Annotated in this window: 55 protein-coding genes and 1 riboswitch (2 of these 56 running past the window's edge); of the genes, 20 read left to right on the top strand and 35 right to left on the bottom strand. The window is 66.8% G+C overall.

What is annotated here, in order from left to right:
* Together AABF56_RS16060 and apnL are read left to right on the top strand one after the other, a co-directional pair.
* A protein-coding gene (locus tag AABF56_RS16060) for a Gfo/Idh/MocA family protein (protein ID WP_272806700.1) crosses the window boundary here: on the top strand, positions 1–793 show its 3' portion. 242 nt of this gene lie to the left of the window's left edge; the window shows 793 of its 1,035 coding nt (coding positions 243–1,035); its start codon lies off the left edge, out of view; its stop codon occupies positions 791–793.
* Complete coding sequence (gene apnL, locus AABF56_RS16055) at positions 790–2,658, top strand: D-apionate lactonase (protein ID WP_272806699.1); 1,869 nt, start codon at positions 790–792, stop codon at positions 2,656–2,658. The genes AABF56_RS16060 and apnL overlap by 4 nt, the downstream gene beginning before the upstream one ends.
* Positions 2,659–2,661: 3 nt before the next feature.
* Here apnL and AABF56_RS16050 read toward each other — a convergent pair whose 3' ends face one another.
* Positions 2,662–3,372, bottom strand: a complete 711-nt coding sequence (locus AABF56_RS16050) for a transcriptional regulator NanR (protein ID WP_272806698.1) — start codon at positions 3,370–3,372, stop codon at positions 2,662–2,664.
* A gap of 150 nt (positions 3,373–3,522) precedes the next feature.
* Between AABF56_RS16050 and oiaX the strand changes: the two genes are divergently transcribed.
* Both oiaX and AABF56_RS16040 read left to right on the top strand, forming a co-directional pair.
* Positions 3,523–4,779: a 3-oxo-isoapionate-4-phosphate decarboxylase OiaX gene (gene oiaX, locus AABF56_RS16045; RefSeq protein ID WP_272806697.1), complete on the top strand. Its 1,257-nt coding sequence runs from the start codon at positions 3,523–3,525 to the stop codon at positions 4,777–4,779.
* Positions 4,780–4,782: 3 nt separating this feature from the next.
* Positions 4,783–6,084, top strand: a complete 1,302-nt coding sequence (locus AABF56_RS16040) for a four-carbon acid sugar kinase family protein (protein WP_272806696.1) — start codon at positions 4,783–4,785, stop codon at positions 6,082–6,084.
* An 83-nt stretch (positions 6,085–6,167) separates the two neighbouring features.
* Here the strand turns inward: AABF56_RS16040 and AABF56_RS16035 are convergent, their stop codons facing one another.
* Genes AABF56_RS16035 through AABF56_RS16025 form a run of 3 tightly spaced genes read right to left on the bottom strand, consistent with a single transcriptional unit; the run spans position 6,168 to position 7,874 of the window.
* Positions 6,168–6,953: an anti-sigma factor family protein gene (locus AABF56_RS16035; protein ID WP_272806695.1), complete on the bottom strand. Its 786-nt coding sequence runs from the start codon at positions 6,951–6,953 to the stop codon at positions 6,168–6,170.
* Positions 6,950–7,516 carry an RNA polymerase sigma factor gene (locus AABF56_RS16030; protein ID WP_272806694.1) on the bottom strand — a complete coding sequence of 189 codons (567 nt, stop codon included), beginning with the start codon at positions 7,514–7,516 and terminating at the stop codon, positions 6,950–6,952. Before AABF56_RS16030 ends, AABF56_RS16035 begins: the two co-directional genes overlap by 4 nt.
* The gene (locus AABF56_RS16025) at positions 7,500–7,874 is read right to left on the bottom strand and encodes a COG4315 family predicted lipoprotein (RefSeq protein WP_272806693.1); all 375 of its coding nucleotides are present in this window, start codon (positions 7,872–7,874) and stop codon (positions 7,500–7,502) included. Before AABF56_RS16025 ends, AABF56_RS16030 begins: the two co-directional genes overlap by 17 nt.
* A 265-nt stretch (positions 7,875–8,139) precedes the next feature.
* Between AABF56_RS16025 and AABF56_RS16020 the strand changes: the two genes are divergently transcribed.
* Genes AABF56_RS16020 through AABF56_RS15995 form a run of 6 tightly spaced genes read left to right on the top strand, consistent with a single transcriptional unit; the run spans position 8,140 to position 15,993 of the window.
* Positions 8,140–8,262: a potassium-transporting ATPase subunit F gene (locus tag AABF56_RS16020; protein WP_244769851.1), complete on the top strand. Its 123-nt coding sequence runs from the start codon at positions 8,140–8,142 to the stop codon at positions 8,260–8,262.
* Between the two features lie 19 nt (positions 8,263–8,281).
* The gene (gene kdpA, locus AABF56_RS16015) at positions 8,282–9,991 is read left to right on the top strand and encodes a potassium-transporting ATPase subunit KdpA (protein WP_272806692.1); all 1,710 of its coding nucleotides are present in this window, start codon (positions 8,282–8,284) and stop codon (positions 9,989–9,991) included.
* Positions 9,992–10,002: 11 nt separating this feature from the next.
* On the top strand, positions 10,003–12,039 hold the full coding sequence (kdpB, locus tag AABF56_RS16010) for a potassium-transporting ATPase subunit KdpB (RefSeq protein ID WP_272806691.1): 2,037 nt from the start codon (positions 10,003–10,005) through the stop codon (positions 12,037–12,039).
* 2 nt (positions 12,040–12,041) lie between these two features.
* A complete protein-coding gene (kdpC, locus tag AABF56_RS16005; RefSeq protein ID WP_272806690.1) occupies positions 12,042–12,611 on the top strand; it encodes a potassium-transporting ATPase subunit KdpC in 570 nt (189 codons plus the stop codon).
* An 8-nt stretch (positions 12,612–12,619) separates the two neighbouring features.
* Positions 12,620–15,304, top strand: a complete 2,685-nt coding sequence (locus AABF56_RS16000) for a sensor histidine kinase (RefSeq protein ID WP_272806689.1) — start codon at positions 12,620–12,622, stop codon at positions 15,302–15,304.
* Positions 15,301–15,993 carry a response regulator gene (locus tag AABF56_RS15995; protein ID WP_272806688.1) on the top strand — a complete coding sequence of 231 codons (693 nt, stop codon included), beginning with the start codon at positions 15,301–15,303 and terminating at the stop codon, positions 15,991–15,993. Before AABF56_RS16000 ends, AABF56_RS15995 begins: the two co-directional genes overlap by 4 nt.
* A gap of 106 nt (positions 15,994–16,099) precedes the next feature.
* Here the strand turns inward: AABF56_RS15995 and AABF56_RS15990 are convergent, their stop codons facing one another.
* On the bottom strand, positions 16,100–17,119 hold the full coding sequence (locus AABF56_RS15990) for a LacI family DNA-binding transcriptional regulator (RefSeq protein ID WP_272806687.1): 1,020 nt from the start codon (positions 17,117–17,119) through the stop codon (positions 16,100–16,102).
* A gap of 272 nt (positions 17,120–17,391) precedes the next feature.
* Between AABF56_RS15990 and AABF56_RS15985 the strand changes: the two genes are divergently transcribed.
* The 5 genes from AABF56_RS15985 (at position 17,392) to AABF56_RS15965 (ending at position 23,024) form a co-directional block, all read left to right on the top strand.
* Entirely contained in the window at positions 17,392–18,438 is a 1,047-nt protein-coding gene (locus AABF56_RS15985; protein ID WP_244769858.1) for an ABC transporter substrate-binding protein, read from the top strand.
* 74 nt (positions 18,439–18,512) lie between these two features.
* Complete coding sequence (locus tag AABF56_RS15980) at positions 18,513–19,331, top strand: ATP-binding cassette domain-containing protein (RefSeq protein ID WP_272806686.1); 819 nt, start codon at positions 18,513–18,515, stop codon at positions 19,329–19,331.
* Positions 19,328–20,572 (top strand): sugar ABC transporter permease, encoded by a 1,245-nt coding sequence (locus AABF56_RS15975; protein WP_244769860.1) that lies wholly within the window; start codon positions 19,328–19,330, stop codon positions 20,570–20,572. The genes AABF56_RS15980 and AABF56_RS15975 overlap by 4 nt, the downstream gene beginning before the upstream one ends.
* A gap of 26 nt (positions 20,573–20,598) precedes the next feature.
* Positions 20,599–21,327: an SDR family oxidoreductase gene (locus AABF56_RS15970; protein WP_244769861.1), complete on the top strand. Its 729-nt coding sequence runs from the start codon at positions 20,599–20,601 to the stop codon at positions 21,325–21,327.
* A gap of 65 nt (positions 21,328–21,392) precedes the next feature.
* Complete coding sequence (locus AABF56_RS15965; protein ID WP_272806685.1) at positions 21,393–23,024, top strand: FGGY-family carbohydrate kinase; 1,632 nt, start codon at positions 21,393–21,395, stop codon at positions 23,022–23,024.
* A gap of 46 nt (positions 23,025–23,070) precedes the next feature.
* On the opposite strand, the gene treY is transcribed toward AABF56_RS15965, so the two are convergent.
* Both treY and AABF56_RS15955 read right to left on the bottom strand, forming a co-directional pair.
* Complete coding sequence (gene treY, locus AABF56_RS15960) at positions 23,071–25,617, bottom strand: malto-oligosyltrehalose synthase (RefSeq protein WP_272806684.1); 2,547 nt, start codon at positions 25,615–25,617, stop codon at positions 23,071–23,073.
* 140 nt (positions 25,618–25,757) lie between these two features.
* Positions 25,758–26,621 (bottom strand): LysR family transcriptional regulator, encoded by an 864-nt coding sequence (locus AABF56_RS15955; protein ID WP_272806683.1) that lies wholly within the window; start codon positions 26,619–26,621, stop codon positions 25,758–25,760.
* Between the two features lie 136 nt (positions 26,622–26,757).
* Between AABF56_RS15955 and AABF56_RS15950 the strand changes: the two genes are divergently transcribed.
* Complete coding sequence (locus AABF56_RS15950) at positions 26,758–27,945, top strand: cyanate transporter (RefSeq protein WP_272806682.1); 1,188 nt, start codon at positions 26,758–26,760, stop codon at positions 27,943–27,945.
* 46 nt (positions 27,946–27,991) lie between these two features.
* On the opposite strand, the gene AABF56_RS15945 is transcribed toward AABF56_RS15950, so the two are convergent.
* The 4 genes from AABF56_RS15945 to AABF56_RS15930 all read right to left on the bottom strand — a co-directional run bounded on the left by AABF56_RS15945 (position 27,992) and on the right by AABF56_RS15930 (position 31,122).
* Positions 27,992–28,828 carry a bifunctional allantoicase/(S)-ureidoglycine aminohydrolase gene (locus AABF56_RS15945; RefSeq protein WP_272806681.1) on the bottom strand — a complete coding sequence of 279 codons (837 nt, stop codon included), beginning with the start codon at positions 28,826–28,828 and terminating at the stop codon, positions 27,992–27,994.
* Between the two features lie 59 nt (positions 28,829–28,887).
* Positions 28,888–29,559, bottom strand: a complete 672-nt coding sequence (locus tag AABF56_RS15940) for an ankyrin repeat domain-containing protein (protein ID WP_443021133.1) — start codon at positions 29,557–29,559, stop codon at positions 28,888–28,890.
* A 218-nt stretch (positions 29,560–29,777) separates the two neighbouring features.
* Positions 29,778–30,215 carry a pseudoazurin gene (locus AABF56_RS15935; protein WP_244769890.1) on the bottom strand — a complete coding sequence of 146 codons (438 nt, stop codon included), beginning with the start codon at positions 30,213–30,215 and terminating at the stop codon, positions 29,778–29,780.
* A 193-nt stretch (positions 30,216–30,408) separates the two neighbouring features.
* Positions 30,409–31,122 (bottom strand): fumarylacetoacetate hydrolase family protein, encoded by a 714-nt coding sequence (locus AABF56_RS15930; RefSeq protein ID WP_272806680.1) that lies wholly within the window; start codon positions 31,120–31,122, stop codon positions 30,409–30,411.
* Positions 31,123–31,254: 132 nt separating this feature from the next.
* Between AABF56_RS15930 and hpaR the strand changes: the two genes are divergently transcribed.
* Entirely contained in the window at positions 31,255–31,758 is a 504-nt protein-coding gene (gene hpaR, locus AABF56_RS15925) for a homoprotocatechuate degradation operon regulator HpaR (RefSeq protein ID WP_272806679.1), read from the top strand.
* A 12-nt stretch (positions 31,759–31,770) separates the two neighbouring features.
* Here hpaR and hpaI read toward each other — a convergent pair whose 3' ends face one another.
* The 8 genes from hpaI to AABF56_RS15885 all read right to left on the bottom strand — a co-directional run bounded on the left by hpaI (position 31,771) and on the right by AABF56_RS15885 (position 39,436).
* Positions 31,771–32,577, bottom strand: coding sequence for a 4-hydroxy-2-oxoheptanedioate aldolase (gene hpaI, locus AABF56_RS15920; RefSeq protein ID WP_272806678.1), 807 nt, complete (start codon positions 32,575–32,577; stop codon positions 31,771–31,773).
* A gap of 9 nt (positions 32,578–32,586) precedes the next feature.
* Complete coding sequence (gene hpaH, locus AABF56_RS15915; RefSeq protein WP_272806677.1) at positions 32,587–33,390, bottom strand: 2-oxo-hept-4-ene-1,7-dioate hydratase; 804 nt, start codon at positions 33,388–33,390, stop codon at positions 32,587–32,589.
* Between the two features lie 2 nt (positions 33,391–33,392).
* Positions 33,393–34,262 (bottom strand): fumarylacetoacetate hydrolase family protein, encoded by an 870-nt coding sequence (locus AABF56_RS15910; protein ID WP_272806676.1) that lies wholly within the window; start codon positions 34,260–34,262, stop codon positions 33,393–33,395.
* 73 nt (positions 34,263–34,335) lie between these two features.
* Positions 34,336–35,316, bottom strand: a complete 981-nt coding sequence (hpaD, locus tag AABF56_RS15905; RefSeq protein WP_272806675.1) for a 3,4-dihydroxyphenylacetate 2,3-dioxygenase — start codon at positions 35,314–35,316, stop codon at positions 34,336–34,338.
* Positions 35,317–35,376: 60 nt separating this feature from the next.
* A complete protein-coding gene (gene hpaE, locus AABF56_RS15900; protein ID WP_272806674.1) occupies positions 35,377–36,894 on the bottom strand; it encodes a 5-carboxymethyl-2-hydroxymuconate semialdehyde dehydrogenase in 1,518 nt (505 codons plus the stop codon).
* A gap of 11 nt (positions 36,895–36,905) precedes the next feature.
* Positions 36,906–37,292, bottom strand: coding sequence for a 5-carboxymethyl-2-hydroxymuconate Delta-isomerase (locus AABF56_RS15895; RefSeq protein ID WP_272806673.1), 387 nt, complete (start codon positions 37,290–37,292; stop codon positions 36,906–36,908).
* 67 nt (positions 37,293–37,359) lie between these two features.
* Complete coding sequence (locus AABF56_RS15890) at positions 37,360–37,866, bottom strand: flavin reductase (protein WP_272806672.1); 507 nt, start codon at positions 37,864–37,866, stop codon at positions 37,360–37,362.
* Between the two features lie 10 nt (positions 37,867–37,876).
* On the bottom strand, positions 37,877–39,436 hold the full coding sequence (locus tag AABF56_RS15885; RefSeq protein ID WP_272806671.1) for a 4-hydroxyphenylacetate 3-hydroxylase N-terminal domain-containing protein: 1,560 nt from the start codon (positions 39,434–39,436) through the stop codon (positions 37,877–37,879).
* A gap of 95 nt (positions 39,437–39,531) precedes the next feature.
* Here AABF56_RS15885 and AABF56_RS15880 point away from each other — a divergent pair, with 95 nt between their 5' ends.
* Together AABF56_RS15880 and tsaA are read left to right on the top strand one after the other, a co-directional pair.
* Positions 39,532–40,413: a helix-turn-helix domain-containing protein gene (locus AABF56_RS15880; protein WP_272806670.1), complete on the top strand. Its 882-nt coding sequence runs from the start codon at positions 39,532–39,534 to the stop codon at positions 40,411–40,413.
* Between the two features lie 116 nt (positions 40,414–40,529).
* Positions 40,530–41,051, top strand: a complete 522-nt coding sequence (gene tsaA, locus AABF56_RS15875; RefSeq protein ID WP_272806669.1) for a tRNA (N6-threonylcarbamoyladenosine(37)-N6)-methyltransferase TrmO — start codon at positions 40,530–40,532, stop codon at positions 41,049–41,051.
* Positions 41,052–41,107: 56 nt separating this feature from the next.
* On the opposite strand, the gene AABF56_RS15870 is transcribed toward tsaA, so the two are convergent.
* Positions 41,108–41,317 (bottom strand): TOBE domain-containing protein, encoded by a 210-nt coding sequence (locus tag AABF56_RS15870; protein ID WP_064331336.1) that lies wholly within the window; start codon positions 41,315–41,317, stop codon positions 41,108–41,110.
* Between the two features lie 175 nt (positions 41,318–41,492).
* On the opposite strand from AABF56_RS15870, the gene AABF56_RS15865 reads away from it, so the two are divergent.
* The gene (locus tag AABF56_RS15865) at positions 41,493–42,338 is read left to right on the top strand and encodes an amidohydrolase family protein (protein ID WP_272806668.1); all 846 of its coding nucleotides are present in this window, start codon (positions 41,493–41,495) and stop codon (positions 42,336–42,338) included.
* On the opposite strand, the gene AABF56_RS15860 is transcribed toward AABF56_RS15865, so the two are convergent.
* From AABF56_RS15860 to AABF56_RS15790, 15 genes are all read right to left on the bottom strand, one after another.
* Entirely contained in the window at positions 42,339–42,944 is a 606-nt protein-coding gene (locus AABF56_RS15860; protein ID WP_272806667.1) for a thiamine phosphate synthase, read from the bottom strand.
* The gene (locus AABF56_RS15855) at positions 42,941–43,714 is read right to left on the bottom strand and encodes a thiazole synthase (RefSeq protein WP_272806666.1); all 774 of its coding nucleotides are present in this window, start codon (positions 43,712–43,714) and stop codon (positions 42,941–42,943) included. The genes AABF56_RS15860 and AABF56_RS15855 overlap by 4 nt, the downstream gene beginning before the upstream one ends.
* Position 43,715: 1 nt before the next feature.
* Positions 43,716–43,913, bottom strand: a complete 198-nt coding sequence (gene thiS, locus AABF56_RS15850; protein WP_272806665.1) for a sulfur carrier protein ThiS — start codon at positions 43,911–43,913, stop codon at positions 43,716–43,718.
* Positions 43,910–44,896 (bottom strand): glycine oxidase ThiO, encoded by a 987-nt coding sequence (thiO, locus tag AABF56_RS15845; protein ID WP_272806664.1) that lies wholly within the window; start codon positions 44,894–44,896, stop codon positions 43,910–43,912. Before thiO ends, thiS begins: the two co-directional genes overlap by 4 nt.
* Before the next feature lie 2 nt (positions 44,897–44,898).
* Positions 44,899–46,722, bottom strand: a complete 1,824-nt coding sequence (gene thiC, locus AABF56_RS15840) for a phosphomethylpyrimidine synthase ThiC (RefSeq protein WP_272806663.1) — start codon at positions 46,720–46,722, stop codon at positions 44,899–44,901.
* Positions 46,723–46,814: 92 nt separating this feature from the next.
* Positions 46,815–46,931, bottom strand: a riboswitch (TPP riboswitch).
* Positions 46,932–47,223: 292 nt separating this feature from the next.
* The gene (locus AABF56_RS15835; RefSeq protein ID WP_064331329.1) at positions 47,224–47,940 is read right to left on the bottom strand and encodes a Bax inhibitor-1/YccA family protein; all 717 of its coding nucleotides are present in this window, start codon (positions 47,938–47,940) and stop codon (positions 47,224–47,226) included.
* 31 nt (positions 47,941–47,971) lie between these two features.
* Positions 47,972–48,745 carry an anti-sigma factor family protein gene (locus AABF56_RS15830; RefSeq protein ID WP_272806662.1) on the bottom strand — a complete coding sequence of 258 codons (774 nt, stop codon included), beginning with the start codon at positions 48,743–48,745 and terminating at the stop codon, positions 47,972–47,974.
* Positions 48,732–49,277 carry a sigma-70 family RNA polymerase sigma factor gene (locus tag AABF56_RS15825; RefSeq protein ID WP_244768125.1) on the bottom strand — a complete coding sequence of 182 codons (546 nt, stop codon included), beginning with the start codon at positions 49,275–49,277 and terminating at the stop codon, positions 48,732–48,734. The genes AABF56_RS15830 and AABF56_RS15825 overlap by 14 nt, the downstream gene beginning before the upstream one ends.
* Before the next feature lie 54 nt (positions 49,278–49,331).
* Positions 49,332–49,769 carry a YqaA family protein gene (locus AABF56_RS15820; protein ID WP_272806661.1) on the bottom strand — a complete coding sequence of 146 codons (438 nt, stop codon included), beginning with the start codon at positions 49,767–49,769 and terminating at the stop codon, positions 49,332–49,334.
* Between the two features lie 4 nt (positions 49,770–49,773).
* Complete coding sequence (locus AABF56_RS15815; protein ID WP_272806660.1) at positions 49,774–50,604, bottom strand: alpha/beta hydrolase; 831 nt, start codon at positions 50,602–50,604, stop codon at positions 49,774–49,776.
* 14 nt (positions 50,605–50,618) lie between these two features.
* Entirely contained in the window at positions 50,619–51,305 is a 687-nt protein-coding gene (locus tag AABF56_RS15810) for an ABC transporter ATP-binding protein (protein WP_272806659.1), read from the bottom strand.
* Complete coding sequence (locus AABF56_RS15805; protein ID WP_272806658.1) at positions 51,302–52,051, bottom strand: ABC transporter ATP-binding protein; 750 nt, start codon at positions 52,049–52,051, stop codon at positions 51,302–51,304. The genes AABF56_RS15810 and AABF56_RS15805 overlap by 4 nt, the downstream gene beginning before the upstream one ends.
* Positions 52,044–53,018, bottom strand: a complete 975-nt coding sequence (locus AABF56_RS15800) for a branched-chain amino acid ABC transporter permease (RefSeq protein ID WP_272807519.1) — start codon at positions 53,016–53,018, stop codon at positions 52,044–52,046. The genes AABF56_RS15805 and AABF56_RS15800 overlap by 8 nt, the downstream gene beginning before the upstream one ends.
* A gap of 2 nt (positions 53,019–53,020) precedes the next feature.
* Complete coding sequence (locus AABF56_RS15795) at positions 53,021–53,941, bottom strand: branched-chain amino acid ABC transporter permease (protein ID WP_272806657.1); 921 nt, start codon at positions 53,939–53,941, stop codon at positions 53,021–53,023.
* Between the two features lie 61 nt (positions 53,942–54,002).
* Positions 54,003–54,864: the 3' portion of an ABC transporter substrate-binding protein gene (locus AABF56_RS15790; RefSeq protein WP_272806656.1), read on the bottom strand. Its footprint extends 275 nt past the window's final position; the window shows 862 of its 1,137 coding nt (coding positions 276–1,137); the start codon falls outside the window, past its right edge; the stop codon is at positions 54,003–54,005.

Genomic DNA, 54,864 nt, shown 5'->3' with positions numbered 1-54,864 from the left:
TGTGGAACTTGCCGCACGGCACAAGGTTCCGGCGATCTGCCAGAAACCCTTCGCGCCGACGCTGGAGGATGCCAAGGCCATGGTCGTCGCCGCCGAGGCGGCCGGCATACCCTTGATGATCCATGAGAACTTCCGCTGGCAGACGCCGATCCTCGCCGTCAAGGCGGTGCTCGACAGCGGCGCGATCGGCGAACCTTTCTGGGGCCGCGTCTCCTTCCGCTCCGGCTTCGACGTCTTCTCCGGCCAGCCCTATCTCGCCAGGGGCAAGCGCTTCATCATCGAAGATCTCGGCATCCATTCGCTCGACATCGCCCGCTTCCTCTTCGGCGATGCCAGCCGCATGACGGCCCGCACGCGCCGCATCAACCCCGACATCGCCGGCGAGGACGTGGCGACGATGCTGCTCGACCATGACAGCGGCGTCACCTCGATCGTCGATGTCAGCTATGCGACGAAGCTGCCGGAAGAGCCGTTTCCGGAGACTTTCGTCGAGATCGACGGCAGCAGGGGCACGCTGCGGCTCGGCAAGGATTACAGGCTCGCGGTCCACGGGCCCGATGGCACGCGCGAAAACCGCGTCGCGCCGACCCTGCTGCCCTGGGCCTCGCGGCCCTGGCACAACATCCAGGAAAGCGTGGCGCTGATCCAGAAACACTGGGTCGAGCGGCTGGCTGCGGGCCGCGAGCCGGACACATCCGGCCGCGACAACCTCAAGACCTTCGCGCTGGTGGAGGCGGCCTATCTCAGTGCCGAACGCGGCGAGACGGTCGATCTCGGGGACCTGCTGGGATGAGCGAGGACCTGCTCCGGCTTTACGGCACAAGCGAGAAGGAGCCGGAAAGCCGGACGCTCATGGCGGGTGATCTGCACGTGGAGCTTCAGGACGGCAACCTGCGCACCCTGCGGTTTCGCGGCCATGAAGTGTTGCGCGCCATTGCCTTCCTCGTGCGCGACAAGGATTGGGGCACCTGCGGTGCCGCCATCGCCAACCTCGTGGTGGAGGAGACGGCAGCTGGCTTCTCCGTTCGCTACGATGCCCGCTTCAGCGCTCCCTCCGGCGCCAATCTCGACTGCGCTATCTCGATTGCCGGCAGCGCCGAGGGCGTGACCCTTTCCGCCGATTGCGTCAGCGATGCCGATTTCGAGACCGCCCGTGCCGGCTTCGTCGTACTGCATCCGGTCGTCGGCGTTGCGGGCGAGCCGGTCGAAATCCGCCACGGTGACGGCAGCATCGAGCGGGCCTTGTGGCCCGACCGGATCGAGCCCTGGCAGCCCTTCAAGGACATCGCCGCCATCACCCATCGCGTCGCGCCCGGCATTGCGGCGACGACGGAATTTTCCGGCGATGTCTTCGAGATGGAGGACCAGCGCAACTGGACCGACGGCTCCTACAAGACCTATGTGCGGCCGCTGGCCCTGCCCTGGCCCTATCGCGTGCCGAAGAACGAACCGTTCAGCCAGCGGATTTCCGTCGTGATCGAGGCGAGCGCCGACGCCGCGCCCGCGGCTAGCGCCGCGGATGCCGTCTCGCTGCGGCTGGCGCCGACGCCGCGCCGCTTCCCCGAGATGGGCGTCGGGCTCAGGCCGGAATGCCTTGCCGGGGAACGGGCTGCGCTTGATGTCCTGAAGATGGTGGGTGCACGGCACCTGATCGCCCATTTCGATCCTGCCGCCGGCCATGGCGTTGGCGCGTTGACCGGTTATGCGGAGATCGCCGCGCGGTCCGGCCTCAAGGTGACGCTGGAACTTGCCGTGCCATGCCAGCAGCCGCTCGATGAGGAGATGGCGGACATTGCGGCACTTGTCGGTAAGTCTGGGCTGAGACTCGACACGCTGTTCGTCTGCCCCGCGGTGGACCGGCAATCGACGCCGCCCGGCAGCACCTGGCCGGAATGCCCGCCGCTGGAGGCAGTCTATGCCGCGGCGCGGGCGGCCTTTCCGGGCGTGCGGCTCGGCGGCGGCATGATGAGCTATTTCACCGAGCTCAACCGGAAGCGCGTGCCGGGCGAATTGCTGGACTATATCAGCCATTGCACCAATCCGATCGTGCATGCGGCCGATGATCTTTCCGTCATGCAGACCTTCGAGGCGTTGCGCTTCGTCACACGTTCGGTGCGCGCGCTCTATGGCGACAGGCCTTACCGCATCGGCCCCTCGACGATCGCCATGCGGCAGAATCCCTACGGCAGCGCGACGAAGGACAATCCGGCGGGCGGCCGCATTCCCATGGCCGATGCGGACCCCCGTCACAACGGGGCATTCGGCGCGGCCTGGACGCTCGCCTATGCCGCGACGGTCGCTCCGGCCGGTCCGGAGGTGCTGACGCTGTCGACGCTGGCCGGACCATTCGGGCTCGTGGCGGGCGAGGGGGAGGCGACACCCAGAGGGGGGCTGCGGCCGCTCGCGCATGTGCTGGCGCGGCTCGGCAGCCTCTCGGGCGCAATGCTGGTCGCCGTCGAGACGTCCCGTCCGGATGCGGTGCTGGGCCTTGCCACGGCGGACCGGCTGCTGCTGGCGAACATCACGCGGGACATGCAGGCGGTTGTGCTTCCCGCATTGCCGCGCAAGGTGTCGCTGATCGGTGGCGATGGCACGGAGCTGCCGGCGGCCGAAAGGATCGGCCTGCCGCCCTATGGTGCGGTCGAGGTCGTGCTCTGAGCCCTATTTCTTGAGGGCATAGAGCGCGCGGGAGCGTTCGAGATGCTTGATCATCGCCTTTTCGGCAAGGTCGGCATCGCCCTTCTCGATGGTGCGGATGATTTCCTCGTGTTCGGCCAGCGTGAAATTCTCGCGGCCCGTCCAGATGAGCATTTCCGTATGATAGGACTTCAACCATCCCAGCATCGCGCCGCTGACGGCCGCGAAGATCGGATTGCCGGAAATCCGCGCGATGCACTGGTGAAACTCCATGTCCGCCTCGATGAAGGCGTCCGCGTCGCCGAGGCTCTGCTTCTGCTTGTCGAGCAGGGCGCGCAATTCGGCAATGTGGGCGGGACTCGCCTTGGCAGCGGCCTCGCGGATCATGCCGCGCTCGAAGAAGATGCGGGCGCTTTTCAGGTGCTCCAGCGTGTCCGAGGAGCCGGAGAGCATGAGCTTGGCCGGCAGGTCGACCTGGCGGATGATGGATTCGGCGGTGATGCGCAGCACCTTGGCGCGCTCGCCCTGCGAAATCTCGACCAGGCCCTTGCCGGCGAGCGCCTGCATCGCCTCGCGGATGGCCGGGCGGCCGACGCCATAGCGCTCCATCAGCTCGCGCTCGGATGGCATGTCGTCACCGGCCTTCAACTCGCCGGTCTCGATCATGTTCTTCAGCCGGGCGAAGACTTCGTCGGAGAGTTTCTTGCGGACGATCGGTTCGGAAGCGACGTTCATGGGGCACCTGGTTTCGACAGGTTTGAATATGCATCAAGTTCCATTGCCGCAACAGCTTTCGCGAATGTTGGCTTGCAATAACATAAATACTCATTATACCAGTTGATGTATTTGCACAAGCGGGACGCGGCAGAAGCGGGAGGAGAAAACGTGATCCGTCTGACCTATCGGATAGAAACCGCAGGTTCGCCCGAGGCCATGGCGCGGAAGATCGCCAGCGACCAGTCGACGGGCACCTTCGTGGCCTTGCCCGGCGAGACGGAGGAACTGAAGGCGCGTGTTGCGGCGCGCGTCGTCGCCATCCGTCCCCTGCCGCCCGTCGAGCGGGCCTCTTTCCCCGACGAGGCCGGTGGGGCCGGTCTCTTCCACCGGGCGGATGCCGATATCGATTTTCCGATGGATGCGGTCGGCACCGATCTTTCCGCGCTGATGACCATCGCGATCGGCGGCGTGTTCTCCATCAAGGGCATGACGGGCATCCGCATCGTCGGCATGAAGCTGCCGCCGGAATTCGCCGCCGCCCATCCCGGTCCGCAATTCGGCGTTCCCGGCAGTTTCGCGCTGACGGGCGTGACGGGCCGGCCGATCATCGGCACCATCGTCAAGCCGGCGCTCGGCCTGCGGCCGCACGAGACGGCCGAGATGGTCGGCGAACTGATCGAGGCGGGCGTCGATTTCATCAAGGACGACGAGAAGCTTATGAGCCCGGCCTATTCGCCGTTGAAGGACCGCGTGGCGGTGATCATGCCGAGGATCCTCGACCACGAGCAGAAGACCGGCAAGAAGGTGATGTATGCCTTCGGCATCAGCCATGCCGATCCCGACGAGATGATGCGAAACCATGACCTGGTGCTTGCGGCCGGCGGCAATTGCGCCGTGGTCAACATCAATTCCATCGGCTTCGGCGGCCTTTCCTTCCTGCGCAAGCGCTCCGGCCTCGTGCTGCATGCCCATCGCAACGGCTGGGATATCCTGACCCGCCATGCCGGCCTCGGCTTCGAATTTTCCGTCTGGCAGCAGTTCTGGCGGCTGCTCGGCGTCGACCAGTTCCAGATCAACGGCATCCGGGTGAAATACTGGGAGCCGGACGAGAGCTTCGTGCGCTCCTACGAGGCGGTGAGCACGCCGCTGTTTTCGGAAAGGGACGTGGCGCTGCCGGTCATCGGCTCCGGCCAATGGGGCGGGCAGGCGCCCGAGACGATCGCGGCGACGAGTGGCTCGACGGACCTCCTTTATCTGTGCGGCGGCGGCATCGTCAGCCATCCGGACGGACCGGGCGCGGGCGTGAAGGCCGTGCGGCAGGCCTGGGAGGCAGCCGTGGCGGGCGTGCCGCTTGAGACCTATGCAAAGGACCATGCCGAACTTGCGCAATCCATCGCAAAGTTTTCCGATGGCAAGGCGGCCTAGACCATGACGCGTCCCCTCATCAGCTACTACGGCGACGATTTCACCGGTTCGACCGACGTCATGGAAGCGCTCGCCTCGAACGGCGTGGAGACCGTGCTTTTCCTTGACGTGCCGGATGCGGATCTGCTGTCGCGATTTGCCGGCGCGCGGGCCTTCGGCCTTGCCGGCACCAGCCGCAGCGAGACGCCGGACTGGATGGACGTGCACCTTCGCACGGCCTTCGGCTGGCTGAAGACGCTCGATGCCGCGCTTTGCCACTACAAGGTCTGCTCGACCTTCGATTCCGCCCCCCATGTCGGCAATATCGGCAGGGCCATCGAGATCGGCCGCGCCATCTTCGGCAAGGCGACCGTGCCGCTCATCGTCGGCGCGCCGCAGATCCGCCGCTACACGGCCTTCGGGGAACTTTTCGCAGCCTATCAGGGGCGCAACTATCGCATCGATCGCCACCCGGTCATGGCGCGCCATCCGGTGACGCCGATGGACGAGGCCAACCTGCTGCTGCATCTCTCGCGGCAGACGACGCTCTCTTCCGCGCTCATCGACATGGTCGCGCTGCAGGCCGGCCAGCAGCCCGAGGAAGCCGATATCCTGCTCATCGACGTGCTCGACGCGGCGACGCAGGCCGCTGCCGGCGCATTGCTGTGGAACCGGCTGCGCGAAAGGAGCCGCTTCGCCTGCGGTTCCTCCGGCCTCGAATATGCCCTGATCCCGACCTGGCGGGATCAGGGCCTGATCGGGGAAAAGTCCCGCTTCCCGGTCGCCGGGCCGGTCGATCGCATCGCTGTCGTTTCGGGCAGCGTCTCGCCCACCACCGAGCGGCAGATCCGCCACGCGCTGGAAAACGGCTTTGCCGGGGTCACGCTCGATCCGCTTGCGCTGTCGGGCGAGGGGAGCGAGGCGGCGGTGGAGGCGGCCGTCGAGGCCGGTCTCGGTGTTCTGCGGGAAGGGCGCAGCGTGGTGCTCTACACCGCGCTCGGGCCGGCGGCGGATCGCGGCGGCGCGCTCGATTCCTCGACCGGCGCCCGCCATCGCCTCGGACGTGCGCTGGGACGTATCCAGTCGGAACTCGTCGCGCGTGCCGGGCTTGCCCGCGCGGTTGTCGCCGGCGGTGATACATCCAGCCATGCGCTCGGCGAGATGGGCATTGCGGCGCTTACGCTGAAAATGCCTTTGCCGCAGACGCCGGGCTCGCCGCTCTGCATCGCCCATGGCGGGGCGGCGGATGGCCTCGAGATCGCGCTGAAGGGCGGGCAGGTCGGTGGCGACGACTATTTTTCGATGATCCGCGCCGGCCGGACCTGATCGCATCGACCGCCATCACCTTGACCGGCAGGCCGCGCGTCAAATCCGGCTTTCCGGCTGCAATGCCCGGATTTGCGGAGGCCTCATGTCGGGAATTGCCGGTAGCACTCCTCCGCGATCTGCTGGAGCCGTTCGCGGGAAATGTCGCCGGTCACCGCGTAGCCGAGGTCGCCGTCGATCCAGTAGAAGGTCTCCACGCCGCTGGCGGCGGCGAAGCGGAAGCTCGTCGTCCGGTTTTCCTCATTGCGGGCGACGAGGACCGTGACACGCCGGCCAGTCTCGTCCTCGTACATGAACAGGGCGCCCGGCTTGTCGGTGACGGGAAGGAGGCGCCCGCCGACCAGCTTGAAGCCGATCGCCTTGAGGTCCGGGACCTTCAGGTCGTCGATGGCGAGGCGTTTTCCCAGCCAGCGCGCCAGATGTGCCTCCTCGTCGGCGAAGACCTCCACCGGATGGCGCACCTCGCTCGCATAGATGAGATAGGCGTTGCGCGCCTCGTGCGGCAGGGCATCCATGGCCGTCGCCGTCGCCGTCGGCGCCTTTTCGAAGAGCATCGGGCCGAAATGGCCGGCAAGGCCGCCGAGCATGAAGACGAGTGCGGCCGCGGCCGCCATCGCAAGGTGCGGTGTTGCGGCTTTCGTCGCGGCCCGGTGGCCGGCGACGAGCTGGAGATCGGAGGGGCGGGCCGTGGCATAGGCGGCAAAGGCGTCCCTCAGGCCGTCGTTCTGCGCCTGCCAGTCGGACACGCGGCGTGCGGCCTCGGGATTATGGGCAAGGTGGGCCTCCACGCGCTCGCGTTCGGCCGCATCCAGGAAGCCGTCGGCATAGGCGTGCAGGTCCGTTTCGGTCACGGGGCGGCTCTCGCTCATCGGGGGCTCCGCAGGTGAATGACGTTTTCGGCTGCCAGTTTCTCCCGCAGCATCTGCCGGGCGCGGGAGAGGCGCGACATGACGGTGCCGACAGGGACATCCAGGATTTCGGCCACTTCCTGATAGGTATGGCCCTCGACGGCGACCAGCATCAGCACCGCCCTTGCCTCCTTCGGCAGGGTATCGAGCGCCTGGACGAGGCGGTTCCTCGCCAGCGGATCGGAGGGCGGCACGCTTTCGGCGAGGCCCTCCGCCGCCTCGATGCCGACAGAGGGCCGCCGGGCAACGGCGCGGCGGGCATTGAGATGCAGGTTGGTCATGATCCGGTAGGCCCAGGCGCGGATGTTCGCACCGCGCCATTGCGTCCGGTGGCTGAGGGCCTTTTCGACACAGTCCTGCAACAGGTCCTCGCTCTCCGCGTCCGATCGCGTCAGGCTGCGGGAATAGCGCCGGAGCTGCGGCAGGAGGGCAAGGATCTCGGCGTCGAAGGAAAGGGCCGGGGTAGGAGCGCCCTCCCGCCCGCTACCCGCCTCGGCGCCATGCGGGTCAGGGCTTTGCGACATCCCAGACGCCGTTCACGCCGTCGCCGGTCGTATCGCCTTCCTTGGTATCCTTGATCCAGTAGTAGAGCGGCATGCCGTCCTTGGCCCATTGTTTCGCCCCGTCCTTGCGGGTGACGAGGGAATATGCACCCTCCGCCACCGCATCGGAAGCGGCGATGGCCGGCGGCCAGTTCGTCGCGCACTTGTCGTAGCAGTTCGAGGTGCCGGGCGTGTCGTTCTTGAAGGTGTAGAGGGTCATGCCCTTCTCGCCGGCAAGCACCTCGCCCTTGTCGGTCTTGACGGTCGCGAACGGTTCGGCGGCGAAGGCCGTGCCCGCAAGGGCCGCGACGGCGAATGGCACGAGGACTAGGAACTTCATGGTCGTCTCCCATCGTTACGGCGACTTTCCTGAGCCGCCCCTGCCAAGACACCGGTGCCTGCCCGATTATTCCCGGCGCCTTGAAAAAACCGACCGAGAACCGGACAGCGCCTCTTTATCTTTTCCTTACGTCGCCTTCCCGCCTTCCCAATCGAAACCTGATCCCGTCCGCTCCTAGTGTGCCGCCAGCATAAACAGGAGACGGCCATGTCCGATTTCATATTCCTCGCGCTTGGCTGCGCCACGTTCGTCGTGTTCGCCGCCTATGCCAGCGCGCTCGACCGGCTTTGAGGAGGCAACGGTGCTCGAACCCCTTTTCGGCCTTTTCGTCGCGCTTGTCCTCGGCGCCTATCTCGTGGTCACGCTGCTGCGGCCCGAACGCTTCTGATCTTCGAGGAGAAACCCTGATGACCATGATCGGGTGGCTGCAAATCGCCCTCTTCTTCCTCGCGGTGCTCGTCACGATCAAGCCGCTCGGACTGTACATGGCCCGCGTCTTTGCCGGAGAGCGCACCGCGCTGTCGCCGGTCCTCGGGCGCCTGGAGGCCGATCTCTACCGCATTTCCGGCATAAGCCCGAACAAGGAGCAGGGCTGGCTCGCCTATACGGCCTCGATGCTCGCCTTCTCCGTCGCCGGCTTCCTCGCGCTCTACGCGACCCTGTGCCTCCAGGCCCATCTGCCGCTCAATCCGCAGGGCTTTGCCGGCATGGCGCCGGACCTCGCCTTCAACACGGCCGTCTCCTTCGTCACCAACACCAACTGGCAGAACTATGGCGGGGAAACCACGCTCAGCCATTTCAGCCAGATGGCCGGGCTGACGGTGCAGAACTTCCTGTCCGCCGCAACGGGCATGGCGCTCGCCATGGCGCTGACACGGGCCTTCGTCCGCTCGAAGGCCGCAACGCTCGGCAATTTCTGGGTGGATATGACGCGGGCGGTGCTCTACGTGCTGCTGCCGATGGCGATCGTCGTCGCGCTCGCCTTCGTCGCCATGGGCTTGCCGCAGACGCTGGACGGTGCCGTGACGGCGACCACGCTCGAGGGCGCCAGCCAGACGATCGCGCTCGGCCCCGTCGCCTCGCAGGAGGCGATCAAGCAGCTCGGCACCAACGGCGGCGGCTTCTTCAACGTCAATGCCGCCCACCCTTTCGAGAACCCCACGACGTTCTCCAACTATCTCAACATCTTCGCCATGCTGTCGATCTCAGCCGCGCTGGTCTACACGTTCGGCCAGCTCGTCGGCAACCGTCGCCAGGGCTGGGCGATCATCAGCGCCATGGCGATCCTGCTGATTGCCGGCGTCGCCGCCATCTACTGGGCGGAAGCCGCGGGCAACCCGATCCTGACCGCCCTTGGCGTCGATGCCGCCGCCGGCAACATGGAGGGTAAGGAAGTGCGCTTCGGCCAGGCCATGACCGCGCTTTATGCCGCCGTCACGACCGGCCTTTCGGATGGTGGCGTCAACGGCATGCACGGCTCCTTCACCGGGCTTGGCGGGCTCGTGCCGATGTTCCTGATGCAGCTCGGCGAGGTCTTGCCGGGCGGCGTCGGGTCCGGTCTCTACGGCATGCTCGTCTTCGCGCTGCTTTCCGTCTTCGTGTCCGGCCTGATGGTCGGCCGCACGCCGGAATTCCTCGGCAAGAAGATCGAGGGCCGCGAGATGAAATATGCCATGCTCGCCGTGCTCGTCCTGCCGCTCGCCATCCTCGGCTTCACCGCGATCTCCGCCATGCTGCCCTTGGCCGTCGCCAGCATCGGCACGGCCGGCCCGCATGGCCTGTCGGAAATCCTCTATGCCTATACGTCCGCGGCCGCCAACAACGGCTCGGCCTTCGGCGGGCTGACGGGCAACACCGTCTGGTACAACACGACGCTCGGCATTGCCATGCTGCTCGGCCGCTTCGCCTATGTGGTGCCCGTCATGGCAATCGCCGGCTCGCTGGCGGCCAAGGTGAAGGTGCCGCCGTCGTCCGGCACCTTCCCGACGGACGGGCCGCTCTTCGTCGGCCTCCTCATCGGCATCATCCTCATTCTCGGCGGCCTGCAGTTCTTCCCCGCGCTTGCCCTCGGCCCCATCGTCGAGCACCTGGCGATGCTTGCCGGCCAGACCTTCTGAAGGAACAGACCATGTCAAAGGACCACCACGCGCCGGGCCTTCTCGACCCTGCCATCCTCCTGCCGGCCGCGCGCGACGCTTTCGCAAAGCTCGATCCGCGCCAGCTCGTGCGCAATCCGGTGATCTTCGTCACCGAGGCCGTCGCGGCCGTCGTCACCGTGCTCTTCCTGCGCGATCTCGTCACCGGCAGCGCGCAGGCCGGCTTTTCGGGCCAGATTGCCGCCTGGCTCTGGTTCACCGTGCTCTTCGCAACCTTCGCGGAGGCCGTTGCCGAGGGGCGGGGCCGTGCCCAGGCCGACAGCCTGAAGCGCACGAAGTCGGAACTCGTCGCCCGGCGGCGCACGGCCTCCGGCACGGTCGAGACGGTCCCGGCCACCAGCCTTGCCATCGGCGATATCGTGCTCGTCGCCGCCGGCGAGCTCATTCCCGGCGACGGCGAGGTGATCGAGGGCGTCGCCTCGGTCAATGAAAGCGCGATCACCGGCGAATCCGCTCCCGTGATCCGCGAATCCGGCGGCGACCGCTCGGCCGTCACCGGCGGCACGCAGGTGCTTTCCGACGAGATCACGGTGAGGATCACCGTCGCGCCCGGCTCCTCCTTCGTCGACCGCATGATCGCGCTCATCGAGGGTGCGCAGCGGCAGAAGACGCCGAACGAGATCGCGCTGTCGATACTGCTCTCGGGCCTGACGCTGATCTTCCTCTTCGTCTGCGTCGCCATCTGGGGGCTTGCGGGCTATTCCGGCACGGTGCTGACGGTCACCGTACTCGCCGCCCTTCTCGTCACGCTCATCCCGACGACCATCGGCGGCCTTCTCTCGGCCATCGGCATTGCCGGCATGGACCGCCTCGTGCGCTTCAACGTCATCGCCACCTCCGGGCGCGCGGTGGAGGCGGCAGGCGACGTCGACACGCTGCTGCTCGACAAGACCGGCACCATCACCTTCGGCAACCGCATGGCGAGCGACTTCCTGCCGGCACCGGGCGTAAGCCCCTCGGACCTGGCCGAAGCCGCGCTGCTTGCCAGCCTGTCCGACGAGACGCCCGAGGGCCGGTCGATCGTGGCGCTTGCCACGGGTGAATTTTCGGTGGTGATGCCGCGGGTGCGCTTCGATGCCGTGATCGAGTTCACGGCAGAGACCCGCCTTTCCGGCGTCGATCTCGGCGGCCGGCGGCTGCGCAAGGGTGCGGTCGACGCCGTGCTGCGCTTTGCCGGCCTTCAGGAGGACGATGCGCCGGCCGAGTTCCGCCGCGCCGTCGAGACGATCGCGCGCAGCGGCGGCACGCCGCTCGCGGTTGCCGATGGCTCGCGCCTGCTCGGCGTCATCCACCTCAAGGACATCGTCAAGCCGGGCATCAAGGAGCGTTTCGCGGCGCTGCGCGCCATGGGCATCCGCACCGTCATGGTGACGGGCGACAACCCAGTGACGGCCGCGGCCATCGCCTCGGAAGCCGGCGTCGACGATTTTCTCGCCCAGGCGACGCCGGAGGACAAGCTCGCCTATATCCGCCGCGAACAGCAGGGCGGCCGTCTGATCGCCATGTGCGGCGACGGCACCAACGACGCCCCGGCGCTCGCCCAGGCGGATGTCGGCGTCGCCATGCAGACCGGCACGCAGGCGGCCCGCGAGGCGGCGAACATGGTAGACCTCGATTCCAGCCCGACCAAGCTCATCGAGATCGTCGAGATCGGCAAGCAGTTGCTGATGACGCGCGGTTCGCTGACCACCTTCTCGATCGCCAACGACGTCGCCAAATATTTCGCGATCATCCCGGCCCTCTTCGTCGCCACCTATCCGGCGCTCAATGCGCTCAACATCATGCACCTCGCCTCGCCGCAGTCGGCCATCCTCTCGGCCGTCATCTTCAACGCGCTGATCATCGTGGCGCTCATTCCGCTGGCCCTGCGCGGCGTCGCCTATCGTCCGGCGGGGGCGGCCGCGCTGCTGCGCCGCAACCTCCTCGTCTATGGTCTCGGTGGCCTTGTCCTGCCTTTTGCAGGCATCAAGGCTATCGATCTTGCCGTCAGCGCCCTAAATCTGGTGTGATCATGCTGAAACAACTTCGCCCGGCCTTCACCCTCGTCCTCGCCCTGACGGCGCTTCTCGGCCTTGCCTATCCGCTCGCCGTGACCGGCATCGCGCAGGCCCTGATGCCGGCTGCCGCCAATGGTTCGCTCGTCGAAAGGAACGGGGTGGTGGTGGGCTCCGACCTAATCGGCCAGGCCTTCGCCTCGGACAGATATTTCTGGCCGCGTCCTTCGGCGACGGGGCCGGAAGCCTACAACGCGGCTGCCTCGTCCGGCTCGAACCTCGGCACGACCTCGGCCAAGCTCAGGGATCGTGTCGCGGCGGATGTCGACCGGCTGACGGCGACGGGCATGGCGGTGCCGATCCCGGCCGATGCGGTCACGACCTCCGGTTCGGGCCTCGATCCGCATATCTCGCCCGATTTCGCGCGGGCGCAGGTCGCGCGGGTTGCAAAGGCGCGGGGCATGGAGGAAACGACGGTCGAGGCGCTTGTCGGGCGGCAGGTCGAAGGCCGGCTCCTGGGCGTGTTCGGCGAACCGCGGGTGAACGTGCTGCAGCTCAACATGGCGCTCGACGCGCTCGGATCATGAGAAGACGAATGGCGGACGACGACAGCCGCAGGCCGGACCCCGACACATTGCTTGCCCTGGCTGAGAAAGACCGCCGGGGCAAGTTGACCGTTTTCCTGGGGGCCGCTCCCGGCGTCGGCAAGACCTATGCCATGCTGTCGCGCGCCGGCCGCCTCAAGGCCGAGGGCGTCGATGTCGTCGTCGGCCTCGTCGAGACCCATGGGCGCGGGGAGACAGCCGCCCTGCTGGACGGGCTGGAGGTTCTGCCGCGCAGACAGATCACCCATCGTGGCCGCGGGCTGGAGGAATTCGATCTCGATGGGGCGCTTGCCCGCCGCCCGCGCATCGTGCTCGTCGACGAGCTGGCCCATTCCAACCCGGAGGGAAGCCGGCATCCCAAGCGCTACCAGGATATCGAGGAGCTGATCGCGGCCGGCATCGATGTCTGGACGGCGCTGAACATCCAGCATCTCGAAAGCCTTGCCGACCTTGTCGCGCAGATCACCGGTGTCACGGTGCGCGAACGCGTGCCCGACGTCGTCCTGAAGAAGGCCGACGAGATCCTGCTCGTCGACCTGCCGCCGACAGAGCTGATCGAGCGGCTGAAGGAGGGCAAGGTCTACCTGCCGGACAGCGCCAGCCGCGCCATCGACCGCTTTTTCCGGCTGGGCAACCTGACGGCGTTGCGCGAGCTTGCGCTGCGGCGCGCGGCCGACCGGGTCGACGACCAGATGGTCGACTATCTCAAGCAGCATGCGATCGAAGGCCCCTGGGCGACGGGCGAGCGCCTACTCGTCTGCGTCGGGCCGGACGACTTGTCGGAAAAGGTCGTGCGCGTGGCGAGCCGGCTTGCCTCCGGCCTCAATGCACCCTGGATCGTCGTGTCGATCGAGCGGGCGGACCGGGAGGTCGGCACGACCGAGCACCTGCATCGCATCGAGGCGCTGTTCCGGCTCGCCGAGCAGCTCGGCGCGGAGACGCGCCGGGTGGTCGGCAACGATTTCGTCGAGGAGATCCTGAAGCTGGCGCGCCGCGAGCACGCGACGCAGATCGTCATCGGCGCCCGGCGCGATCGCGGCTGGCGACGGTTCGTCTCACCGTCCCTGCCCGATGCGCTCTCGCGCAAGGCGGCCGGCCTCGGCGTCTATTTCGTGACGCCCGACAGGAAGGAGAGGGCGCCGGTGCCGGCGCGGCTCGCGCTTCCGGCCATCGCTTCGTTCCGGCAATCGGCGCTCATCGCGGGGGCCTTCGTCGTCGCCACGGCGGCGGTGGGCAAGCTGGTCTATCTCTTTGCCGAGCTGCCGAACATCTCGCTGCTCTTCCTGCTTGCCGTGCTCGGTGCGGCGGTGCTGGGCGGGTATGCCTCCGCCTTCATCGCCGCTTTCCTTTCGGCGCTCGCCTACAACTTCCTCTTCATCGACCCGCTGCACACCTTTACGATCACCGCGCCGCACGAGGTGTTCGCGCTGATCGTCTTCCTGTCGGTCGCCATCATCGCCGGCGGCTTCGCCTCGCGCATCAAGGAGCAGGCGGAGGTCGCCCGCGTGCGCGCAACGGCGCTGCAATCGCTCTACGATTTCTCGCGAAAGCTTTCGACGACGGGCAAGGCCGACGATGCGAACTGGGTGGCGGTGTCGCATCTGCAGGCGAGCCTCAAGCGCAATATCGTGCTGCTCCTGCCGGAGAAAAACGATCTCAAGGTCGCCGCCGTCTGGCCGCCGGATACCGAGCTCGACGTCACCGACTTCACGGCGGCGCGCTGGACCTGCGACAAGCAGGAGAAGGCCGGCTTCGGCACCGGCACCCTGCCGAACAGCCGCTTCGAATTCCGCCCGCTGATGGGGCCGCACGGTCTTGTCGGCGTCTGCGGCATCCAGCAGGGAGAGGAGCGCCTTGACCTCAATGCGGAGCGGGCGTTGTCCGCCATCCTAGACCAGACGGCGATCGCGCTCGACCGGGCGCGGCTTTCGGAGGAGAGCGTGATGCAGGCGGCCAAGCTCGAGGGGGAGCGCTACCGGGAGGCGTTGCTCTCCTCGATCTCGCATGACCTCAGGACGCCGCTCGCCACCATCATGGGTGCCGTCACGAGCCTGCGCCAGCTCGGCGAGCGCATGACCGCCGAGAGCCGCGACGATCTTCTGCAGTCGATCGAGGAGGAGGGCAGCCGCATGAGCCGCTTCGTCTCCAACCTGCTCGACATGACGCGCATCGAATCCGGCACGCTGAAACCCAAGGGTGACTGGGTCGACGTCTCCGACGTCGTGCAGTCCGCCGTGGAGCGGGCGCGCAAGTATTTTCCCGGCAAGACGATCGAGACCGGCATTGCGGCCGACCTGCCGCTCATCGAGGGCGACAGCGTGCTGCTCGGCCAGGTTCTATTCAACCTGCTCGACAATGCGGTAAAATATGGCGGCGGCGAGCCGGTCAATGTCTATGCGCGGCGGGACGGGCAGGATGTGCTCATCTCCGTCACCGATCTCGGCAGGGGCATTCCGCCGGCCGAGATCGACCGTGTCTTCGAGAAATTCTACCGTCGGGGCAGGCCGGACGGCCGCGCGCCGGGAACGGGCCTCGGCCTTTCCATCGCCCGCGGCTTCGTCGAGGCGATGGGCGGCAGGATCCACGCGGAAAGCCCGGCGGTGAAGAAGAAGGGCACGCGCATCGTCATCCGCTTTCCCGCGGGTGAAAAGGCAAGGACTGGCAAGGCGACATGACGAACGAGCGCATTCTGGTGGTGGACGACGAGCCGCAGATCCAGCGGTTCCTCAAGCCTGCCCTCAAGGCGGCGGGCTACGACGTGGTGGAGGCGGCGACCGGCGGCGAGGCGCTGAAGGCGGTGGCGACGGCCGCGCCCGATCTCGTCATCCTCGATCTCGGCCTGCCGGACATGGACGGCAAGGAGGTCGTCACCAGCCTGCGCGGCTGGACGCAGATCCCGATCATCATTCTCTCCGCCCGCGAGCGGGAGAGCGAGAAGATCGCGGCCCTCGATCTCGGCGCCGACGACTATATCGAAAAACCCTTCGGCATCGGCGAGCTCACCGCCCGCATCCGCAATGCGCTGCGCCATCGCGAGCGGGCGGAGGCGGCCCCGGCGACGCTCGTCACCGATGGCCTCGTCATCGACACGGTGCGGCGGCTGGTGTCGCGAAACGGGGAGGCGATCCGGCTGACGCCCAAGGAATACGATCTCCTCACGCTGCTCGCGCGGCATGCCGGGCGGGTCGTCACGCACAAGACGTTGCTGACCTCCGTCTGGGGGCCGGCGCATGGCGAGGACCTGCATTATCTCCGCGTCTTCATCGGCCAGCTACGCCAGAAGATCGAGCGCGAGCCGACCCGTCCGGCCGTCGTGCGCACGGAACCGGGCGTCGGATACCGGCTCGTCGTCGAGGGCGACTGAGTTTCTAGAGCATTCCGGTTCACCGGAAATGCTCTCGATTCTTGCTCTTTCCGCATTATCCGACGCCGAAGCGACTTCGCTTCGGCTGGAAATGCTCGAAACCTCGTCAGCCGATCTTCTCGACGATGGGAGGGATCTGCACGACGGTGAGGTCCGTCGCGCCGGAATCGATGATGCCGAACACGGCCTCCAGCATTTTCGGCACGTCCTGCCGGACCATCTCGATATGGTCGCCGAGCATGGCGACGAAGGGGTCCCAGTCGAAGCAGCCGAGCTGCGGCACCCGGTCGGCATAGTGGCCGGAGCGGCGGATCCAGCGCATCACCCCTTCCAGCGAGATGGTGGAGTTGACGAACATGCCGCGCGGCAGCGGGCTGAGCCGCTCGGCAAGCTGCCGCATGGCGCTCTCCGCCTTTTCGGGGGCATAGCCGCAGGTCAGCATCAGTGTTTCGTCGACCGTGACGCCGGCCTCGGCATGGGCATCGCGAAAGCCCCGCACGCGCTCCATCGTGTTGTGGTCCGTGCCACGCCCGCCGACGAAGAGCAGGGGCGTCTTCTCGCCATATTCCTTCTCGCAATTGGCGAGCACGCGGCGCGTCAGCTCCAGCGCGCCGCCATAGTTGTCGGAGATGACCGAGGGTGCGCGCGCCCCGGGCAGGTCGAGATTGATGGTGCGCACACCGGCGGCGGCGCAAAGATCGACGATGCGGTCCGGATCGGTCGCGCCCGTGGCGATCAGGCAATCGACCTGGTAGGAAAGCATGGCGCGGGCCGCCTCCACCTCCAGCGCCGGGTCGCGCCGCGTGCAGGTGATGATCGGGAAGAGGCCGCGTTCGCGCGCCAGCGTCTCGAACTGCTCGACGATCGAGCCGAAATAGCGGTTGTCGTATTTCGGCACGATCATGCCGATGATCTTCGAGCGCTCGCGGCGCAGCACGCTCGCCTGCATGTTGAGCGCGTAGCCCTGTTCTTCGGCGAGTTTGGTGATCTTGTCGGCAAGCTTCGCGCTGATGCGCCGCTTCTTCCAGTTGCCGTTCAAAACGGCGCTGACGGCGCTGGCCGAGGTGCCCGCCAGCTCTGCCAGATCGTAGATGGTCGTCCTTTTCGTCTGCGTCGTCCTGTTCACATGTCCTCTCCGTTTCACGGGCCACCTTGACACCAATGGCGATTGGTGGCAATTCTTGCTTCATCGATTGAGCAAGCATGCTCCATCGATGAAGTTGCCTGAACAGCAAGGCTGACCCAAGGGAGGAGTCAGACGGAGCATCGACGAACCGGACGTTGCGGCATTGCCGCGGCGAACGATGATCTGCGCCCTTTCGATGCGTGGAGGCCGTCGGTCCTGTCGCCCTGGGCGGCTTGAGGGAACTGGCGAAAAATCAACCGTGGAGGAACCCAATGAAGACGCTTACCCATCTGCTCGCCTCGACCGGCCTCGTCCTGTCGCTCGGCAGTGCCGCCCTTGCCCAGGAAGGGGCGACCGTCGCCTTCCTGATGCCCGACCAGGCCTCGACCCGCTACGAGCAGCACGACTATCCCGGCTTCAAGGCCGAGATGGAGAAGCTGTGCCCGAGCTGCACGGTGATCTACCAGAACGCCAATGCCGACGTCGCGCTCCAGCAGCAGCAGTTCAACTCGGTGATCGCCCAGGGCGCCAAGGTCGTCGTGCTCGATCCGGTCGATTCCGCCGCCGCCGCGGCGCTCGTCGAGATCGCCCAGTCGCAGGACGTCAAGGTCATCGCCTATGACCGCCCGATCCCGGACAAGCCGGCCGACTACTACGTCTCCTTCGACAACCAGGGTATCGGCCAGGCCATCGCGCAGTCGCTCGTCGACCACCTGAAGGCCAAGGGCGTTCCGGACGGTGCCGGCGTTCTTCAGATCAACGGCTCGCCGACCGACGCGGCCGCCGGCCTCATCCGCGACGGCATCGATTCCGCGCTCGACGCCTCGCCCTACAAGACGCTCGCCGAATTCGACACCCCGGACTGGGCGCCGCCGAAGGCGCAGGAATGGGCGGCCGGCCAGATCACCCGCTTCGGCGACGAGATCAAGGGCATCGTCGCGGCGAACGACGGCACGGGCGGCGGCGCGATCGCGGCGCTGAAGGCGGCCGGCGTCAAGGAAATGCCGCCGGTGACCGGCAATGACGCGACCATCGCGGCACTGCAGCTCATCATTTCGGGCGACCAGTACAACACGATCTCCAAGCCGTCCGAGATCGTGGCCGCCGCAGCGGCGAATGTCGCCGTCCAGCTCTTGAAGGGCGAAACGCCGGAAGCCACCCACAAGCTCTACGAAACGCCCTCGCAGCTCTTCGTTCCGGCGGTGGTGACGGCGGAGAACATCAAGGCCGAGATCTTCGACAAGGGCATCAACAAGCCGGAGGAAGTGTGCACCGGCGAATATGTTGAAGGTTGCCGCAAACTGGGCATCATCCAGTAAGCGTCGCCATCCGTGTCCGGCCGCTTTTGCGGCCGGGCATTCCGATCCGCCGTAAGTCTGAAGGTTCTGGGGCCATGACAGCCACGCTTCAAAATGCTCCCGCCAAGGGAGAACCGGTGCTGCGTCTTCGCGGCGTGTCCAAGAATTTCGGGGCCGTCTCCGCCTTGACGGATATCGAGCTCGACGTGAAGGCCGGCGAGGTCGTCGCGCTGGTCGGCGACAACGGGGCCGGCAAGTCGACGCTGGTCAAGGTGCTCGCCGGCGTGCACCAGCCCTCTTCGGGCACGATCGAATTCTGCGGCCAGCAGGTGACGCTCGACAGCCCCGCCAAGGCGCTGGACCTCGGCATCGCCACCGTTTTCCAGGACCTCGCGCTCTGCGAGAACCTCGATGTCGTCGCCAACCTCTTCCTCGGCCACGAGATGTCGCCTTGGGCGCTCGACGAAGTGGCCATGGAAGTGCGCGCCTGGACGCTGCTGCGCGAGCTTGCCGCGCGCATTCCGTCCGTGCGCGAGCCGATCGCCTCGCTCTCCGGCGGTCAGCGCCAGACGGTCGCCATCGCCCGCTCTCTGCTGCTCAACCCGAGGCTCATCATGCTGGACGAGCCGACGGCCGCCCTCGGCGTGGCGCAGACGGCTGAGGTGCTGAACCTCATCGAGCGCGTGCGCGACCGCGGCCTCGGCGTCATCATCATCAGCCACAACATGGAGGACGTGCGGGCCGTCGCCGATCGCATCGTCGTGCTCCGGCTCGGACGCAACAACGGCATCTTCACGCCGGATTCGTCCAACCAGGAACTCGTTTCCGCCATTACCGGCGCGACGGACAATTCCGTCTCGCGCCGCGCCGAGCGCAAGTCCCATGTCCAGGAAAACCACGGGGGTGCCGCATGAGCCAGAACTCTTCCCAGCCGATGCTGGACCGCAGCGACGAGCGCGTACGCCATGACGACAGCCTTTCCGCCATGGCGCGCGGCTTCATCGACCGCGTGCGCTCCGGCGACCTCGGCATGCTGCCGGTCGCCGTCGGCCTCGTCGTCATCTCCGTCGTCTTTTCCGCGCTGAACCCGATCTTCCTTGCGCCGAACAACCTCGTGAACCTCCTGTTCGATTGTGCCACCGTCGGCGTCATCTCGCTCGGCATCGTCTGCGTGCTGGTGCTCGGCGAGATCGACCTCTCGGTCGGCTCGATGAGCGGCCTCGCCTCCGCCATGGTCGGCGTGCTCTGGGTGAATCAGGGCTGGCCGATCGTCGGGGCCATCCTTGCCGCCCTCGTGGTCGGCGCGGCCGTCGGCCTCCTCTATGCCACGCTCTACAACCGGCTTGGCATGCCGAGCTTCGTCGCGACGCTCGCCGGCCTGCTGGCGCTGCTCGGCATGCAGCTCTACATCCTCGGCCCGACGGGCTCGATCAACCTGCCCTATGCCTCCTCGCTGGTGCGTTTCGGTCAGATCCTCATCATGCCCGACTGGCTGTCCTACACGCTGGCGCTGGTTCCCGGCCTTGTGATGATCGGCCGGGGCCTTCGCACCCGCACCCAGCGCCTTGCCGCCAACCTCTCGGCCCAGCCGATGCGGGCGCTGATCCTGAAGGCCGTCGTGCTGACGGCCGCGCTGGAAATCGCCGTCTTCTACCTTAATCTCGGCCGCGGCATTCCGTGGATGTTCGCGCTCTTCATCGCGCTCGCCGTCATCCTCAACTATGCGCTGACGCGCACGAAATGGGGCCGTTCCATGTTCGCCGTCGGCGGCAACAAGGAGGCGGCGCGCCGTTCGGGCATCAATGTGCGCCGCATCTACATGAGCGCCTTCATGCTCTGCTCGACGCTCGCGGCGCTCGGCGGCATCCTCTCGGCCTCGCGCCTTGCCTCCTCCAGCCAGCAGGCCGGCACAGGCGACGTCAACCTCAACGCCATCGCCGCAGCGGTCATCGGCGGCACCAGCCTCTTCGGCGGACGCGGCAGCGCCTATTCGGCTCTCCTCGGCATCATCGTGATCCAGGCGATCTCGAACGGCCTGACGCTGCTCAACCTCTCGTCGTCGCTGCGCTACATGATCACCGGCGGCGTCCTTGCCATCGCCGTCATCGTCGATTCGCTCGCCCGACGCTCGCGCGTCAGCCACGGCCGCGCCTAACGAATACTGGAATGGAGTTCTAGATCATGGCTGACCTCATGAAGGGCAAGATCGCCGCCATCACCGGTGCCGCCTCCGGCATCGGCCTCGAATGCGCCAGGACCCTCCTTGCCGAAGGGGCGACGGTGGTGCTCGTCGACCGGGCGCAGGACAAGCTGGAACAGCTCTGCAAGGAGCTGGGCCCGAATGCCCTGCCGCTCGTCGTCGACCTCCTGAACCCGCAGGACGTCTCGGGCATGCTGCCGCGCATCCTCGACATTGCCGGTGGGCTCGACGTCTTCCACGCCAATGCCGGCGCCTATATCGGCGGGCCGGTGGCGGAGGGGGATCCCGACGCCTGGGACCGCATGCTGAACCTCAACATCAACGCGGCCTTCCGCTCCGTTCATGCGGTGCTGCCCTACATGATCGGGAAGAAGACGGGCGACATCCTCTTCACCTCGTCGATCGCCGGTGTCGTGCCGGTCGTCTGGGAGCCGATCTACACGGCCTCGAAATTCGCGGTGCAGGCCTTCGTGCATTCGACGCGCCGGCAGGTGGCACAGCACGGCGTGCGTGTCGGTGCGGTGCTGCCCGGCCCCGTAGTGACGGCGCTGCTCGACGACTGGCCGAAGGAGAAGATGGACGAGGCGCTGGCCAATGGCAGCCTGATGCAGCCGAAGGAGGTGGCCGACGCCGTGCTCTTCATGCTGACACGGCCGCGCAATGTCACGGTCCGCGACCTGGTTATCCTGCCGAACAGCGTCGATCTCTGAAGCAAAGTCCGCGGGCGGCATGGGGCCGCCTGCCCGAGGAACTCCTGATTGCAGGCGGTAGACCCATGAGCACTCCATCCTCCGCACGCCCCGCGGGCGGCGAACGCTACCTTGTCGGCGTCGATGTCGGTACGGGAAGCGCCCGAGCCGGCCTCTTCGACATGACCGGCCGCATGCTGGCCTCGGGAAAACGCGACATCTCGCTGTTTCGCGAACCCGGCGCGATGGTCGAGCAGTCGAGCACGGAGATCTGGGCCGCCGTCTGCGCTTCGGTGCGCGAGGCCGTCGCTAAGGCTGGTGTCGCGCCCGGACAGGTCGCGAGCCTCGGCTTCGACGCGACGTGCTCGCTCGTCGTGCTGGGAGAAGGGGGAAAGCCGTTGCCCGTCGGCCCGTCGGAAGATCCGGAGCGCGACATCATCGTCTGGATGGACCACCGGGCGGTCGCGCAGGTCGAACGCATCAATGCCAAGGGGCACGATGTGCTGCGCTATGTCGGCGGCATCATCTCGCCGGAGATGGAGACGCCGAAACTGCTGTGGCTGAAGGAGAACCGCCCGCAGGTCTTCGATGCCGCCTGGCAGTTCTTCGACCTTGCAGACTTCCTGACCTGGCGCGCGACGGACGATCTTGCGCGCTCCACCTGCACCGTCACCTGCAAATGGACCTATCTCGCGCATGAAAAACGCTGGGATCCGAGCTACTTCCATGGCATCGGCCTCGGGGTCCTCGCGGAGGAGGATTTCGCCCGCATCGGCCAGCGTGTCGTCGAGCCGGGCACGCCGCTCGGCAGCGGCCTGACGGCACGGGCGGCGGCGGAACTCGGCCTTGTCGCCGGCACGCCGGTCGGCGCCGGCATGATCGATGCCCATGCGGGCGGCATCGGCACGGTGGGGGTGGACGGCCCGCCGGAAAACAATCTCGGCTATGTCTTCGGCACCTCTTCCTGCACCATGACCTCAACCCGCGAGCCGGTCTTCGTGCCGGGCGTCTGGGGTCCGTACTATTCCGCCATGGTGCCGGGCATGTGGCTGAACGAAGGGGGGCAATCGGCGGCCGGCGCGGCCATCGAGCAGCTCTTGTCCTTCCACCCGGCGGCCGGCGAGGCCGCGGCGCTGGCGAAGGCACGGGGCCTTTCCCTGCCTGTCTTCCTGGCAGGGCTTGCGGCGGAGGGGGCGCCGACGCTTTCGGCCGTGGCTGGGCTGGCGGACGGCCTGCATGTCGTGCCGGAATTCCTCGGCAACCGCGCCCCCTTCGCCGATCCGCATGCGCGTGCGGCGATCGTCGGCCTCGGCATGGAGCGGGACCTCGCCAATCTCGTTTCGCTCTACGTTGCCGGGCTTTGCGGCATCGGTTATGGCCTGCGCCAGATCATCGATGCGCAGGCGGCCGCCGGTGCGCCGATCGACAGGATCGTGATCAGCGGCGGTGCGGGCCAGCTCGATCTCATCCGCCAGCTCCTGTCGGACGCGACGGGAAAGACATTGCTCGCAACACGGGCGGAAGAGCCGGTGCTGCTCGGCGCCGCCATTCTCGGCAGTGTCGCCGCCGGTGCCTTCCCGGACGTGCGCGCGGCGATGGCGGCCCTTTCGGCGACCGACCGCACCTTTCGGCCGGCCGGCGCGGACATCGCGGCCCTGCATGCCAAGCGCTACGACGCCTTCACGCGGCTGCAGGCATTGGCACGGGCGATCCGGTAGGCGCCTGTTTTTTCGCGGCGCCGCCTGGTGGCCTGCAGAAACGGCCTCAGGCGCTGACGAAGAGGGCGACAGGCTCGCCTGCAAGTGCCTCGGCGAGCGGCATGCCGCTGCCCAGCACCAATCGGCGGTCGTCAAGCACGGATCGCACCGTTTGGCCGTAGAAGCGATCGGGGATGGTGATGGAAATTCCCCGCGTGGCGTCCTCCGTCAGGCGCAGGCTGCCGGGGGGTGTCTTGCCGAAGGTGTGGTGCGGGACCACGGTGATGGCGAAGGCCTGCGGCGCGCCGCGCAGGAAGGCGAGGGCCTGGGCCCCGCCATCCGAAAGGTCCACGGGAAGGTAGGGGCCGGCGAACGGACCATCCGGGTCTTTCGCCCGCATGGCGAGGACGGTCGCGACCAGCCATTGTTTGTAGGAAGCGAAGGACGCCCGCGTCGCGGCCGGCTTTTCCGGCATGACGCGGGAGGGCGTGTCGAACATCCGGGCGCCGGCCTGCCGCAAGGAGAAGTCGCCGCGTTCGCTGCCCTGCCGGATGTCCGGGATGCCCGGCATGGTCAGCTTGATCAGCGTCTGTGCGAGAGAGTTCATCAGCCCGGCATCCACGAAGGGCGAGAGTGTCGTGTCGAGCTCCCGGAGAAATGCGTCGTTGCCGAACAGGCCTTCGATGACGCCGGCCAGCACCTGCGCAGGATTGCTGCCCGATGCGTAGCCATGCGGGCTGACTTGCCCTTCGCTTCTTATGAAGATCTTCAGATCGGCGGCAAGGGACCGGATCGCCGCGGTATCCTGAAGGCCCGTGGCCGGCCAGAGGGCTGCGATCGCATTGTGGAGCAGCCGTTCCGTATCCGGCTCGGGAGCAGCCCGGCCGGCGTGGCTGCGGATCATGTCGGCGCTGAGGGCGGACCAGCGTTGCCGCGCCGCGTGCCAGCGGTCCGGCGCCTCGGCGAGGGCATTGAGCCTGGCCCTGGCGTCTCCGCCATAGGCAACACCGGACGGGGATATCGCGGACAGGCCATGCGGCATGGTTTCGGCACGGGCCTGCATCACCGCGTGAAACGCCGCGGGGCCGTCCGCCGGCTCGCTCGGCCGGCCGGCGGCATTCTCCCGGGAGAAAAGCAGGTCATCCGGCGCCCCTGCTGTCACGCAGCCGCTCAATTGCTGGAAGCGGGCGCGGAATTCGGCGCAGCCCGCCAGAGTGGCCGGTATCTTGTCGTCGGCCAGCAACTCCCAGATGAAATCGATCGCCTCGCGGACCTCCGGCCGGTTGCCCTCCTGTGCCTGCTGCCGGGCTGTCGCGATGACCTCGCGGTCGCGTTCGCTGACATGCGTGGCCGTCGCATAGGTCCGCGCGACCGGCAGGGCGACGATCAGGGCGCGGATCGCCTCGGCAAGGGCGCTGCGGGAGAGGTCGGCGTGGGACTGGTCGGCGAGAGCCTTCGCCAGGAGGGTCAGGCGGGCAGCCTCGCCTTCGAGTTCCGTCCCGAAGATCTGCCGCTTGCCGGCCTCCCTCGCCGTTTCCGTCCGCGGACTGCCATCGGGAGGACTGGATGCCTGGTGGGGATGACTGGCCATTATATCCGTGAGGGCTGTGATGATCTCGCCCCCGGTCGTGCCGTGGACCGGCCATTCCGCGGCAAGCTGTTCGCTTCCCGCAAGGTGCTTGTCGACGATCAGGTAGGCGGAGCCGACGGCAGCGCGCAGCCGCTGCAGATAGGCATGCGGATCGGCGAACCCGTCGATATGCAGGATGGCCAGCCCGTCCACCGTGCCTTCGCGGACGAGGTCGAGGACCAGCCGGTGGCTGTCGTCGAAAACCCGGGCATCCTCGAGGCGCAGCCGGACAAGGTCGGCGGAGCCGCACAGACGCCGGTGCGCCGTCTTTCGTTCCACCAGCCGCCATAGTTGTGCCGCGTGAATCGCCGTGATCCGCCCGGGGTCGCGCGAGATTTCGGCAAGCATCCGGGCAACGACCTCCTGCTCGTCGATGAAGGCGAGCGGGCCGGCAAGGGCGGCCGCGCCTTCGAAGGCCGCCGCCGGGGCGGTGACCAGGAGCAGTTCCTCATATGCGGCAAGTGCCTGCCGGCACGTCTCGGGATGCAGGGGATAGAAGGAGCCGCGATAATGCAGCGCCAGGATGTCCCGCTCCGGGTCCAGTGCGAGGCGGATCGCGCCGTTCGCGACCTCCGTTGCGAAATCCTTTTCGAGAACGGGCAAGGCCAGCTTTTTCGACCAGTCGATGTCGAAATGTCGGGAAAACGGGCTTTGCTCGCCCCAGGTGACGACGCTGTGCCACCAGGGATTTTCGAGGCTCGCGGCCATGTGGTTCGGCGCGATGTCGAGGAGGAGGCCGAGGCCGCGTGCCTTAAGATCGCCGGCAAGCCGGCGCAGGCCATCGAGACCGCCGAGGGCGGGATCGATCGCGTTTGGATCGACGATATCGTGGCCGTTGGACGAGCCCGTCACGACCGTCATCACCGGCGAGGCGTGGAGATGGCTGATGCCGAGATGCTGGAGATAGGGCACCAGTTGACGCGCCCTCCCGAAGTCCATGCCATTTCGGAACTGGAGGCGATAGGTGGAGGAAGGGCGGGTCATAGGGTCCTGGAATGTGCGTTTTCTCGCCCAGAAAACGCAAATCCTCCCGAATTGTTCCAAAGCGTCTTGTGGGTGCGTTCCCCGTCTCGCTTCGTCTGCCTGCCGGTTGGGAAAGAGGGCGGCGAGATGGGCGGGGGGCGTTATGAGGCAGTGTGCCTTTCGTGCGCGAAGTGCCGCCTGAGGATGTCGAGGACCTCATTTGCGAGCTCGCCGACGATGCCGTTCTGTTCCCAGGAGTAGAGCGAGGCGATGACCGGCGGTTCCGGCGGGAAATCGGTGAAGGGCCTGACGCGCCACCCTTTCGCGGCATCGACGGGCAGCAGCGAGAGGCCGAGGCCGGCCTCGATGGCCATCAGCACGTTGCGCAGGCTGGCGGAGGTGAAGGCGACATACCAGCGCCGCCGTTCCCGTTCCAGCCGCTCGAACATGGCGTCCCGGTAGAGCCCGCCCAGCGGAAAAGTGACGAGCGGGACGGGGTCGGGCAGGTCCGCCGGTGCATCCAGCGCGGTGAACCAGGCGATCGGTTCCGCGAAGCTTGCCCAGCTGTCGGTGCTCGGCGTGTCCTCCTTGAGTACGACGATGTCGAGTTCGCCGGAGCGGTAGCGCCGCGCGAGGTCGGCGCGCAGCCCCGTGGTGACGTCGAGGCGCGCCTCCTTGTGGCGCTTGGCGAAGGCGGCGAAGGCATGGGCCATTTCGGGCGTCGCAATGTCATCGGGCATGCCGATGCGCACCGATGTGGTGCCGGAGGTCTCGGCAACCAGCGTCAGCGCCTCGGTCTGCAGCGCGAGGATGCGCCGGGCGTGGCCGAGCAGGCGCTCGCCCGTCACGGTCAGGCGCACCGGCCGCGCGGCACGGTCGACCAGTTCCCGGCCGATCACCTCCTCGAGGCGTGCGATCTGCTGGCTCATCGTCGATTGGGTCATGTGCAGGCGGTCGGCCGCGGCGGTGAAGCTGCCGGCATCGGCAATCGCCACGAAAGCCCGGAGCAGGCGCGGATCGAGCACGGGATCTCCATCGAAAATCAGAATGTTAGCTATCTAAACATCTAATTTGCGCATGATTCAAGCGGGTGATAGCGGTAGGCGATGCCGGCGGCTGCGCTTCCGGCCCGACACGTCTTTTCAGTAGGAAAGTCGAACCATGACGGATACGCGCTCCGGCCGCGATTGGGCAATGCTTGCACTGGTGGTCCTGATCGGCCTCAACCTCCGGCCCTTCCTCGCGGCCCCGGCGCCGATCCTCATGGAGATCGGCGCGGATACCGGCCTCGGTTATGGCGGCATCGCGATGCTGACGCTGCTGCCGATGGTCCTGATGGGCCTCGGCGCCTTCGTGGCGCCGGGTCTTCTGGTGCGGCTCGGCGCGCGGCGTGGCCTGTTGATCGCGCTGGCCGTGCTCTTCGCCGGCTCGGCGCTGCGCCTCGTTGTGTGGGACGGCCTGTCGCTGATCGTGACGGCGGCGCTTTGCGGCATCGGCGTCGCCTTCATCCAGGCGGCCTTTCCCGGCATCATCAAGGCGCGCTTCCCGACAAGCGTGCCGGTGGTGACGGGGCTCTATTCGGCAATGATCATGGCCGGCGGCGCCTTCGGGGCGCGGCTGATGCCGGTGCTCGTGCATGCCGGCTACGGCTGGCGGGCGGCGCTCGCCTGGCTGGCGCTGCCGGTTGCGATCGCGCTCGCCGCGTCCTGGCGCATCCTGCCGGCCGTGCCGTCGAGCCGGCCCGACGGCGCTCTGGCGCGGCAGCTCCTGCGCCGGCCGAGGACCTGGGCTCTGATGGGTGCCTTCGGGCTGGTCAATGCCGGCTATTGCTCGATGATCGCCTGGCTTTCGCCCTATTACCAGGCGCAGGGCTGGACGAGTGCCGACAGCAGCGGCCTTGTCGCGATCATGGCGATCTGCCAGGCCGTCGCCGCGCTCGGCCTTCCCATCCTGGCGCGCGGCAATGTCGACCGCCGCCGCTGGCTCTGGCTGACGATCTTCTTCCAGGCCGCAGGCTTCTTCGGCCTTGCGAGCCTTCCCGGCATGGCGCCGGCCGTGTGGGCCGGGCTGTGCGGCGCGGGCCTCGGCGGCAGCTTCGCGCTTGCCATCGTCACGGCGCTCGACCACCTGCCGCAGCCGGAACAGGCCGGTGCGCTGGCCGCGCTGATGCAGGGCGGCGGCTTCCTGATCGCCGCGCTCGGCCCCTATGCGATGGCGCTGCTGCACGACTGGACGGGCGGCTTTGCGGCGGGCTGGGGGCTGCATCTCGGCTGCGTGCTGGCAACGGCGCTGCTCTATCTGCGCTTCGACCCGCGGCACTATCCGGTGGCGATGCCCCTTGCTCCATGACCGGAAACCCGCGCCGGGCGCGGGTTTCTTTGCAAGGATATCAGGCCTAACGGCGGCCGCCGAAGGGGCGCAGGTTCATGTGGCGGTTGACGTCCTTGTAGAGCAGGTAGCGGAACGGGCCGGGGCCACCGGCATAGCAGGCCTGCGGGCAGAAGGCGCGCAGCCACATGAAGTCGCCGGCCTCCACCTCCACCCAGTCCTGGTTCAGGCGATAGACGGCCTTGCCCTGCAGCACGTAGAGCCCGTGCTCCATGACGTGGGTTTCCGCGAAGGGAATGACGGCGCCGGGCATCAGCGTGACGATCGTCACATGCATGTCATGACGCAGGTCGTTGGGATCGACGAAGCGCGTCGTCGCCCAGCCGCCGTTCGTGCCCGGCATGGCGGCGGGGGTGATGTCCTTCTCGTTGAGGATCAGCGGATCGGGATGGGCAAGGCCATCGACGGCCTCATAGGCCTTGCGGATCCAGTGGAAGCGGGCATGGGCACCGGAGCGGTTGCGCAGCGACCATTTCAGGGCCGGCGGCAGGAAGGCGTAGCCGCCCGGCTGCAGCGTGTGCTTGCCGGTCGGCAGCGTCAGCTCCACCTCGCCATCGACGACGAAGAGTACGCCCTCGGCCTCGGGATCCTGTTCCGGCCGATCGCTCCCGCCGCCCGGCGCCACTTCCATGACATATTGCGAGAAGGTCTCTGCAAAGCCGGAAAGCGGGCGGGCGATGACCCAGCAGCGCGTGTCGTTCCAGAAGGGCAGGAAGCTGGTGACGATGTCCTGCATCACCCCCTTTGGGATCACCGCATAGGCCTCGGTGAAGACGGCGCGGCCGGTCAGGAGGTCGCTCTGCGGGGGGTGCCCGCCGAGGGAGGAGTAGTAGCTTCGTTGCATCGTCTCAGGCCCTTTGGTTGCGTGTTTCCGGTGGTCTTCGGCGGGCGTTCGTCGCCCGCTCATCTCTTCGCGCCGGCCTTTTCCAGCAGCGCGGCGATCTCGCCATAGCCGCGGCCGCGGGCGTGCTGGAGCGGGCTGACGCCGTCATTGTCGGCAAGCTCGACATCGGCGCCGGCGGCGATCAGCAGCGCGACGATCTCGACATGGCGCGGCCCGCCGTCGCCGAGGATGATCGCCTCCAGGAGCGCCGTCCAGCCGAGGCGGTTGACATGGTCGACATCGGTGCCGGCCTTGATCAGCGTGTCGACGGTCTCGACATGGCCGCGCTCGGCGGCCGGAATGATGGCGGTGCCGCCGTAGCGGTTGACGCTCTTGAGATCGGCGCCGTGGGCCAGCGTCAGCTTCAGGATCTCGAGATGGCCGCGCGCGCCGGCATAGAGATAGGGGCTGTCGCTGATATCGTCCTTGGCATTGACGTCGGCGCCGGCCTCGATCAGCGCGCGGGCGGCGTCCACCTTGTTGCCGTGCGTGGCGACGAGCAGCGCCGTCGCGCCGCGGGCATCCCGCGCGTCGATGCTGGCGCCCTTGGCAAGCAGCGTCTTGATGGCGGCGACATCGTCGGCGGCGGCTGCCTTGTGCAGTTGCGTATCCATGGCGTTTTCGGCGGCAAGAAGGGGAGGGCAGAGGGCCGCGAGGAAGAGCCAGGCCGACAGCAGGGCAAGTTTCAGCATGCGCGTTCCCGTTGGTTCACGGCGGCAAATTAGCAGGGGTGGATGCCATTAGAAAATTAAATGTGTAAATCCACATCATGCACAAGATGGAACTTGCGCGCACCGCACCGGCCGTGAAGACGGGCATGGCCTTTCGCGCTCCTCCGTCACCGGGCAAAGAAAACCCGGAGCGGATCGCTCCGCCCCGGGTTTCCGCCCCCGCCCCGAAAGAAGGGCCGTTACAGGCCCGCTGCCGCGATCGCCGCGTCCATGCGCTCGCGGGCCTTCTTCGGCAGCTTGCCGGTCTTGACCGCGTCGAGATTGGCCGGCGCATCGCCGACGACCACCACGCCCACCATGCCCATGCCGACATGCGGCGTGCACTTGACGCCATAGGCGCCGGCCTTGTCGAGGGTGATCTTGAAGTTCTCGTTGATCTTGCTCTTGAAGGCCTCCGCCCCCTCGGGGATCATGCCCTTGATCGTCTCGACATTGTGTCCCTTGTCGGTGGGGATGAAGGTGATGGTATCGCCGGGGGCGACCTTCACGAAGGCCGGCTCGAACACCATGGCACCCTCGGCGCCCTTGTTCAGCATATGCACTTCGAAATCTGCCGCTGCTGCCGGAAGCGCAAGCGCCAGAATGACTGCTGCCGCGCCGACGATGCTCTTTGCCATGGTACGCACTGGAATTCTCCTTGCTGACGAACGTCTCTCGTTCATGAGCTAGGAAGTAGACCCGCCGGCGGTCCCGCTCTTTGACTTTAATCAAACAACGCGGCGATGGCGCGTGGCGTCCTGTCGCAGGTCCTGCAGGCGCCCTTGAGGGGCGCCGGCAGGTGCCGGGCGTGGCGCCGTTTCCGACCCGCTTTCAGGCGACCGCGAAGGCGACTTCGTCCAGTCCGTCGATATGCGCCAGCATCCTGTCGCCCCTTGCCACCGCGCCGACGCCGGCCGGCGTGCCCGCGAAGATCAGGTCGCCGGGCTTCAGGGTGAAGAGGCGCGAGAGGTAGGCGATCATTTCCGGTACCTTCCAGATCATCTGGTTGAGGTTGCCGTCCTGGCGGACCGTATCGTTGACCGTGAGCCGGATCGCGCCTTCGCCCGGATGGCCGATGTCGGCGGCGGGGTGGATCGGCCCGCAGGGGGCGGAATACTCGAAGGCCTTTGCGACCTCCCAGGGCCGGCCGTGTTTCTTCGCCTCCGCCTGCAGGTCGCGGCGCGTCATGTCGAGACCGACGGCATAGCCGTAGACGCAGGCGAGCGCCCGCTCGACGGGAATGTCCGTGCCGCCGCCGTGAAGCGCGACGACCAGCTCGACCTCGTGGTGCACGTCGCGGCTGGCGGCGGGATAGGGAAAGGCGCTGCCCGGCGGCACCAGCGTGTCGGGATTCTTCTGGAAGAAGAAGGGCGGCTCCTTGTCGGGGTCATGGCCCATTTCGATGGCGTGGTCTGCGAAGTTGCGCCCGACGCAATAGATCCGGTGAACCGGAAAGAGCGCGGCGCTGCCCCGGATCGGCAGGCAGGGGACGGGCGTGGGCGGAAAAAGAAGGTTCGTGTCGGATGTGGATGTTTCAGGCGTCATGGGCTGTTGCACTTTCGCTGGCTGGCTTCACCGGCGACGCTAGCATGCCGGGCAGCCGCAATCGATCCGTTGACGCTGTTCCATGCGGCCCGGCGCATTGCGCAGGCCGGAAAAATCGCGGATAGAGGCAGGATGACGAACGGTGCCCCTCTGGACATGAACATTCCCGACGAAACGAAGGATGCCCTGCCGCGCGAACGCCGCCGGTCGCTGGCCATCGGCCTCCTGAAAGCGCGCGAGGCGGTGATGAGCCATTTCCGGCCGATCCTTGCCGATCACGACGTGACCGAGCAGCAATGGCGGGTGATCCGCGCGCTTTCGGAAGCCGGTACCCTCGATGCGACGGAGGTGGCGGAGAAGGCCTTCATCCTGGCGCCGAGCCTGACGCGCATGCTGCGGTCGCTGGAGGAGCGCGGCCTGATCACCCGGCACAAGGACAGGGAAGACGGCCGCCGCGTGCTGCTGCGGCTCGCGCCGGCCGGCCAGGCGGTCATCGACGAGGTCATGCCGGATTCCCGCCGCGTCTATGCGGATATCGACGCCCGTTTCGGCGCGGAGCGCGTCGAGGAACTGCTCGACATGCTGGAAGAGCTCGCCGCCCTCAAGCTCGACGGCAAGGCGGGCGGCGAGGAATAGGGCAATTCCGGATCAGTAGACCCTGGCGCCGGCCGGTGCCTCCGCCGGCTCGGCGGCCTTGAAATCGGCGAGCAGCTTCGTCGTGGCATTGGCGAGCAGCGTCACGTCATTGCCGATGGCGACAAAGGTGGCGCCGAGCTCCAGGTAGTGCTTGGCAAGCCCGAGGTCGCCGATCAGGATGCCCGCCGCCTTGCCGTGTGCCTGGATCTTCTTCAGCGCCTTTTCCACCTCGGCCTGCACTTCGGGCGCGCCCGGCCTGCCTAGGAAGCCCATGTCGGCGGCAAGGTCGGCCGGGCCGATGAAGACGCCGTCGACGCCCTCGGTTCCGGCGATGTCGTCGAGCGCCTCCAGCCCGGTGCGGTTTTCGACCTGCAGCAGCAGGCAGATTTCCGCGTTCGCCGTCTGCAGATAGTCCGCCGTGCGGTTGAAGGCGGAGGCTCTGGCGAGCGCCGCGCCGACGCCGCGCACGCCATGCGGCGGATAGCGCACGGCCTTCACCATCGCCTCGGCCATCGCCTCGCTGTCGACCATCGGGATGAGCAGCGTCTGCGCGCCGATATCCAGCAATTGCTTGATGATCCAGGTCTCGCCGACCGGCGGGCGGATGACGGCGTGGCTTGCCGTGCCCTTCATCGCCTGGAGCTGCGAGACGAGCAGCGGCACATCGTTCGGCGCGTGCTCGGCATCGAGCAGCAGCCAGTCGTAGCCGGCCTCGGCGCAGATCTCGACCGTGTAGGGATTGGCGAGCGCCTGCCAGAGGCCGATCTGCGCGTGGCCTTCGCGGAGCGCCTGCTTGAAGCGGTTTTTCGGAGCGGGCATCTTTCCACCTCAGGCGAAGAACAGGCTGACGGTGCCGTAGGGGCCGAAATCGCCGACGATCGTATCGCGGTGACGGGCTTCCACCGGCCGGATGAACGAACCGGCGAGCACGATCTGGCCGGCCTCGATGCCGTCGCCATACTGCGCGAGCCGGTTGGCGAGCCAGGCGACGCCGCGCGCCGGCTGGTTGAGCACGCCGGCGCCGAGGCCGGTTTCCTCGACCTCCGCATTGCGGCTGACGATGGCGCCCATCCAGCGCATGTCGATCGCGTCCGGCCGCACCGCGCGCCCGCCGGTGACGATGCCGGCATTGGCGGCATTGTCGGAGATCGTGTCGAAGATGGTGCGTGCCTTCTTCGTTTCGGGGTCGACGCGCAGGATGCGCGTGTCGAGGATTTCCAGCGCCGGGGTGACGTAGTCCGTGGCGTTCAGCACGTCGAAGATGGTGATGCCCGGCCCTTTCAGCGGCGCCTTCATCACGAAGGCGATCTCTGCCTCGACGCGCGGCTGGATGAAGCGGCCGGCCGGCACGGTCGCGCCGTCCTCGAAGACCATGTCGTCGAAGAGCACGCCGGAATCCGGGATGTCGATGTTCAGCGCATATTGCATGGCCTTGGAGGTGAGGCCGATCTTCCAGCCGATCACCCGGCGACCGTCGGCGATCTTCTTCTTCACCCAGGCCCCCTGGATCGCATAGGCGTCGTCCATGGTGATGCCGGGGTGCTTCAGCGAGAGAAGGCCGGTCTGGATGCGGGTGCGCTCGGCCTCGTCGAGGCTGGCCGCGGCGGCGTGGATCTCCTCTGGCGTCATCATGATCAGACCTCGTCGGCGATGGTGTTGCGGAGCGTGCCGATGCCCTCGGCCTCGACCTCGACCACGTCGCCCGGCTTCAGCCAGATCGGCGGATCGAAGCGCGCGCCGGCGCCGGTCGGCGTGCCGGTGACGATGACGTCGCCGGGCACGAGCGTCGTGAAGGTGGAGATATAGGCGATGATCTTGCGGAAGGAGAAGATCATGCGGCCGGTGCGGTCGCTCTGGCGCACCTCGCCGTTGACGCGGGTTTCGAGCCGGATGTCGGCAAGCTGGCTTTCGTCCGCATAGGGCACGAGCCAGGGGCCGATCGAGCCGCTCCGGTCGAAGTTCTTGCCCTGGGTGACGTTGAACTTGGCATGGCGCACCCAGTCGCGGATGGTGCCCTCGTTGCAGAGCGAGAGGGCCGCGATGTGGCTCAGTGCGTCGGCTTCCGCGATCCGCCGCCCGTCCTTGCCGATGACGATGACGATCTCGCCCTCGTAGTCGAGCTGCGGGCTTTCCGGCGGGCGGATCAGCGGCCGGTCGTGGCCGGTGAAGGATCGCGGGAAGCGGATGAACAGCGAGGGATTGGCGGGGGCGGCCTGGCCGTCCTTGTATTCCGCGTTGCGGTCAGGAAAGTTCACGCCGACGCAGACGATCTTCTCCGGCGCGGGGATCGGGATCTCGTAGTTGATCTCGTCCAGCGCATGATCCGGCTTCTGCCCGGCTGCGGCACTCAGCAGTTCGCCGAAGGCACCGGCTTCCACGACTTCCTTCAGCGTCAGGAAGCGGCCGGCAAACCGGGTGGAAAGGTCGATCACGCCGTCCGCGACGATCAGGCCGTAGCCCTTGCGCGGGCCGATGCTGAAGCTGGCAAATCTGGGATGGTCCATCCTGGTGTTCCCTGGCAGTGCCACCGGGCAGGGGCCTCTGCCGGCGGTGTCCTCGATGCGGTCGGCGCGCCCTTCAGGGCGCGATGATGGGCTGGGCCTTGAGCTGCGAATCCGCGACCTCGGTGCCGGCGAAGAGGCTGCCGTGCTCGAACCAGGATTTCGGCGCCGGAGCGCCCCAGAGCGTCTGGCGCTGCGGGTCCTTCAGGTCCCACTTGATGGGTTCAAGGTCGGGGTCGACCGTCTGGTAGTCCGAGCAGTAGATCTCGATGCGGTGCCCGTCAGGATCGAGGATATAGAGGAAGAAGGCATTGGAAATGCCGTGGCGGCCGGGGCCGCGCTCGATATGGTCGACCCAGCCGGTCGTCGCCATCAGGTCGAGCAGGTCGATGATGTTGAGCGGCGTCGGCACCCAGAATGCGGTGTGGTGCAGGCGGGGTCCACGGCCATTGGTGAAGGCGATGTCGTGCACGCCGCCCTTGCGATGGGTCCAGGCCGCCCAGAGCTTTCCGGTCTCTTCGTCCTGCGTATATTCCGTCACGCGAAAGCCGAGCTCGTTGTAGAAGGCGACGGAGGCATCGACATCGGGCGAGAAGCAGTTGAAGTGGTCGATGCGCAGCGGCTTGACGCCGCGATAGAGCGCATATTTCTGGTGGATCGGCGGCAGGCGGTCCATCTTCGTGTAGAATTCCAGGGGAATGCCGTGCGGATCGCGCGTGCGGAAGGTGCGGCCCTGGTAGGGGCGCTCGACCCATTCCACCGGCAGGCCCTTGCCCTTGAAGAAGCGCACGGCCTTTTCGAGGTCCTCCTCGTCGAAGACCTTGAAGCCGAGGTCGCGGGCTTCCGGCTTGCCGGATTTCCGCAGCACGATGCAATGGTGGCCGCGCTCCTCCATGGCGCGCAGATAGATCGTGTCGGCGGTCTCGCCCGTCACCTGCAGGCCGAGCGTGTCGACGTAGAAGGCGCGGGACTTTGCAAGGTCGGTGACGCCGAACTCGACATGGCTGAGGCGCACGATGTTGAAGGGCGGGTAGAGGTTCGGCTGGGGTACGGGCATGGGTTCCTCCTCAAGCCCGCCTCGGCAGGCGAGGACGGGCGCAGTCTGGTCTTCCGGCGGTCAGCCGCCGAGTTTCGGGATGGCATGGGCGCTTGTGGCGAAGGCGATGTTCTTCGTCTCCATGTAGAAGTCGAAGGACCAGTCGCCGCCATCCCGGCCGATGCCGGAATTCTTCACGCCGCCGAAGGGCGTTGGCAGGTGGCGCACATTCTCCGAATTCACCCAGATCATGCCGGCGTCGAGACGATCGGTGAAGCGGAAGGCGCGTGTGACGTCCGATGTCCAGAGATAGCCGGTGAGGCCGTACTGGACATCGTTGGCGAGCGCGAGCGCTTCGGCCTCGTCCTTGAAGGGGATGGCGGTCAGCACCGGCCCGAAAATCTCCTCCTGGGCGATGCGCATGCCGTTGTTCGCGCCGGTGAAGAGCGTTGGCGCGACATAGCAGCCGCCGCCCGGCCCGTCGAATTTTTCCCCGCCGGCCGCGACCGTCGCGCCCTCGGACCGGCCGATGGCGATATATTCGAGAACCTTCTTCTCATGCACCGGGTGGATGAGCGGGCCGACGACGGTTTCCGGATCGAGCGGATGGCCGACCTTGATGCGTTTCGCCTTCTCGGTGACGAGGGCGGTGAAGCGGTCGTAGATGCTCTCCTCCACCAGCAGGCGGGAGGAGGAAGTGCAGCGCTCGCCGTTCAGCGAATAGATCATGAAGATGGCGGCATCCGCCGCGCGTTCGAGGTCCGCGTCGGCGAAGACGATGACCGGGTTCTTGCCGCCGAGCTCGAAATGCACGCGCTTCAGCGTGTCGGCGCCCTGCTTCATGATCATCGAGCCGGTGCGGCTTTCGCCGACGAAGCCGATGGCCTTGATGAGGGGATGTTCGGTGAGCGCCTTGCCGGCATCTTCGCCAAAGCCGTTGACGAGGTTCCACACGCCCTTGGGCAGGCCCGCGTCCTCGGCGATCTCCACGAGCAGGCGCGCCGTCAGCGGCGAGAACTCGGCCGGCTTGTGCACGATGGTGCAGCCGGCGGCGAGCGCCGGGGCGATCTTCCAGGTGGACAGCATGAAGGGCGTGTTCCACGGCGTGATGATGCCGACCGGGCCGATCGGCACGCGGGTCGTCATGTTGACCTGGCCCTCGGCGCGCAGCGTCCTGCCGTCGCGGGCCTCCGGCGCGCGGTCGGCGAAGAAGCGGAAGTTCTCCGCCCCGCGCAGCGCGGCCTTGGCCATGAAGCGCAGCGACTGCCCGGTGTCCATGCATTCGACGAAGGCGATCTCCTCGGCCCGCGCCACGATGGCGTCGGCGATCCTGTGCAGCAGCTTCTTGCGCGCGTCACCGGGCATGGCCGCCCAGTCCGCGAAGGCGGCCTTGGCGGCTTTCGCGGCGCGGTCGATATCGGCCGCCCCGCCCTTGGCGACCGTGGCGAGCGGCTTCAGGTCGACGGGGGAGATGGTCTCGAAGGTCGCGCCGCCTTCGGCGGGAACATCCTCGCCGGCGATGCGGTTCAGAACGCCGTGTTCCTTGAAGCGGGCGAGATAGGCGTCCGCCTTCGCGCTGTTTTCCTGAAATTTCGTCATGACATGTCCTGCTATTGGCCGCGAAGGCGCGGATGGATGGCGTTCTTCTTCCAGCTCAGCTCCGCGTCGATCTCGCGGATTTCCAGCGACAGCGCGAAATGCGGCGTCTCGAAGAGCGGGGCAAGCAGCCGGCTCGCCGCGGCGAACAGCGCCTCGCCGGCGCGTTCCTTCTCCTCGGCGCTGCGGCCCTTGCCGATGCGGAAGTTGAGGTCGATGAAGGCGTTTTCCGGCAGGCGGTCGGCGATGGCGTAGTGATCGGCGCGGAGTGCCCGCACCCGCACCGCCCCGACCTCGAAGAGGCCGGTTTCCAGCACCGTCGCCAGCAGCCCGGCGCAGAGGGCGTCAAGATCGGCGCGGCCTTCCAGATTGGCCGAATATTCGACGGTCAGGTGCGGCATCGTTCCTCCCGGCGCGCAGTTATTATTTAACATGTTAAATACAAGGTCGCATGTCAAGAGGGTTTCGTCAACCGCCGAAACTGCCGGCCTGCGTCGGCACATGCACATAGTTGCGGTCGAAATAGAGCAGCGCATGCCCATCGCGCCGGCTGCGGATATCCACGACCTCGCCGATGAGGATGTTGTGCGTGCCGACCGGCCGCGCCTCCGTCAGCCGGCAATCGAAGGAGACGATGGCGTCCGTCAGCGCCTGGTTGCCGGAGGGCAGGTCCAGCCAGTTCGCATCGGCATAGCGCGCCTCCATGTCCGCCTGTCGGCCGGCGAAGGAGGCGGCGAGCGCCTTGTGCTCCTGCGTCAGCACATTGACGCAGAAACGCTGGTTCTCGATGAAGAGGCTCGTCTGCGCCGAGCGGCTGTTCATGCAGACGAGCAGGGTGGGCGGCTCATCGGTCACCGAGCACATGGCGGTGGCGGTGAAACCGCCGCGGCCGGCAGGCCCCTTGGTGGTGATCACGTTGACCGGGGCGCAGACGCGCGCCATGGCGTTGCGGAATTCGGTCTTGGAAACCTCCATGGCGACGCCCTCATTCGGCGGCGTTGCTGAGGGCGCCGTCGCCGAGCGGCGGCAGCCAGGTGTCGCCGGTCCAGCCGGTCTCGTCATAGTCCGCCATGCATTGGTCGACCAATGCTTCCATTTCCTTGAGGCGTCCGCCGCGCTCCGCGCCCTTCAGCACCTGCAGGCGCACTTCCTCCGGCGCGCCGGCATAGTTCAACTCGTAGAGCGCGTGGCGGCCGCCGAACTCCGTGCCGGTCGCATCCCACAGCAGCTTCATGATCTTGATGCGCTCGATATGCCCCATGTCGTTCGAGCCGCGGACATATTGCGCGAGATAGCGGTCGATTTCCGGATTGGCGAAATCCCTGGCCGAGGAGGGGAGATAGATCAGGCCGGAGGCGACGGTGCGGCGCACGATGTCGATGACCTTCGGATAGGCTTCGGACATGAAGGTGCGGTAGCAGAGCGCGGCTTCGAGGTTCGGCAGTACCGCGCCGTTCGCCCAGGGGATGGGGTTGTAGGCCATGGCGTTGGAGAAGGACCAGAACTGGTGGCGGATGGCGATCACCTCGCCGAGCATCGCCTGGTTGCCGCGGAAGGCGTCGCCCCCGGTCGCCCGCAAGGCTTTCGCCAGCAGGCCGGCCAGAAAATCCATCTTCACCGCAAGCCGCGTGCAGCCCTGGAAGCAATAGCCGTGCATGAAGCCGGAGGCCGGGTGGAAGGAGAGGATTTTTGCCGCATCGCGCAGCACCAGCACGTCCTCCCACGGTATGAAAACATTGTCGAGCACGAGGATGGCGTCGTTCTCGTCGAAGCGCGAGGAGAGCGGGTAGTCGAAGGGATGGGCCGCTGTCGCTGCCGTCTGTTCGTAGGAGGTGCGGCAGAACATTTTTACGCCGGGTGCATTCATCGGCAGGATGAACATGACCGACAGCGACGGGTCCTCGGTGACGGTGGCCGAGCTCTGGGCGAGGAAATTATAGTGCGTCAGCGCCGAGGAGGTGGCGACGACCTTGGCGCCCGAGACATAAATCCCGGCATCGGTCTCCTTCGTGATGTGAACGAAGACGTCCTTCACCGCGTCGGCCGGCTTGTGGCGGTCGATCGGCGGGTTGACGATGGCGTGGTTCATGAAGAGCACGCTTTCCTGCGCGCGGCTGTGCCAGGAAAGCGCATTGTCCTTGAACGGGCCGTACCAGTCGGCATTCGCCCCGAGCGTATTCATCAGCGCCGCCTTGTAATCGGCCGTGCGGCCCATCCAGCCGTAGGACATGCGCGCCCAATCGGCGATGGCGCCCTGCTGGGCGACGAGATCGGCGGCGGAATGGGCGACGCGGAAATATTTGTGCGTGTAGCCGCCGGAGCCCGTGTCGGTCGGCGATGTCAGGCGCTCCTTGCGCTTCGGGTCGTGCAGCGCATCGTACATGCGGGCGATGGAGCGGGCCGAATTGCGCATGGCCGGATGGCTGGTGACATCGGCGATGCGTTCGCCGTTGATATAGACCTCGCGCCCGTCGCGCAGGCTTGCGAGATATTCGGCGCCGGTAAACGGCCGGGTCTTGTCGCTGCGATGGTCTTCCGCGCGCATGGGGTGCTCCTCCTTGAAAATCCTGACAAACGCTAAGTCGGGGCCGCCAGGAGCACCATGGACAAACACGGCAATTCGCTGGTACTTTTTCCGGCATGACCCTTCGCAAGGATGTTCCTGCCTTCTTCGTCTATGGCGAGCCGAGCCGCACGCTCGACGTCGGCTTCCTGCATGTCGAGACGGTGATGGAGCGGAAAAGCCTGCATTTCGGGCAGGTCGCGCCGCACAAGCATCCGCTGATGGGGCAGATCACCTACTGGTTCAAGGGCGAGGGGCGCTACCAGATCGAGGATCGGACTTGGAATTTTTCCGCTCCGGCGATCAGCTTCGTGCCGAGCAACGTCGTGCACGGCTTCGATGTCGGCGAACAGTCGGATGCCATCGTCGTCTCCATCTCGGACGACCAGCTGCGAGCGATGGCGCCGCAGGTGGATCTGGCGCTCGATGCGCCGGTGCTGCTTTCCGGCGCGGCGGATGCCCCGGGCTGGACGCGGATCGACGCGCTGCTCGCCATGGTGATGGAGGAATATCGCGGCGGCGCGGGGGCGAGCGAGCGGGTGCTTGCCGGGCTGATCGGCGTCGTGCTTTCGCTGATGGCGCGGCTCGGCGGTCCGGGCGGCTTTGCGGCGGCCTCGCCAGCGGTCGCGCTGGGGCTGGAACTGCGCCGCGCCATTGACCGGCACTACCGGGAGGACTGGCCGGTCGGGCGCTATGTCGAGCGGCTGGCGACGACGCCGCACCTGCTCGACAAGGCGGCACGCACGGTCTTCGGCCAGACGGTGAAGGACATGGTGCTGGAACGGCGCCTGCTGGAGGCCAAGCGCCTGCTGCGCTTCACCATCCGTCCGGTGGAGGATATCGGCCGGGAGATCGGCTTCGAGGATCCCGCCTATTTCTCGCGTTTCTTCCGCAAGCGGGCCGGCCTTTCCCCGACGGACTGGCGTGCGCGGAATGCCGAGGCGTCCGGTGCCGGCTGAGGCTGCCTGCGCCAAGGGGGTCAATCTGTCGCCGTCTTCCCGTCTCCGGGCATCTTTCCCTCATCGCGTTCGGAGGTTATCGTCATATTTCAAGAAATACAGCGATGGAGCGTTGCATGGTCCGGTTGAATGAGATCCGCGAGAACGAGGTGGCCATCACCCCGCCGGAGACCGCGGATGCGCACGTCGTCTTCATCGGCCGGATTTCGACGCCCTGGACCTCGCGCATGGAAACGCCGCGCCAGGGGCGCCCCGACGGGCCGGTCTGCACCATCGAGGTCTTCGAGCCCTGGGTGCAGGCATTGAAGGGGGCGGAGCGTTTCGAGCGGCTGGAGGTGCTCTACTGGCTGCACCAGTCGCGCCGCGACCTCGTGCTGCAGAGCCCGGCCTCGAATGGCGAGGTGCACGGCACCTTCTCGCTGCGCTCGCCCGTGCGCCCCAACCCGATCGGCACGTCGATCGTCGTCCTGGAGAAGATCGAGGGCAACCGGCTCTTCGTGCGCGGGCTCGACTGCCTCGACGGCACGCCGCTGATCGACCTGAAGCCGGAGCGCAGCCTGTTCAAGCCGATCGCGCCGCCGCAGAAGGGCGATTTCGCGACCGAGCCGGTGCGTATGTGCAAGAAAATCGACGAATGAAGCAATTCCAGTGAAAGTGCGAAGCGGTCTTGCGCCCGGAATTGCGCCGGGACATCCTAATCGTCGATACCCACCATCACGTCCGATGCCTTGATCAGCGCATAGGCCTCTCGGCCGGCGGCAAGGCCGAGTTCGTTCACCGCATCGTTGGTGATGGCGGCGGTGATGATCGAGCCGCCGACATCGATGCGGACATGGGCCGTCGTCGCGCCGAGAACGACCTCGACGATCTTGCCCTTGAGGCGGTTGCGTGCGCTGATCTTCATGCGGTTCCTCCTGTTGCTGGAAGGGAAGGTAGGAGGGGCGGGCCGGATTGGTAGCCTTTGCGGTTGTTCATGCTGTTTACCGCCGGGTGAAACGGGACGCCGCGCTCCGGTTAATTCGTATTTGAATGGACAATTCTTCTATGGCAGTGTTCGCCGTGCTTGGAGGAGGCCGCGCATGATCGTCGATACGCACCTGCATCTCATCTACCGGGACCTGCTGTCCTATCCCTGGCTTGCCGGCGTGCCGCCGCTCGATGACGATTTCACGCAGGAGACCTATGCGCGCGAAGCGCGCCGCCTCGGCATCGTCGCGGCGCTGCATATGGAAGTGGACGTGGCGGAGGGCGATATTGCGCGCGAGACGGCCATGATCGAGGGGCTTGCAAGGGAGGCGGGCAGCCTGCTCGTCGGCGCCATCGCCGCCTGCCGGCCGGAATCGCCCGACTTTCCGGCCTATCTCGAGGCGGTCCTCGCCAATTTCTTCGTGCGCGGCTTCCGCCGCGTGCTGCATGTCGTGCCGGACGATGTCTCCGAAGGCGCGCTCTTTCGCGAGAACATCCGGCGGCTGGCGGGCATCGGTCTCAATTTCGATCTCTGCGTCCTGCCGCATCAGATCGGGAAGGCGATCGCGCTGGCGGACCTTGCGCCCGACGTCTCCTTCGTGCTCGACCATTGCGGCGTGCCCGACATCAAGGGCGGCGGCTTCGATGCCTGGAAGGGGCCGGTCGCGGAGATCGCGCGCCGGCCGAACGTCACGGTGAAGCTGTCCGGCATCCCCGCCTATGGCGCGGAAGACTGGACGCTGGAGGACCTGAAGCCCTATTTCGCCCATGTGGTGGAGCATTTCGGCTTCGAACGCATGGTCTGGGGCAGTGACTGGCCGGTCTGCACGCTCGGCGGCGGGCTTTCCACCTGGATCGGCGCGACGCAGGCGCTGCTGTCAGGCGTCAGCCTGGAAGACAAGCGCCGCGTGCTCTCGGAAAATGCCGAGCGGCTCTGGAAGATCGCGCCGAAGGCGTGATCACCGCCAGCGTGCCGTGCGCGCGATCCATTCGCGCGTGCGCGCCTCCGGATCGGCGTTCAGCGTGATGTCGGTCACCACGGCGGCGCTGTCGGCGCCGTTTTCGAAGACGGCCGACAGGCGATCCGGGTTGAGCCCGCCGATGGCGACGAGGGGAAGCGGTGCGATGCGCGTCTTCCAGTCCCTGAGCCGCCCGACGCCTTGCGGCGCCCATTTCATCTTCTTCAGGATCGTCGGCCAGACCGGGCCGAGCGCCACATAGTCGGGCCTTGCCGCAAGCGCGATGTCGAGCTCGGCATCGTCATGGGTGGAAAGGCCGAGCTTCATTCCGGCCGCGCGGATGGCGCCGACATCGGCGGTCGCCAGATCCTCCTGTCCGAGATGCACGTAATCGCAGCCCTCCTCGATGGCGATCTGCCAGTAGTCGTTGACGATGAGCTGGCAGCCATGTTCGGTGCATGTGGCTTTCGCCCTGCGGATCTCGTCACGCAGGCGATAGTCCGGCGTGTTCTTCATGCGCAGCTGCACGAGTTTCACGCCGACCGGCACGAGCCGGTCGATCCAGTCGGCGCTGTCGACGATGAGGTAGAAGGGATCGAGCGTCATGAGAAGACGGCCTTTCCGATGACGGGGGTGGAGGGAACGGCCATGTCGCGAGGCTCCAGCGGCACGGCGGCATGGGCGAGGCGGCCGGCATCGATGGCGAGCGCGAAGGCTTCTGCCATCGCCGCCGGATCGCCGGCGCCGGCGACGGCGGTGTTGAGCAGCACGGCGTCATAGCCGAGTTCCATGACGCCGGCGGCGTGCGAGGGGCGGCCGATGCCGGCATCGACGATCAGCGGCACGTCGGGGAAATGCGCCCGGAAGGTGCGCAGCGCCATCGGATTCACTGGTCCCATGGCCGAGCCGATCGGCGCGCACCAGGGCATCAGCACGCGGCAGCCGGCCTCGACCAGCTTTTCCGCGACGACGAGGTCGTCCGTCGTATAGGGGAAGACCTGGAAGCCTTCGCCCGTCAGGATGCGCGTCGCCTCGACGAGGCCGAAGACGTCGGGCTGCAGGGTGTCGTGATGGCCGATCACCTCCAGCTTGATCCAGTCCGTGCGGAAGACCTCACGCGCCATCTTCGCTGTCAGCACGGCCTCCTGCACGCTGTGGCAGCCGGCGGTGTTGGGCAGGACATGCACGCCGAGCGCATGGATCAGCTCGAAGAACGCGCCACCCGCCTTGCCGCCGGCGGTTTCCCGCCGCAGCGACACGGTGACGATCTCCGCCTTCGCGCGGCGCACGGCCTCGGCGAGGATCGCGGGGGAGGGATAGCGGGCGGTGCCGAGCAGCAGGCGCGAGCGCACCTCCTTATCGTAGAGCTTCAGCATGTCAGCCTCCCTGCATGGGCGAGAGGATCTCGATGCGATCGCGTGCGCCGAGCGTGAAGCCGGCGCGGTCCTCGCGGTGCACCAGCTCGCCGTTGACCGCCGTCGCCAGCCATTCGCCCTCATAATCGAGAACGGAGAGGAGGTCGGCGAGCGTCGCGGCCGCGACCTCCTGTTCCTCGCCGTTGATGATGAAGGTCATGATGCCCTCCTTTCCGGTCGTGCCTGTTCTGCAAGAAGCCGCCGCGCGACCTCCGCCGCCATGGCGGGGGCCAGCAGGAAGCCGTGGCGATAGAGGCCGTTCACATGGAGCGTGCCATCATGCTCGCTCACGCGCGGCAGGTTGTCGGGATAGGCCGGGCGGATGCCGGCACCGGTTTCCGTGAGCCGCGCCTCGCCAAAGGCCGGGTGCAGCGTGTAGGCGGCGTTCAGCAGTTCCATGAGCGAGCGGGCGGTGATGCCGCCGCCGTCGGCGCTCTCGATCATGGTTGCGCCCACCATGAAACGGTTCCTTCCGCGCGGTACGACATAGATCGGATGGCGCGGATGCAGCAGGCGGACAGGGCGGGAGAGGTTGATCTCCGGGGTTTCCACATAGAGCATCTCGCCGCGCACGCCCCGGAGGTCCGGCAGCTGGCCGATCCGGGCCGCGCCGGTGCAGTCGACCACGCGGTCGTAGCGTGCCGCATCCGGCGTGCCGTCCGCGCCGAAGAGGAAGCGCATGCGCGCCTCCTCCAGCCCGGCGGTGAGGGCCGAGAGCGCCCGTTGCGGATCGAGATGGGCCTCCTGCCGGAAGAACAGGGCCTTGGGGAAGCGGCCGGCGAGATCCGGCTCCAGCTCGGCGATGGCCGCGGCATCCAGCCATTCCCAGCCGCTCGTGCGGCGGGCGAAGCGGTCGAGCTCCCCGGCATCGCGGCCGGCGGCAACGACCAGCGTTCCCTGGCGGCTGACATGGCCGGGCACGGCCGCCTCCCACCAGTCGGCGGCCGAGCGGCCGAGCGTGAGCACGGGCTCCTCCGCGCTCTCCCGCTCGCACCAGGGTGCCAGCATGCCGCCGGCAAAGCCGGAGGCCCCGAGGCCCACCTTTTCGGCGCGCTCGGTGATGGTGACGTCGAAACCGTGGCGATAGAGCTGCCAGGCGACCGTGAGGCCGGCAACGCCGGCCCCCTTGACGAGGACGCGCATGGTCATTCTCCGGCCGGGGCGCCGGCAAGCGGCATATAAAGGTCGCCGCCGTCGCGATATTTCGCCGCCATGGCCTCCAGTCCCTCCTTCTGCGCCTCGGCGCGGATATCGTGCGAGATGCGCATGGAGCAGAATTTCGGGCCGCACATGGAGCAGAAATGCGCCACCTTGTGCGCCTCCTTCGGCAGCGTCTCGTCGTGGAACGCGCGCGCGGTCTCCGGATCGAGCGAGAGGTTGAACTGGTCCTCCCAGCGGAACTCGAAGCGGGCGCGCGACAGCGCGTCGTCGCGGATCTTCGCCGCCGGATGGCCCTTGGCGAGGTCGGCGGCGTGGGCGGCGATCTTGTAGGTGATGACGCCGACCTTCACGTCGTCGCGGTCGGGCAGGCCGAGATGTTCCTTCGGCGTGACGTAGCAGAGCATGGCCGTGCCGAACCAGCCGATCATCGCGGCGCCGATGCCCGAGGTGATGTGGTCGTAGCCGGGGGCGATGTCGGTCGTCAGCGGCCCGAGCGTGTAGAAGGGCGCCTCGCCGCAGGTCCTCAGCTGCTTGTCCATGTTCTCCTTGATCTTGTGCATCGGCACATGGCCGGGGCCTTCGATCATCACCTGGCAATCCTTTGCCCACGCGATCTGCGTCAGCTCGCCGAGCGTTTCGAGTTCGGCGAACTGCGCGGCGTCGTTGGCGTCGGCGATCGAGCCGGGGCGGAGGCCATCGCCCAGCGAAAAGGAGACGTCATAGGCGCGGCAGATGTCGCAGATCTCCTCGAAATGCTCGTAGAGGAAGCTTTCCCGGTGGTGATGGAGACACCATTTGGCCATGATCGAGCCGCCGCGCGAGACGATGCCGGTGACGCGGTTCACGGTGAGCGGGATATAGGCGAGCCGCACGCCGGCATGGATGGTGAAATAGTCGACGCCCTGTTCGGCCTGCTCGATCAGCGTGTCGCGGAAGACCTCCCAGGTGAGGTCCTCGGCAATGCCGTTCACCTTCTCCAGCGCCTGGTAGAGCGGCACGGTGCCGATCGGGACCGGCGCATTGCGGATGATCCATTCGCGGATGTTGTGGATGTTGCGGCCGGTGGAAAGGTCCATGACCGTATCGCCGCCCCAGCGGATCGCCCAGACCATCTTCTCGACCTCTTCCGCCATGGAGGAGGTGACGGCGGAATTGCCGATATTGGCATTGATCTTCACCAGGAAATTCCGGCCGATGATCATCGGCTCGGCTTCCGGATGGTTGATGTTGGCCGGGATGATGGCCCGGCCGCTCGCGACTTCCTGGCGAACGAATTCCGGCGTGACGAAGTCGGGGATATGGGCACCGAAGCTCTCGCCGTCGCGGATGAGCGCCTCTTTGGCGGCCTTGCGGCCGAGGTTCTCGCGGATGGCGATGAATTCCATTTCCGGCGTGATGATGCCGGCGCGGGCATAGGCGAGCTGGGTGACGGCCTTGCCGTCCTTCGCCCGGCGCGGCCGGTTGCGCACGGGAAATTCCGGCGTCAGCCGTTCGCCGGAGGCAAAGCCGTTGTCTTCCGGGCGGATGTGGCGGCCTTCATAGTCCTCGGTGTCGCCGCGCGCCGCGACCCAGGCTTCGCGCAGCCGCGGCAGGCCGCTCTCGATCGAGACGACATGGGCGGGGTCGGTATAGGGGCCGGAGGCGTCGTAGACGATGACCGGCGGTTCGCCGGAGGTCGGGTGCAGCGCGATCTCGCGCATCGGCACGCGGATCTCCGGGTGCTGCTCGCCGGCTATGTGGATCTTTCGCGAGGCGGGAAGGGCGCCCGTCGTGACGGTGGGGGTGAGCTTCTGGGCGGCAATGTTCATCGTGAGGCTCCAAGTTTGCGGTTGGAGACCCAGTCCTAGAGCCGGAATGATGGAAGGACGCGTAGGCGGAATCCGGGTTGCGGATTTCGGGTTCTACAGCGCTTGCACCGTCCCTACGCCAGTATGAACTGGATCAGGTTCAACGGGTCACTGCGCTGCGAATGCCAGCAGTATCTCAGCCCCTTGTCGGGACCCCCCTGGTGAATGCCCTAAGCAAAGACGCTGCGTGGCGATTTGTCAACGGGGTAAAATATGTAAGAATAAGCTTACGTTATATTGCGCGAAACACGCTGCAGAAACGAGCCATGCAACCCATATGGCCGCTTGTTCCGTTTCTCGCGGCGCCCTCTCCTCGGTCATGCTCGGGCTTGACCCGAGCATCCATAGCCGCGGGCGGAACGTGGATCCTCGGCTCAAGGCCGAGGATGACGGCAGTGGGTGGAGGCAAACGGAAACGGCGGGGTTTTACCCCGCCGTTCTCTTTGAAATCCCTTGCGAAAACTACTCGCGTTCGCCGGTGAAATTCAGCAGGAGCTGGAAGATGTTGACGAAGTTCAGGTATAGCGAAAGCGCGCCGAACACGGCCATTTTCTGCTGCGATTCCTGGTCGATGTTCTCGGCATACTGTTCCTTGATGTTCTGCGTGTCCCAGGCGGTGAGGCCGACGAAGACGGCGATGCCGATCACGGAGATGGCGAACTGCAGTGCGGTCGAACCGAGGAAGATGTTGACGATCGAGGCGATGATGACGCCGATCAGGCCCATGATCAGGAACGAGCCGAACTTCGACAGGTCACGCTTCGTCACATAGCCGTAGAGGCTCGTCGTGCCGAACATGGTGGCGGCGATGAAGAAGGTGCGGGCGATGCTCGTACCGGTGAAGACGAGGAACACCGAGGCGAGCGACAGGCCCATGACGGCGCAGAAGGCCCAGAAGGTCATCTGCGCGGCGCTGGCCGACATCGTCTGGATCTTGAACGAGAAGAAGAAGACGAAGGCGAGCGGCGCCAGCATCACCACCCACTTCAGCGGCGAGGAGAAGATCGGCACGTAGAGGGCCGGCGTCGAGCCGACGATAAAGGCGACGAGGCCGGTGATGACGAGGCCTGCGCCCATGTAGTTGTAGACGCGCAGCATGTGCTGGCGCAGGCCCTCGTCGAAGAGGGCGGCCGACTGCGCCTGCGCGCCGTAGCCAAATCGCTGTTGTACGGGGTCCATCGAATGTCTCCTTCGGTTTGGAAGCGGTTGATCAGTAGAGCGTGCGCGAGAGATCGCGCGCGGTTTGCGCCAGGTCGTCGGCCTTGCGGCTTTCCGACACAAGCGCATAGGCGACGTCGCCGATCTGCCAGTAGGCGGCCCGGGCATTGTCGGCGTGGAAGAGCAGGACATGCTGCACGGCGAACGAGCCGGGGCGTACCGCGAACAGCGACAGGCGCTCGTCCTTGCGCGGTTCCAGCACCAGCTCGACGCTCGGGCCGTAGGCGGAGGGGAAGACCTGCGTGTCGATCACGCCCCAGCCCTTCGGCAGGTCCGGCAGCACGATCGCGGTTGCCGAGCGGATCTCGGCCGGATCGAAGGTCTCGGTCTCCGGCTGGGAGGCCATGGTGTCGCGCAGCAGCGTCGTCCTGTGCGCGCGCACGGCCTCCTCCACGAAGGCGGGCGGCGGCGTGGAGGCCACGACCTCGGTGGCGCCGAAGGGGCCGAGCACGGCATGGGCCGTCCAGCCGGCGGCAACGAACAGGGCGATGGCCGCGGCGCGGCGGAAGACGGAGAAGATGCGGCGGCGCGACAGCGAGCGCTCCAGAAGCCGCGCGGCCTCGCGCGTTTCCTGCCGGATCACCGTGCGATGGTCGGCGAGCGCCAGGCGAAGCTCGTCGCGCACGCGCAGGTCCTTCATGACCTGCGCCGCGACCTCCGGCCGTTCCGAAAGATAGGCCTCCACCTCGATGCGCCGGCCGACGGCGAGCTGCTCGTCGACATAGGCGTTGAGATCGGTTTCGAGAATGGGATCATTGCTTGTCATCGCCAGTGCCTCCGACGAGCCTGAGATGTGTGACGGGAGCGGCCGCGCCGCTCTGTTCGAAGGCGCGCAGCCGCTGGCGGGCGCGGGCGACGCGCGACATCAGCGTGCCGACCGGAATGCCCAGCGTTTCGGCCGCCTCCTGATAGGAAAGCTCCTCGATCGCGACGAGATGCAGGGCCTCGCGCTGGTCTTCCGGCAGGGCGAAGAAGGCGTTGCGCAACTGCGTCAGGCGCACCGAATGGTCCTGGTTCGCCGGGACGGACGCCTCCGCCAGTTCCGCCGCCGCATCGTGGCGGCGTTCCTGCGAGCGGCGCTGGCGCAGGCGGTCGACATGCGCATTGTGCAGGATCGACATCAGCCAGTTGCGCACGCTGGCGCCGGTGCGGAAGGTCGATTGTCGCTCATATGCCTTGACCAGCGCATCGTGCACCAGGTCCTCGGCCTCGTCCGGATTGCGCACGAGGGAGAGCGCGTAGCGCCTGAGCGCCGCGAGCTGTCCGATCACGTTGAAGCCGGGTGTCTTTCCGTTCATGCCCCAGTATACGAAAGCCGGGCGACGCCCATTCCATTCCTTCCGGAAAAAATTTCAGAGCCAGTGCAGCACGAGGGCGGCGAGCACGATGTAGCGGCCGAACTTGGCGATGGAAACGACGACCAGGAAGCGCAGGAAGGGTTCGCGCATGATGCCGGCCGCCACCGTCAGCGGATCGCCGATGACCGGCATCCAGCTGAAGAGCAGGCTCCACCAGCCGTATCTGCGATACCACCGCCCGGCCCGATCGAGGTGTCCGTCGCTGACCGGAAACCATCGTGACCCGCGAAACCGCTCGACGCCGCGGCCAAGCAGCCAGTTGACGACCGACCCCAGGATATTGCCGGTGCCGGCGACGAGGATCAGCAGCACGGGGGAATAGGTTCCGGTGGCCAGCAGGCCGCCGAGCACCGCTTCCGACTGGGCCGGCAGGATGGTGGCGGCGACGAGCGCGGCGAGGAAAAGGCCGCCATAGGCGGCAAGCGTGCTCATCGGGTCAGGGCGACAGCAAGGTTCTGGTGAGGGGGTGTTCGGGATCGGCGAGGCCGTCGACGATGTCGAAATGGTGCCGGTTCGGCTCGACGACGGTCGACGTCGCGGCGCCGAGGCCGGTCCAGATGTTGGTGAGCAGGGCGTTCTGGCGCAGGAACTCCGCCCGCTCCATGGCACCTGCCCAGCAGGTGAGCCGCGTGCCCTCGACAGGACGCAGCAGGGCCGGGCTCTCGGCGATGGCCTCCGCCTCGTCGATGTGCAGCCGTTCGTTCATGGCGGTATGCATGAGCGGGCGCAGGTCGTGCAGGCCGGAGAGCGAGAGGACGTGGCGGATGCGGGCGAGCGTTTCGGCGGAAAGCGGCGAGGGCTCCGACACCATGCGGCTGACGAGCTGGCCGCCCGCCGAATGGCCGATCAGGCGGAGCTCGCCGGCGACCAGTCCCGCCGCCGTTTCGATCGCCGCTGCGATCTCCCGCACGATGCCGCCGATGCGGATGGCCGGGCAGAGCGTGTAGGAGGGCATGGCGACGGCGTGGCCATGGGCGAGGGCGCCTGCGGCAAGGTGCGACCAGAAGCTTTTGTCGAGCCGCAGCCAGAAGCCGCCGTGCACGTAGACGACGAGGCCGCGTGGCGCGCCCTCGGGCAGGAAGAGGTCGAGGCGGTTGCGCTCGCCCTCGCCATAGGCAAGGTCGAGTCTTGCCCGGCCTTCGGCGGCAAGCGCCGTGCGCATCTGCTGCGCCGGTTCCACCCAGGCGGCGGGCCAGCGCGTGCCGCCCGGAATGTTGCCGCCGTTCTCGTAGGCGTCGTCCCAGTCGGTGATCCTGTAGCCGAACATGCCGTCCTCCGTTTTCAGACGCCGAGATAGCGGTCCTGCAGGTCGCGGGTAAAGGCCTGCGGCGGGCCGGAAAACACGGTGCGGCCCTTTTCCAGCACGCAGCAGCGATCGGTGAGCGGCAAGAGTTCCGAGAGCGTCTTGTCGACGACGAGGATCGACTGGCCCCCGGCCTTCAGCCGCCGGATCGCCGCCCAGATATCCTGCCGGATCACCGGCGCCAGTCCCTCGGTCGCCTCGTCGAGGATGAGGAGCTTCGGATTGGTCATCAGGGCACGGCCGATCGCCAGCATCTGCTGCTCGCCGCCGGACAGCGTATCGGCATATTGGCCCAGCCGCTCGCCGAGCCGGGGAAAGAGATCGACGACCTTCGCCAGTGTCCAGGCGCCGCGTCGGGCGGAGGCGAGGAGGTTCTCCTCGACCGTCAGGTTGGCGAAGCATCGGCGCCCCTCAGGCACCAGGCCGATGCCGAGCCGGGCGATGCGATGCGGCAGGAGGGAAGTCACGGTTTTGCCGCCGAAGGCGATGCGGCCGGCGCGGGCGGGCGTCAGGCCGAGGATCGAGCGGATCGTCGTCGTCTTGCCCATGCCGTTGCGGCCCATCAGCGCCACGACCTCGCCCTCGCCCACGGCCAGCGATACGCCGAACAGGGCTTGTGAAGCGCCGTAGAAGGTTTCGATCTCCTCAAGCACGAGCAGGCTCACGCGCGATCTCCCAGATAGGCCCGGCGCACCTCGGGGTCGTTGCGGATCTCGCTGACGCTGCCGGTCGTGATGATGCGGCCGTAGACCAGTACGGACACGCGGTCGGCAAGCGCGAAGACGGCGTCCATGTCGTGTTCCACCAGCAGGATCGGCGCTTCCTGGCGCAACCCGTCGAGAAAGCCGGTCAGCGTCTTCGAGCCTTCCGGTCCCATGCCGGCCATCGGCTCGTCGAGCAGGAAGGCTTTCGGCTCCATCGCAAGCGCAACGGCGATCTCGAGCTGTCGGCGTTCGCCGTGGGACAGCGCCGCGGCGGGCACGTTCGCCCGGTCGGCCAGGCCGACGCGCGACAGCATCCGCATTGCCGGTTCGGTGAGCGAGACGTCGCTCGCAACGGGGCGGAAGAAGCGCAGGCTCGTTCCCTGCCGCGCCTGCACGGCGAGCATGACGTTGCGCAGCGCGGAAAACTCCTGGGCGAGCGAGGATATCTGGAAGGTGCGGGCAAGGCCCATGCGGGCGCGCCGCGCCGTGTCGAGCATGGTGATGTCTGTGCCGAGGAAGCGGATGCTGCCGGCATCGGGCGCGAGCGCGCCGGAAATCTGGTTGATCAGCGTGCTCTTGCCCGCGCCGTTCGGGCCGATCAGCGCGTGGATCTCCCCGGACCTGAGATCGAGGCTCGCGCCGTTCGTCGCCTTCAGCGCGCCGAAGGATTTTTCGAGGTCTTTGACGTCGAGGACCGGTTCAACCATGGCGTGGCCTCCCGGCAAGAAGGCCGATCAGCCCACCGCGCGCGAAGAAGACGACGGCGAGCAGGACGAGGCCGAGGAAGAGCTGCCAGCGCTCCGTCAGGCCACCCAGCGCATATTCGAAGAGAACGTACAGCGCCGCGCCGGCCAACGGGCCGAACAGGCGGTTCTTACCGCCGAGGATGATCAGCACGATCAATTCGCCGGACATGTGCCAGGAGAGCATGGAAGGGCTGACGAAGCGGTTGAGATCGGCAAACAGCGCGCCGGCAAGGCCGGTGATCATGGCCGAGAGCACGAAGGCGACGAGACGGATCGCGAAGGGCGAGATCCCGATGGCGGCGAGCCTTGCCGGGTTCTGCCGCGCGGCCTCCAGCGCCGCGCCGAAGCGGGAGGCCCGCAGGCGGTGGAAGAGGAGAAGGCCCGCGAGCAGCAGCACGAAGACCACGACGAAATAGGGGAAGGGCTTTGCCGTGTTGAGGCCGGGAAAGCCGTTGCGCATGGAGAGCGACAGGCCGTCCTCTCCGCCATAGGCCGGCCAGGAGATCGCGAAATAATAGATCATCTGCGCGAAGGCGAGCGTGATCATGATGAAGTAGATGCCGGACGTGCGCAGGCTGACGAGGCCGATCGGCAGCGCGACGAGGCCGCAAAGGAGGATCGCGACGAGCCAGATGGCCGGCATGGCGGTCGTGCCCGGCAGGCCGAAGGCGACGGGCTCCATGTTGAAGGCATGGGTAGCCAGCACGCCGGCCACATAGCCGCCAAGGCCGAAGAAGGCGGCATGGCCGAAGGAGACGAGGCCGCCGAGCCCGAGCGCGATGTTGAGCCCGACCGCCGCCAGCGCCAGGATCGCGATGCGGGTGGCAAGCGTGATGTAGAAGGCCTCGCCGATGAAGAGCGCGGTGAGCGCGACGGCCGGCAGCAGGAGGGCGAGGAGGACGTTGACCGTCGTTTCGCGGGCTCCCATGGTCATGTTCTCGCCGAGAAAAGGCCGCTCGGCCGGAAGGCGAGGATGAGCGCCATCACGATATAGATGAGCATGGAGGCGAGCGCGGCGCCGACGGGACCGGCCTGCGTGGCCGGCATCATCAGCGCGAGCGCCTTGGGCAGCAGGAAACGGCCCATCGTATCGACGAGGCCGACGAGGATCGCGCCGATCAGCGCACCCTTGATCGAGCCGATGCCGCCGATCACGATGACGACGAAGGCGAGGATCAGCGCCGGCTCGCCCATGCCGACCTGCACCGATTGCAGCGCGCCGACCAGCGCGCCGGCAAGGCCGGCGAGCGCCGCCCCGAAGGCGAAGACGATCGTATAGAGCGAGCGGATGTCGATGCCGAGCGCGGCGATCATCTCGCGGTCGGATTCGCCGGCGCGGATGCGCATGCCGAGGCGGGTGCGGCCGATCAAAAGGTAAAGGCCGATGGCGACGATGACGCCGACACCGATGATGGCGAGGCGATAGAGCGGATATTGCCCGCCGCCGGGCAGCGTCACGGCGCCCTGCAGCAGGGGTGGGATAGCGAGATAGAGCGGAAAGGAGCCGAAGAGCCAGCGCGTACCCTCGGAGAAGATGAGGATCAGCGCGAAGGTGGCGAGTACCTGGTCGAGATGGTCGCGGGCATAGAGCCTGCGGATGATGGCGACCTCCATCAGTGCCCCGGCCGCCGCCGCCGCGGCAAGGCTTGCGACGAGGCCGAGCCAGAAGGAGCCGGTCGCGGCCGCGACCGCCGCGCAGGCGAAGGCGCCGACCATGTAGAGCGAGCCATGGGCAAGGTTGATCAGCCCCATCACGCCGAAGATCAGCGTCAGCCCGGCGGCAATGAGGAACAGCATCACGCCGAGCTGGAGCCCGTTCAAAAACTGTTCGATCAGGAGGGCGAGGGACAAGATGGCCGGTCCGGAAGGTCATGCGGGGACATCCGCCCGGGGGCGGATGTCCGGTCGCGGATTACATCGAGCACTTGTCGGCGTAGGCGTCGCCGTGATCGGTGAAGGCGGTGGCGATGATCTTGTTGGTCAGGACGTCGCCTTCCTTCACGACCTCGGTCACGTAGATGTCCTGGATCGGATGGTTGTTCGTGTTGAACTTGAATTTTCCGCGCACGGAAGCGAAATCCGCCTCCTTCAGCGCGGCGCGGAAGGCGTCCTTGTCCTTCACGCTCGCCTTGCCGATGGCCGAGAGGATGAGGTTGGCGGTGTCCCAGCTCTGCGCGGCATAGATCGACGGCAGGCGATTGTATTCCTTCTGGAAGGCCTCGACGAAGGCCTTGTTGGCGGGGTTGTCGAGGTCCTTCGCCCAGGTGCCGGAATTCTTGACGCCCAGCGCGGCATCGCCGATCGCCGGCAGCACGTCCTGGCTGAAGGAGAAGCCGGGGCCGGTGACGGGGATGGCGACGCCCGACTGGGCATATTGCTTCATGAAGGCGATGCCCATGCCGCCGGGCAGGAAGAAATAGACGGAATCGGCACCGGACGCGCGGATTTCCGCGATCTCGGCGGCATAGTCCGTCTGGCCGACCTGGGTATAGACCTCGCCGGCGAGCTCGCCCTTGTAGTAGCGCTTGAAGCCGGTCAGCGCGTCCTTGCCGGCCGGATAGTTCGGGGCGAGGATGAAGGTCTTCTTGTAGTCCTTGTTGTCGTATTCGCCCATCGCCTCGTGGAAGTTGTCGTTCTGGTAGGCGACGTTGAAATAGTTCGGATGGCAGTTCGCGCCGGCGAGCGCCGAGGGGCCGGCATTGGGCGAGAGATAGATGACGTCCTGCGCAACCGCGTTCGGCACCACGGCCATGGCGAGGTTCGACCAGATGATG

This window comes from Shinella sp. WSC3-e (assembly GCF_945994535.1).
Classification (GTDB): Bacteria; Pseudomonadota; Alphaproteobacteria; order Rhizobiales; family Rhizobiaceae; genus Shinella; species Shinella yambaruensis.
This window is presented reverse-complemented; position numbering and strand designations above follow the sequence as displayed.

What these genes read in the sequence shown, in the direction of transcription:
- apnL (WP_272806699.1), top strand. Translation starts at nt 790, where the DNA reads ATGAGCGAGGACCTGCTCCGGCTTTACGGCACAAGCGAGAAGGAGCCG.
- AABF56_RS16050 (WP_272806698.1), bottom strand. Translation starts at nt 3,372, where the DNA reads ATGAACGTCGCTTCCGAACCGATCGTCCGCAAGAAACTCTCCGACGAA.
- AABF56_RS16040 (WP_272806696.1), top strand. Translation starts at nt 4,783, where the DNA reads ATGACGCGTCCCCTCATCAGCTACTACGGCGACGATTTCACCGGTTCG.
- AABF56_RS16035 (WP_272806695.1), bottom strand. Translation starts at nt 6,953, where the DNA reads ATGAGCGAGAGCCGCCCCGTGACCGAAACGGACCTGCACGCCTATGCC.
- AABF56_RS16030 (WP_272806694.1), bottom strand. Translation starts at nt 7,516, where the DNA reads ATGTCGCAAAGCCCTGACCCGCATGGCGCCGAGGCGGGTAGCGGGCGG.
- AABF56_RS16025 (WP_272806693.1), bottom strand. Translation starts at nt 7,874, where the DNA reads ATGAAGTTCCTAGTCCTCGTGCCATTCGCCGTCGCGGCCCTTGCGGGC.
- AABF56_RS16020 (WP_244769851.1), top strand. Translation starts at nt 8,140, where the DNA reads ATGCCAGCGCGCTCGACCGGCTTTGAGGAGGCAACGGTGCTCGAACCC.
- kdpA (WP_272806692.1), top strand. Translation starts at nt 8,282, where the DNA reads ATGACCATGATCGGGTGGCTGCAAATCGCCCTCTTCTTCCTCGCGGTG.
- kdpB (WP_272806691.1), top strand. Translation starts at nt 10,003, where the DNA reads ATGTCAAAGGACCACCACGCGCCGGGCCTTCTCGACCCTGCCATCCTC.
- kdpC (WP_272806690.1), top strand. Translation starts at nt 12,042, where the DNA reads ATGCTGAAACAACTTCGCCCGGCCTTCACCCTCGTCCTCGCCCTGACG.
- AABF56_RS16000 (WP_272806689.1), top strand. Translation starts at nt 12,620, where the DNA reads ATGGCGGACGACGACAGCCGCAGGCCGGACCCCGACACATTGCTTGCC.
- AABF56_RS15995 (WP_272806688.1), top strand. Translation starts at nt 15,301, where the DNA reads ATGACGAACGAGCGCATTCTGGTGGTGGACGACGAGCCGCAGATCCAG.
- AABF56_RS15985 (WP_244769858.1), top strand. Translation starts at nt 17,392, where the DNA reads ATGAAGACGCTTACCCATCTGCTCGCCTCGACCGGCCTCGTCCTGTCG.
- AABF56_RS15980 (WP_272806686.1), top strand. Translation starts at nt 18,513, where the DNA reads ATGACAGCCACGCTTCAAAATGCTCCCGCCAAGGGAGAACCGGTGCTG.
- AABF56_RS15975 (WP_244769860.1), top strand. Translation starts at nt 19,328, where the DNA reads ATGAGCCAGAACTCTTCCCAGCCGATGCTGGACCGCAGCGACGAGCGC.
- AABF56_RS15970 (WP_244769861.1), top strand. Translation starts at nt 20,599, where the DNA reads ATGGCTGACCTCATGAAGGGCAAGATCGCCGCCATCACCGGTGCCGCC.
- AABF56_RS15965 (WP_272806685.1), top strand. Translation starts at nt 21,393, where the DNA reads ATGAGCACTCCATCCTCCGCACGCCCCGCGGGCGGCGAACGCTACCTT.
- treY (WP_272806684.1), bottom strand. Translation starts at nt 25,617, where the DNA reads ATGACCCGCCCTTCCTCCACCTATCGCCTCCAGTTCCGAAATGGCATG.
- AABF56_RS15950 (WP_272806682.1), top strand. Translation starts at nt 26,758, where the DNA reads ATGACGGATACGCGCTCCGGCCGCGATTGGGCAATGCTTGCACTGGTG.
- AABF56_RS15945 (WP_272806681.1), bottom strand. Translation starts at nt 28,828, where the DNA reads ATGCAACGAAGCTACTACTCCTCCCTCGGCGGGCACCCCCCGCAGAGC.
- AABF56_RS15940 (WP_443021133.1), bottom strand. Translation starts at nt 29,559, where the DNA reads ATGCTGAAACTTGCCCTGCTGTCGGCCTGGCTCTTCCTCGCGGCCCTC.
- AABF56_RS15935 (WP_244769890.1), bottom strand. Translation starts at nt 30,215, where the DNA reads ATGGCAAAGAGCATCGTCGGCGCGGCAGCAGTCATTCTGGCGCTTGCG.
- AABF56_RS15930 (WP_272806680.1), bottom strand. Translation starts at nt 31,122, where the DNA reads ATGACGCCTGAAACATCCACATCCGACACGAACCTTCTTTTTCCGCCC.
- hpaR (WP_272806679.1), top strand. Translation starts at nt 31,255, where the DNA reads ATGACGAACGGTGCCCCTCTGGACATGAACATTCCCGACGAAACGAAG.
- hpaI (WP_272806678.1), bottom strand. Translation starts at nt 32,577, where the DNA reads ATGCCCGCTCCGAAAAACCGCTTCAAGCAGGCGCTCCGCGAAGGCCAC.
- hpaH (WP_272806677.1), bottom strand. Translation starts at nt 33,390, where the DNA reads ATGATGACGCCAGAGGAGATCCACGCCGCCGCGGCCAGCCTCGACGAG.
- AABF56_RS15910 (WP_272806676.1), bottom strand. Translation starts at nt 34,262, where the DNA reads ATGGACCATCCCAGATTTGCCAGCTTCAGCATCGGCCCGCGCAAGGGC.
- hpaD (WP_272806675.1), bottom strand. Translation starts at nt 35,316, where the DNA reads ATGCCCGTACCCCAGCCGAACCTCTACCCGCCCTTCAACATCGTGCGC.
- hpaE (WP_272806674.1), bottom strand. Translation starts at nt 36,894, where the DNA reads ATGACGAAATTTCAGGAAAACAGCGCGAAGGCGGACGCCTATCTCGCC.
- AABF56_RS15895 (WP_272806673.1), bottom strand. Translation starts at nt 37,292, where the DNA reads ATGCCGCACCTGACCGTCGAATATTCGGCCAATCTGGAAGGCCGCGCC.
- AABF56_RS15890 (WP_272806672.1), bottom strand. Translation starts at nt 37,866, where the DNA reads ATGGAGGTTTCCAAGACCGAATTCCGCAACGCCATGGCGCGCGTCTGC.
- AABF56_RS15885 (WP_272806671.1), bottom strand. Translation starts at nt 39,436, where the DNA reads ATGCGCGCGGAAGACCATCGCAGCGACAAGACCCGGCCGTTTACCGGC.
- AABF56_RS15880 (WP_272806670.1), top strand. Translation starts at nt 39,532, where the DNA reads ATGACCCTTCGCAAGGATGTTCCTGCCTTCTTCGTCTATGGCGAGCCG.
- tsaA (WP_272806669.1), top strand. Translation starts at nt 40,530, where the DNA reads ATGGTCCGGTTGAATGAGATCCGCGAGAACGAGGTGGCCATCACCCCG.
- AABF56_RS15870 (WP_064331336.1), bottom strand. Translation starts at nt 41,317, where the DNA reads ATGAAGATCAGCGCACGCAACCGCCTCAAGGGCAAGATCGTCGAGGTC.
- AABF56_RS15865 (WP_272806668.1), top strand. Translation starts at nt 41,493, where the DNA reads ATGATCGTCGATACGCACCTGCATCTCATCTACCGGGACCTGCTGTCC.
- AABF56_RS15860 (WP_272806667.1), bottom strand. Translation starts at nt 42,944, where the DNA reads ATGACGCTCGATCCCTTCTACCTCATCGTCGACAGCGCCGACTGGATC.
- AABF56_RS15855 (WP_272806666.1), bottom strand. Translation starts at nt 43,714, where the DNA reads ATGCTGAAGCTCTACGATAAGGAGGTGCGCTCGCGCCTGCTGCTCGGC.
- thiS (WP_272806665.1), bottom strand. Translation starts at nt 43,913, where the DNA reads ATGACCTTCATCATCAACGGCGAGGAACAGGAGGTCGCGGCCGCGACG.
- thiO (WP_272806664.1), bottom strand. Translation starts at nt 44,896, where the DNA reads ATGCGCGTCCTCGTCAAGGGGGCCGGCGTTGCCGGCCTCACGGTCGCC.
- thiC (WP_272806663.1), bottom strand. Translation starts at nt 46,722, where the DNA reads ATGAACATTGCCGCCCAGAAGCTCACCCCCACCGTCACGACGGGCGCC.
- AABF56_RS15835 (WP_064331329.1), bottom strand. Translation starts at nt 47,940, where the DNA reads ATGGACCCCGTACAACAGCGATTTGGCTACGGCGCGCAGGCGCAGTCG.
- AABF56_RS15830 (WP_272806662.1), bottom strand. Translation starts at nt 48,745, where the DNA reads ATGACAAGCAATGATCCCATTCTCGAAACCGATCTCAACGCCTATGTC.
- AABF56_RS15825 (WP_244768125.1), bottom strand. Translation starts at nt 49,277, where the DNA reads ATGAACGGAAAGACACCCGGCTTCAACGTGATCGGACAGCTCGCGGCG.
- AABF56_RS15820 (WP_272806661.1), bottom strand. Translation starts at nt 49,769, where the DNA reads ATGAGCACGCTTGCCGCCTATGGCGGCCTTTTCCTCGCCGCGCTCGTC.
- AABF56_RS15815 (WP_272806660.1), bottom strand. Translation starts at nt 50,604, where the DNA reads ATGTTCGGCTACAGGATCACCGACTGGGACGACGCCTACGAGAACGGC.
- AABF56_RS15805 (WP_272806658.1), bottom strand. Translation starts at nt 52,051, where the DNA reads ATGGTTGAACCGGTCCTCGACGTCAAAGACCTCGAAAAATCCTTCGGC.
- AABF56_RS15800 (WP_272807519.1), bottom strand. Translation starts at nt 53,018, where the DNA reads ATGGGAGCCCGCGAAACGACGGTCAACGTCCTCCTCGCCCTCCTGCTG.